The organism is Rhizobium sp. NFR07, from assembly GCF_900111905.1.
In the GTDB taxonomy this organism is placed as follows: domain Bacteria; phylum Pseudomonadota; class Alphaproteobacteria; order Rhizobiales; family Rhizobiaceae; genus Neorhizobium.
The window spans coordinates 285717-343387 of sequence record NZ_FOKM01000004.1; the positions used below are offsets into that span (position 1 = coordinate 285717).

Here is a 57671-nt window from a genome sequence, read left to right on the forward strand (position 1 = left end):
CACGCCGTTGAGGCCCATGCCGAAGCGCGGAGTCAGTATCTCGCGCGCATAGGTGGGGCTGACCGTGGTGATCGCATCGGCCGTCTGCAGCCCGCCCTTGAGGAAGCAGATATCGCCGAAATATTCCAACCGGTCGAGGGAATAGGCTTCCATCGGCAGGCCGATATAAGGCAGCAGGTCGGAGGAATACTGGCCCTGGAAAGCCAGATTGTGGATGGTTATGACGACCGGGATCATGCAACCCGCCTGGCGCATGTAGACCGAGGTCATAGCCGTCTGCCAGTCATGGGTATGGACGACATCCGGCACCCAGCCGGGCAGCGCGCCGCCGGCAATCTCGGCTGCCGCGAGCGACAGCGCGGCAAAGCGCTTCCAGTTGTCTGGATGGTCCTCGCCGAACTGGTCGACATAGGGGCCGCCCGGGCGGTCATACAAGGTCGGTGCGTCGAGGATGAGGAGGTCGAGCCCTTCCACCTGCGCATGCAGCAGGGAAGCGCGCTCGCCCAGCAGGTCTTCGAACACCATCAACTGGGTCGCGCTGCCAAGCGCTTTCTTCACCCTTGGATATCCGGGAACCAGGGATGTCGTCTGGATGCCGAGCGGTTCGAGCGCCTTGGGCAGCGAGCCCGTCACGTCGGCCAGTCCACCGGTCTTGATCAGTGGATAGATCTCCGACGTCACGGACAGAATTTTCATCTCGGCATATTTTCCCTTGGCAGTAGACGAACTCGACGCCACGCGGCTAAAGCGACGAGAAATGTGCGGCTCGACGGAGAGATAAGCGCTCATTGCCCCCGTTCCCGCATGATTTCGTGATCATGGTCGACCGGCAGACGGGCAGGGCGCAATGGACGATGACAAAGCAACAATCCCTCTGAAAAATCCGCCTGCGTGCCAAATGCTGAAACCATGTTCCTGATCCAAACAAGACATGTGCCCGGCAACGGGTTGCCGGCCACGATTGGCAATCAAAGCCATGAAGGTCAGCAGGCGGAGAGGCTCAAGCCTATTCCGCGGCAGCCTTTTTGGGCACAGCCTTTTTCGGGCGCTTTTTTGTCTGATCCGGTGTCGTGGAAGCGGCAGCAGCGGGTGTCTTGGCCTTGGTCTCGGCCTTCTTAGCCGGAGCAGCCTTCACCGCGGAAGACTTCGAAGATGCGGGCTTTGCCGCCTTGGGAGCCGCTGTCTTGGCAGCGGGCTTTTTCGCCTTTGCGGCAGCTTTCACTGCGGGGGCCATTGCTTCGGGAGGTTTCACGCCGGAGGACTTGCGTCCGGACTTGCTTTTTTCCGAGCCCTTCTCCGTGGCTGCCGGCTTGAGCAGGGCATATTCGAGCTTCGCCCGTTCCCAGTGCTCCTGATCCTTGCCGGAGGGATAGCCCTCCTGTTCCCACAATTCGTAGGCTCTATGCTTTATCCATTGTTCTTCTGAGGCCGCCATCGTCGTCTCCTTCGCCCAAACAACAAAACGCGTGCAATGCGGTAAAGTTCCACGAAAATATTACGAACCGCAACGTCCCGTGAGTGACGTGGCGGAAAATCTTCTCCGGCCCAGGAACTTTCCCGATTGATCGAGGTTTCCGTTTCAGGGAAGGAGACACTCACAATGCAGAACTACTGCGATATCATGCCTCATGTGACCGGGTGGGTCTACGTGATTGATGGCGTTCAATCCGCGTCATCCTATCACACTTACGAACTGGCACTCGAAGCTGCCCGTACGCAGCTTCGCAGCCACGGCGGCTATGAAACGAAGATCTTTCGCCGCCAGGGATTGAACGGCAACATGACGCTGATCCAGTCGGTCAGCGCGATACAGCCGAACAATTCCGGGGTGGTTGCGCACCGCTGAGCAGATCAGTTTGCCAGAGAATAAAAAGCCCGGCATCGCCGGGCTTTTCCATTTCAGCTGTTTGGAGAGATGGTCGTCATGCCGCCTTCTTCGCCGCAACGTTGACGGCGCTCTCGGCAAGGCCGGTCAGAAGGTCGTCGGTTTTCGACTCCTCCTTCAGCGTTTCCTCGAGAAGCTTTGCCGCATCCTTCAGTCCGAGTTGCCCGGCCCAGGCACGCAGCGTGCCATAGCGGCTGATCTCGTAGTGTTCGACAGCCTGGGCTGCGGCGAGAAGGCCGGCATCGAGCGCCGGCGTGCCCTTGAATTCCTCCAGAATCTCTTCGCCCTCTGACAAGATGCCCTCGATCGCGTCGCAGGTCTTTCCCTGGGCGCGCTTGCCGATGAGTTCGAACACCTGCTTCAGCCGTTCGATCTGACCTTCCGTCTCTTCCTTGTGGGTTTCGAAGGCCGCCTTCAGTTTCGGGTCCTGCGCGCCGCGGGCCATCTTCGGCAGCGCCTTCACGATCTGCCGTTCGGCATAGTAGATATCTTTGAGCGTCTCGTAGAACAGATCGTTCAGCGTCTTGGTCGCCATGTCAGTCTCTCCCTATTCGTCATTCGTTGGAAGGTTGCGACCGTCTAACCGGGCGTGGGGAGTAAAGTTCCTGAAGCCGGCAGGGCGTAATCGGCTTGGTACGGAACCGAACGTAGTGGCGGCGGTTTATCCAGGGTGCCGCGCAGCCTGCGGCCGACAGAAGACAGGTGACTGGTGATGGAAGAACAGCTGAAGATCTATCGTCTCGTACCGGCCGCGGCCAGCGACGATCCGGCGTGGCAGAATTCCCCGCCGCAGGGCGAGGTCGTCGTCCGCGCTAGGACGGCAGGTGATGCGCGGCTCGTCGCCAGCGAGGCCGAGCTCGACTTCACCGAGATCGACGCATCGCCGGCCGAAGGCAATTCGACAAGAGATGCAAGCGCGTTCCGCAACGACAAGCTCTATACGGTGATCGAGGATACAAGTGGACGGTTCGGCGCGGACGGTGCGCGGGAGATCGTCGAGGGCCGCGCGCGGATCGACACGATCGTGCCGATGCAACGGTAGCAATCAAAGCTCGGGAATGCGAGAGGCGGTCGGTGGAGGCTGCGGCCTCAGCCGCTCATCTTGTCGTTCAGGGCATCCTGCAGCTTGCGCGCAAGCTCCAGCAGGCGATCGGGAACTTCTTCCTTCTCGATCTCCGTTAGCAATACCGAGACCTTGCCACTGACGCGACGTCCCATTCTTGCCTCTCGCTCATCAACCTGAGCGCCCTGTTTCGCCATCCCGACCTCTGAAGTACGCGGTGCCCAGTTGGCAACCGTAACCCAGTCCTGAACCCTACTTTAGACATCAATACAGCAAGTTCGTCATCTTCGGAAATCCCGAAAATGTCACAGATGAATACAAACGGATGCAAACGGAGAAGGGCGGCTCCGTTTTACCGGATCCGCCCGTTTTCAAACTCGATCGGCAACTGTCTCGGCCCTGGCAATTCTAGTGCTTGGGCGGCTTCGGCGTGCCGGCGGGAATGGAGGTGGTCGTCGTCGAGACGGGATCGCTCGCCGGGAATGTTTCCTCCAGGCCCTCGTTCAGCTGCTCGTCCAGCTCTGCCTTCCTGCCCTTTGTCCGCGCCGATTCCTCGGTGTTCTTCGTCTTGCGGTCATGATCGGGGTTCGGCGTGCTGTTGGTACCCATGGTCCTGTCTCCTCGAATTGCTTCGGTCAAAACGAGCAGCCGCCAAGCTTTGTTCCGGAACCAAGCCTCGGTGCGAAGGGTTATCGGCACAGTTTGGAAATAGGAGGCATCCCTCGTGGCGCCGCGGCCGTTCTGGAAAGGCTATCTCAAGCTTTCGCTCGTCACCTGCAAGGTGACGATGACGCCGGCCGTTTCGGAAGGCGCCAAGGTCCGTTTCCATAACATCAACGCCAAGACCCATAATCGGGTGCTCAACCAGTATGTCGATGCCGTCACCGGCAAGCCGGTCGATGATGACGACCAGGTGAAGGGCTACGAGAAGGGTGAGAACGACTATGTGCTGCTCGAGGATGACGAGATCGAGGATGTCGGCCTGGAAAGCACCCGCACGATCGATATCGAGACCTTCGTTTCCGCGGATTCGATCGGCTGGGTCTGGTACGACCGGCCGCATTACCTGGCGCCGGACGACGAGGTGAGCGCGGAAGCCTTTGCTGTCATCCGCGAGGCGATGGCAAAGACGAGGACCGCCGGCATTGCGCGGCTGGTCATGTACCGCCGCGAACGCGCCGTGCTGCTGCTCCCCAAGGACAAGGGCATCGTCGTGTGGACGCTGCGTTATGGCGACGAGGTGCGCGATGCCGAGGATTATGCGGCCGCGAAGCCGAAGACCAAGGTCGCGCCCGACCAGCTGAAACTGATGAAGAAGGTGATCGACGCCCAGACCGCCAAATGGGACCCGTCCATGGCCGAGGATCCGGTTCAGGACAAGCTTCTCGCCATGATCGCCAAGCGCAAGAAGGGCCGCAAAACGAAGAAGGTCGAGGACAAGGCGCCGGAGCGCAAGAGCAATGTCATCGACATTACCGCCGCCCTAAAGAAGAGCCTGGAGGCGGAACGCAAGTCGCCGCGGAAATAGGCGAACCCGGAAAATGCGGCCGGCGGCGGGAACCGACGTCGCGGAAGCCCGCATTCTCCGTCGCGGTCGCCGAATGCCCGGCTGATACGGACAAGGACGTAGGAAGGGTGAGGGCCTGCGTCCGTGCCATGGGCAAAAGACGATGCTTGGACCATCCGAACGATCATCTGGAAACCTGCCCCGAGGCCCCCGAAGATAGAGGTCGGGCGGCGCTGTTCCGCGATCCTAATCTGTCGGGGGACAAGATGGTTATGATGGCAAGTGTTGTGCCGCCTCGGATCCGGATGTGGAGCCGGGCGATCCGCGATTGGCGCAATGGCGAACCGGAACTGCACATCCTCGGGAAATTGTGTCCGCCGGACCAGATCGCCCTTGATATCGGTGCAAATTGCGGCGTCTATTCCTGGTATCTGCGCCGGCATGCCCGCAACGTGATCGCCTTCGAACCTCAGCCCGACATGGCGGATTTTCTCAAGGCTGCCTTCGGCTCGTCGGTCCAGGTCGAACTCGTGGCGCTTTCGGACACGGCCGGCATGGCGAAAATGCGCATTCCCTGTGAACGCTACATGGGCGGCTGCGCGACGATCGAGGAGGAGAACACGCTCTCCAGCTACAAGGTGCGGGAGATCTCCGTGCCGATGCGCCGCCTGGACGGCTACGATCTCGGCAAGGTCGGCTTCATCAAGGTCGATGTCGAGGGGCATGAACTGAAGGTTCTCAAAGGCGCCGAAGCGGTGCTGCGGCGGGATCGCCCGAACCTGCTCATAGAGGCGGAAGACCGCCACCGTCCCAACGCCGTCACGAGCGTGATCGATTACCTGGCGCCCTTGGGATATAACGCTTATTTCCTCAAGGATGCGCGACTGAGACCCTTCTCGAACAGCGAGGCGGAAAAGCAATCCGGCCTCTACAACTACATCTTCTCGGTGCGCAGTGACCTTCACTGAACATCGCGGCCGGCGGCAAGGAAGTTATTTCTTCACTTTCATCACAGCCTGCGCCTTGCGGAAATCTGCCCATGGGTCGCTTGCCTGCTGGGCGATGCGGGCGGGCGCGTTGTTTACGGTGAAATAGTTGGGGCCGATGGCGCCGCCGAGTTCGTCCCAGGAAATAGGCATGGAAACCGGCGCGCCGGGGCGGGCGCGGGTGGAATAGGGCGCCACCGCCGTGTTGCCGCGGCCGTTCCTCAGATAGTCTATCAGAATCCTGCCCTTGCGCTTCGACTTGGTGATGGTCGATACGTATTTGTCGGGATCGTCGCCCGCCATGCCATCGGCCAGCGCCTTCATTGCCGCCTTCACCTCCGGCCATTCCGCCTTGGGTTTCAGCGGCGCCACGACATGAAGGCCCTTGCCGCCGGATGTCTTGACGAAGGCGGTCAGGCCCATGGCCTCGAAACGGCTCTTCACCTCGTGGGCGGCGGCGATCGTGGCGGTCCAGGGCACGCCGTCGCCGGGGTCGAGATCGATATTGACCATGTCCGGCTTTTCCCAGTCGTCCAGCGTCGAGCCCCAGGGATGGATTTCTAGCGTCGCACCCTGGACGAGACCGAGAAGGCCGTCGAGATCGCGGATCGAGATGTATTCGTCCGCTTTGTCTGCCGGGTCCTTAACCAGCACCGCCTTGTTGGTCATGCCCTTCCAGCCGTGCTTCTGGAAGAAAAGCTGCTTGGCCTTGCCCTCCGTGCCGATGCCATCCGGCCCGCGCAGCAGGGCGAGCGGCCGGTTGACGACGAAAGGCGCCATCAGCCGCCAGACCTCGGCATAATAGTCGGCGAGACCGGCCTTGGTCACGCCTGCATCCGGCCAGTAGAGCCGGTCGGGATGGGTAAGCGTCACCGATCGCTTCGGCGGCTTTATTGCTTCAGGTTCCGACATGCCGGTCTTCTCCCGGACGATATCCTTCGGGTCCTTGTCCTCGCGCAGACCCCGGAAGGCAGCATGCCGGATATGGGCATCTGCCGTCCAGCCGCGGAATTCCACCTCTGCCACCGAAATCGGTTCGACGAAGACGACATCTTTTCTTTCCAGCCCCGTCAGCTTTTCATCGAATGGGCTTTCATCGGTACCGATGGCCGCGAGCCTTTTGAACAGGGAGCGCGCCACGGTAGCGGAATAGCCGGTGCCGACGCGCCCGGCATGGCGCAGCTTGCCTTTTTCATAATAGCCCATGACAAGCGAGCCGATCGCCTGCTTGTCGACGGAGGAGGGGACAAAGCCGGCGACGACGAATTCCTGCCGCGCCGTGCATTTCGACTTCACCCAGTCCTTGCCGCGGCCGGATCGGTAAGGCGCGTCGGCAACCTTGGAAATGATGCCTTCGAGGCTCAGCCGGCAGGCATGTTTCAGCACCAGCCCGCCCTCATCGCCGAAATGCTCGCTGTAGCGCAGGGCGGCATCTGCGCCTGCCGTGAGCGCCTGTAGCGCCTCCTTGCGGTCGGTCAGCTTCGCACCGGTCATGTCGGCGCCGTCGAAATAAAGAAGGTCGAAGGCGAAGAAGGTGAAACGGTCGGCGACGCCCTCGCTCAGATCCTGCTGCAGCAGCGAGAAATCGGTGGCACCCGAGCCGGCCTCCACCGCCAGTTCGCCGTCGATAATAGCGTTGTCGGCCGGGAGCTTTTCCAACTCGGCAACGACGTCCCGGCCGAATTTTTCCGTCCAGTCGAGACCGGTGCGGGTCAGAAGTCGGATCGATTTCCCGTTCCTGCCGGTCTCGATGCGGGCCTGCAGCCGATAACCGTCGATCTTGACCTCGTGTATCCACCGTTTGCCCGAGGGAGCGGATTTTACCAGCGTGGCAAGCTGCGGCTCGACGAAGTCCGGCATCTTCGCCTTCTTCGAGCCCTTCACGCCTTTAGCACGGTCAACGGTGGCTTTGGCGGCTGGCTTCGTTTTGCCCTTCGCCGACTTCGCTGCGTCCTTTTTCGCCGTCGTTCCGCGTGCCGGTGCCCGGCCCCAGATTTCGTCGAGGCTCTTGCCGGTTTTCACCGAGAGCGGCAACTGGTCGAGAATATCCTCGTCGCCGTCTGCACGGGCGAACTCGTCCTCGCTCTTGATCAGCAGCCAGTTTTCGCGCTTCTCGCCATCCTTCTTCGCCATTTTGACGAGATGCCATCGGCCCTCCAGCTTCTCGCCCTTCAACTCGAATTCCATATGGCCTTTCTTGTAGGCCTTATGAGGATCGCCGATCGGCTCCCAGCTGCCCCGGTCCCACAGCATCACCGCCCCGGCGCCGTAATTGCCTTTCGGGATCATGCCTTCGAAGCCGCCGTAATCCAGCGGGTGATCCTCGACATGCACGGCCAGCCGCTTTTCCCCGGGCGACAGGCTCGGTCCGCGGGTGACCGCCCAGCTCTTCAGCACGCCGTCCATTTCCAGGCGAAAATCATAGTGCAGCCGGGTCGCGTCATGCTTCTGGATGACGAAGCTGCCGCCGCCTTTGGCCTTGCGGGCTTTTGACGCCCTTCCCTGCGGCTCGGGCGAGACCTTGAAGTTGCGCTTCTGGTTATAGGTTTCGAGCGCCATGGATCAGCTCGCCTTCTTCTGCGGCGCGGCGGCCTTGCGGGATGATGACTTTGCCGCGCTCTTCTTCGCTGCGGACTTCTTTCCGGAAGACGAGCCGGCGCTCTGGCGCAGCGCATCCATCAGGCTCGTCACCTTCTGTGGTTTCGGCGCCGGCTTCTTCTTCGGCTTGCGGCCCTCGATCTTCGCCTTGATCAGTTCGGACAGCGCCGCCTCGTAGCGGTCGTCAAATTTTTGCGGATCGAACTTGCCGCGCTTGGTGTCGATGATGTGCTTTGCGAGATTGAGCATCTCGCCCTCGATCTTGAAGCTCTTGATACCCGAAAAGATCTCCTTGGCCGGGCGCACCTCGTAGTCATAGGTCAGCGTGCTGGCCACCATGCCCTCGTCGCTCGGGCGGATGAGAAGCGTGCGCATCCGCCGGAAGAGGACAGTGCTGGCGAGTGCCGCCACCTTCTTCTCCTGCAGCGCGGCCCTGATCAGCTGGAAGGTTTCGGCGGAGGGCGTGTCTGCCGGCGCGAGGTAATAGGGACGGTCGAGGAAGATGGTGTCGATCCCGTCGCAGGGAATGAAATGCTCCATCTCCAGCGTCTTGTCGCTGTCGGGCACCGCATCCTTGATCTCATCCGGATCGAGGAAGACGTATTCGCCGCTCGAGACCTCGTAGCCCTTGACGATGTCGTCGCGGTCCACCTCGCGGCCGGTATCGGCGTCCACCATCCTGCGGCTGACGCGATTACCGGTCCGGCGGTTGATGATGTTGAAGCTGACGCGGTCGGAGGTGGAGGCGGCGGTGAAGAGCGCCACCGGGCAGCTCAGTTCGCCGATCTTCAGATAACCTTTCCAGTTCGCACGCGGGGCCACGCTCGTCCTCCTCGAAAGCCTATCAACCGGCGTACACGGTTCTTTGTTCCGTACGGTTGCGCACGCCCGTCCGACTTGCGGAACCAAATCGCAGGTACGTTCGTTTGCCACCGTCCAATCCCGCCGGAAGAGACTGAGGAGAGGTAGGCAACGGTGTCTGAGCCACAGTTGAATGGTGATCCTGCACGTGCAGACATAGTAAGGCTGATCCCGGCTCTCCGTGCTTTTGCCCGTACCTTCTGCCGCAATCCGTCGGATGCAGATGATCTCGTACAGGAAACCCTGTTGAAGGCGCTTGCCAATCTCGACAAGTTCGAGCGCGGCACGAAGCTCAAGTCGTGGCTGTTCACGATCATGCGCAACACCTTCTATACGAGGTCGAAAGTCCTGGGCCGCGAGGCGCCTGGACTGGAGGAAAACGTATCGGGCGACACGCCGATGGCGGCGACGCAGGAGATAACGGCCAGGGCGCACGAAGTGCAGCGCGCCCTGCAGAAACTGCCCCCGCATTACCGCGAGGTCCTGACCCTGGTCGCAATCCTCGGCGAGAGCTACGAGGCCGCCGCCGAGATCTGCGACTGCGCCGTCGGCACCGTCAAGAGCCGGCTCAACCGCGCGCGTCACCAGATCCTTCAAGAACTGGGCGAGGACGCCGGATAGAACCTCGAAGACGAGGACCCAAGGAGAAGATGATGAAATATATGCTTACAGCTCTCACCGCTGCGCTCATTGCCGTGCCGGGACTGGCGATGTCCCAGGATGCGCAGAAGGGGAAGGCGACCTTTACCGGAGAGGACGGGAAGGAGATTGGAACCGCCGAGTTGACCGGCACGAAATCCGGCGTGCTGATTTCGATCGACATCAACGGACTGCCGGCCGACAAATGGGTGGCGTTCCACGTCCACGAAACGGGCAGCTGCGATGCCATGACCCATTACGATTCAGCCGGCGGACACTTCAATCCGACAAAGGCTGAGCACGGCTATGAGTCCGAAAACGGTCCTCATGCGGGCGACATGCCCAACCAGTATGTTCCGGCCGATGGCACGCTGAAGGCGCAGGTCTTCAACTCGGCGGTCACGCTTGGCAAGGGCGACAACGGCATCACGGGCAGGGCGCTGATGATCCATGCCAATCCCGACGACTATTCCGGCCAGCCGGCCGGCAATGCCGGCAAGCGTCTCGCCTGCGCCGTCATCGAATAATCGAGCCTAATCGATATCGAGTTCGGGATAGTGACGAAAGATCCCGGACTCGCTGAAGCCAAGTCGCCGGGCGGAACCGAGATAGGCTTCGATATTGGGGCGCCTGGCAACCGTGTCGCGTAATGCGGCGAGTTTCGGATAATCTTTGATGGCAGCCTTCATCGCCTTCGGGAAGGCATAGGCCAGTCCCTCCATCACCTGGAACAGCGACAGATCCACATAGCTCAGCTGCTTGCCAAGTGCGAAGCCGCTCCTTGCCGGGTTTTTGGCGATGATCCGCTCGAAATAGCCCAGGAATTTCGGGATACGGTCCTTGATGAAGGCCGTGGAGCGCGCCTTGGCTTCCGCCTTCTGGTCCTCGTAATAGTCGCCGGTGCTGATCGGGTGGTGGGTGTCGTGCACTTCCGCCACGAAATCGGTGATCGTTAGCTGCAGCCCGTTGGCGAAATAGCGAGAGGCCTCGTCCTCCGGCACGAGTTCGAGTTTGGGTGCCAGATAGAGCAGTATGTTGGCGACATGGGAGATGACGAGGTCGCCGTCCTTCAGGAAGGGCGGGGCAAACGGCATCTGGTCGTGGGCGTGGCTGCCCTTGAGGAATTCCATCATCGTCTGGGCGCCGGGCGAGGTCCGCCCCTTGTCGAGATATTTGACGCCGGCATCTTCCAGCGCCAGCCGCACGAATTCACCTCGGCCCTGAATGCCGTCCCAGTAATAAAGTTCGTAAGGCATGATTGCTCCGAAATATCTATCGTCTTCAAGGATTTGACCGTCTGGTGGCCTCAAGGCGCGTCGGGCTGCAGGGGCGTTTGCAGTAGGGCGCGGCGATGGCTGGTGAATTAAACATATAGCCTGTTGGCGATTTTCAAGGCTGCGCCCATCGCGCCCTGATTGCGGAGGATTGCCGGCCGCTGGGATGATCCTGTTGTTTTCAACCCTCGATCCTCTGTCCTTTCCATGTCTTCAGCCTAAATTACCCCGCAGAGTGGATCCCACGGCGCGACAAAGACGCCATCCAGCGTCGCCGGGGAGGTAGGCGGGGTCTCTCTGGCAGCATTGTTCTGTTCCAGACGGGGTTTTTCATGGCTATTCGCATTACCGCAATCATCATCGCGCTGATGGGCATCGCGCTCGCGCTGGGCGGGGGTTATCTGCTGTCGCTCGGCGGCAGCGCCTATTATCTGCTCTGCGGTCTCGGCTTTTTCCTTACCGCCGTGCTGCTCTTCGCGCGCAAGGCGCTGGCGCTGCACCTCTATGCGGTCATCGTCATCGCCTCGCTCGTCTGGGCGATCTGGGAAGTGGGTCTCGACTGGTGGCAGCTCGGCCCGCGGGGCGGGGTGGTCATCCTCATCGGCCTGTGGCTGCTGACACCGTGGATCCGCCGGCCGCTTGGCTTCATCAGCCCGACCGGCGCCCGCTACGGCGCGACTGCGAAGCCGCTTCTTGCGGCCGTCGCCCTGTCGATCGTGGTTGCAGTCGTCTCGATGTTCTTCGACCCGCTCGACCAGAGCGGCGACCTGCCGGAAGAGAAGGTTGCGGCGGCACCCGCGCTCGGCGGCAATGTGCCGGATGGCGAGTGGCATCAGTATGGCCGCACACCCTATGGCCAGCGCTATTCGCCGCTCGACCAGATCAATGTCGAGAATGTCGCGGATCTCCAGGAAGTCTGGCGCTACCAGACCGGTGACGTCAAGCTGCCCGACGATGTCGGCGAGACCACCTATCAGGTGACGCCGCTGAAGGTTGGCAACAACCTCTATCTCTGCACGCCTCACAACTGGGCGATCGCCATCGACGCCACGACCGGCAAGCAGGTCTGGAAATACGACAGCAATTCCGGCATGAACCCCGACCGCCAGCACCAGACCTGCCGCGGCGTCAGCTATTACAAGGACCAAGCGGCCGCCGCCGGCACGCCTTGCGCCGAACGTGTCTACCTGCCGACCTCGGATGCGCGGCTCATCGCGCTCGATGCGGCCAACGGCCAGGTGTGCCCGTCATTCGCCGACAACGGCACGCTGCAGCTTGAAACCGGCATGCCGCACAAGCCGGCCGGTTACTACTATTCCACGTCTCCGCCGGTCATCGTCGGCAACAAGATCATCATCGGTGGCGCCGTCAACGACAACTATTCGACCGAGGAACAGTCCGGCGTCATCCGCGCCTTCGACGTCAATTCCGGCGAACTGATCTGGAACTGGGATTCGGGCAATCCGACCCAGACCCAGCCGCTGCCGGAAGGCCAGACCTACACGACGAACTCTCCCAACAGCTGGTCCGTCCTGTCGGTCGACGAGGCGCTCGGCCTCGTCTATGTGCCGCTCGGCAACCAGGTGCCCGACCAGCTCGGCATGGGCCGGTCGGAAAATGTCGAGAAATACTCGTCGTCCATCGTCGCGCTCGACATCAACACCGGGGCCGACCGCTGGGTGCGCCAGACCGTGCATCACGATCTCTGGGACATGGACGTACCGGCCCAGCCGGTGCTGCTCGACATCACCAAGTCTGACAATTCGGTCGTCCCGGCGCTCGTCGGCCCGACCAAGCAGGGCGATATCTACGTGCTCGACCGGCGCACCGGCGAACCGATCATCCCGGTCACCGAACAGCCGGCGCCGGGCGGCACGATCCCCGAGGATCACGCCTCGCCGACCCAGCCCATCTCGGCGCTCAACTTCCGGCCGCGCACGCTTGAAGGCCGTGACATGTGGGGCGTCACCATGTTCGACCAGATGGTGTGCCGCATCCGGCTCGAAGAGATGAATTACGAAGGGCAGTATACGCCCCCGTCGCTCAACGGCACGATCGTCTATCCGGGCAATTTCGGCACGTTCAACTGGGGTTCGGTCGCCGTCGATCCCGAGCGGATGGTGATGTTCGGCATGCCGACCTATCTCGCCTTCACCTCCAAGCTCGTTCCACGCGCCGACATTCCGCCGAAGGGCCAGGACGAAAAGGGTTCGGAACAGGGGCTGAACCGCAATGATGGCGCGCCCTACGGCGTCTTCATGGGGCCGTTCCTCGGTCCGCTGAACATTCCCTGCCAGGCGCCGCCATGGGGTTATGTCTCCGGCGTCGACCTGCGCACCGGCAAGATCGCCTACAAGCATCGCAACGGTACCGTGCGCGACATGACGCCCCTGCCGCTGCCGTTCAAGGTCGGCGTCCCGGGCATCGGCGGTCCGATGATCACCAAGGGCGGCGTCGCCTTCCTCGGTGCAGCGGTCGACGATTACCTACGCGCCTACGACCTGACGGACGGCAAGCAGCTCTGGGAAGCCCGCCTTCCGGCTGGCGGCCAGGCGACGCCGATGAGCTATGCGGTGGAAGACGGCCGCCAGTTCGTCGTCATCGTTGCCGGCGGCCACGGATCGGTCGGCACGAAGCCGGGCGATTACGTGATCGCCTACGCGCTGCCGCGGTAAAACAACAAGGTGCTGCGGCAGTCCGGCCGCAGCACCTTCTCCGCGACGATCTCACAACGCGATGAAGATTACGGCTGTAACTCGATCGGCCGCCAGGCGAGGCCGATCTTAATGCGGCGTTAACCATTTGACGGCAGAAATCCGCATACTTAAGGTTGAGCAGATTTCAAGAATCATCTTCCGCTATCGCATGAAGCCTTAGCCACCTGCCGCGCCATCCATCAAGGATCGGAATGACGTGCAAGAGGATATGCGATGACCTTTATTGCCGGTACCAATTCCGCCGCACTGCTCATCCTGACGCAGGCGAATTCCGTAAACTCTCCCGAAAATGAAAAAGCCCGCTCCGACACTCTTGTCGCTGTGGCGAATGGCGTCGGCGGCAAGGTCGGCGCCTCCCTTCAGCCAGGTCAGGCCGAATCCAAGATCTCCGAAGCAATGTTCAGCGTGAACAACGTGAACATAAACAAGCTCAAGCTCGATCTCATCGACCGCGCGGCGACGGCTCTCGGCTTCGACGAAAGCGATTATGAGACCAGAGGACAATTCGTCTCGGCGATGAGGGTGGAGCTCGTCAAGATAGCGGCGGATGAAGGTGGCGAACAGAAAATCGCGGCCATGGAGAAAAAGCTCGGCCTCGACAAGCTCGGTGTTTCGTTGATGGATGTCGTGTCGAGCGCACGCAATCCGGAAGCGAATGACAGGGTGACGCAGGCGCTGGAAGAGCGGGAAGGCGTAGATAAGGAAAAGGATGAGAAGAAGGACGAGCGTGATGACGATACGCCGTCATCCTTCCAGCCTGACGAGATGGGCATCTACGGTGGCTCTGTCCTGTAGCGCCTCAAGCGGAAGCGATGCTGGGGAGAGAGACGCCTGACCTATCCGATCTCCCTCAATCCGTCGTCCGAGCCTGCCTATCGCAATGCGACGCGCCTGCTGAGCATGGTGCACGAGCTTCACAAGGCGGGCTATCAGCGGATCCGCTTCATCTCGGGCATGGCGCCCAGTGGCGTCCACTGGCGCTGTTCCATTACCCATGCCGGCAATATCGCCGCCGATGGGCTTCGTTTGCGTGAAGCCGGCGATCCGGCCCTCGTGGCATCCTATTCAACCGGCGCGGGTGATCGGTATTTCGATTGGCCGGCCGCGCGGCGCGCGAGCTCGGCATGATGTTCCTTGAGCGCTTCCCGCATGTCGCGGAAAAAGGCGCCGGTCGTGACTGGGCCTATGCCGGCTGGTTGATGGAAATGCTAGGGCGGGCGGAGCGAGACCATGGGCTTCCGGTTTTCTTCGCCGATTATCCGCTCAGTCCCAATGCGGCAGATCTGCCGCCGGTGCCGAATCCTGACTAGCGAAACGCCCGATGGCCTGCACGGTCTCCGTCAGATCCCGCGCGGCATCTGATCATCCCCGGTGACCTTGATGTCGTTCTTCACCTCGGTCACGCCCTCGACGCTGCGGGCCACTTCCTCGGCGCGCGCGAGCTCCTGCTGGCGCGCCACCACGCCGGTCAGGGTGATCGTCGAGCCGCTGGCCGTAACGGCCACGTCGGTCGCCTCGATCCCGCCGGCAGAGGCAAGCGCGTCGGAAACGGCGCCTTCGAGCACTGCATGGGCGGGAAATTCGATCTCGATTTCGGGTGGGGTCTCGTGAAACTGCTGGTGCTTGAAGACCATGTCCGTTCTCCCTTGTCTGAACGAGAAGAACAACGCGCATCGGCGCCCATGGTTCAGATGAGCCACCGATTCAGATGGTTCGGGTAACGCAGGCTCAGCCGGCCGAGCCGGTCACGCTTGAGATTATGTCGCTCAGCTGCGTCTGGCTGAAGGGCTTGGGCAGGCGGGGCAGGTGGTTGCCGCTGCCGTCGGGCAGTTCGGCATAGCCTGTCGCGAGCACGACCGGCAGGCCCGGCCATTCGCGGGCGATCTCGGCTGCCAGCTCGGCACCGGTCATGCGCGGCATGGAATGGTCGGTGATGACGAGGTCGATGCCGTTGTCGGCTGCCTTCAGCGCGGTCAGCGCCTCGGGGCCGCTATAGGCCTCTGTCACCTGGTGGCCGAGATCCTCCAGCATCATCGTCGTGTTCATCAGCACCAGCGCGTCGTCATCGACGGCCAGGACCTTAAGCGGACGGTCGCCGATCTTCTGCGATGTGTCGGAGGACGCGGCCTTCTCGTTCGGGCAATCCTCCTCATCCACCGTCGGGAGAAACAGCGAGATGGTCGTGCCTTCGCCCTTCACGCTGTCGATCGACAGCATGCCGCCCGATTGTTCCGTCAGTCCCTGCACCATCGATAACCCCAGTCCTGTTCCCTTGCCGATCCCCTTGGTGGTGAAGAACGGCGTCGCGGCACGCGCCACCGTCTCGGGGTCCATGCCCTCGCCGGTATCACGTACGTATATTCGCAGATAGTCGCCCTGACGCAATTTACCACCGTCTTCGGCAACATCATGGCGCTTGGCACTGATGATAATCACACCGCCGTGCGTCAGCGTCTGCAGCATGGCGTCGCGGGCATTGACGACCAGATTGAGGATCGCCGTCTCCAGCTGCACCGCATCGGTCAGCACCTTGGGCAACTCGCCCCGAAAATCCGTCTCTATCCTCAGCGAGGAGCCGAGCGAGCGCTCGAGGAAGTCCATCATGCCGGCTACCAGTGCCGGAACGTCGACCGGTGTCATGTTGAGTTCCTGTCGGCGCGAGAAGGCCAGCATGCGCTGGGTCAGCGCCGCGCCGCGTTCGGCTCCCTGCAGGGCGTTCAGCAGAAGCGGTGTCAGCGACGGGTCGTCGGGCATGCGCTTTCGCAGCATTTCGAGGCTGCCCATGATCGCCATCAGGAGGTTGTTGAAGTCATGGGCGATGCCGCCGGTCAGCTGGCCGATCGCCTCCATCTTCTGCGCCTGGAACAGTTCCTCGCGGGTTTTCGCCAGCGCCTTCTGCGCCTCCACCTTCTCGGTCACGTCGCGGGTGATCTTGGCATAGCCCAGAAGCTGGCCGGTCTCGTCGCGGATGGCGTCGATCACCACATGCGCCCAGAAGGTCGTGCCGTCCTTGCGCTGGCGCAGGCCCTCGCGCTCGACGCGGCCATCGCGCCGGGCGATGTCGAGATTGCGGGCCGGCTCTCCCTTCTTCTGGTCTTCCGGCGTATAGAAGCGGGAGAAATGGCTGCCGATCGCATCCTCGGCCGTATAGCCCTTGATCCTTGCTGCGCCGGCATTCCAGTTGGTCACGTGACCGCCCGGGTCCAGCATGTAGAGCGCGTAGTCGGTCACGCCGTTGACGAGAAGCTGGAACTTCTCCTCGCTCAGCCGCAGTTCGGTTTGCGCCTTCTTGCGCTCGGTCAGGTCGCGGGTAACCTTGGCAAAGCCGAGCAGATGCCCGGTGCGATCCCAGATCGGGTCGATGATCACATGAGCCCAGAAAGTCGTGCCGTCCTTACGGACGCGAAGGCCCTCATGCTCGAAACGACCATTGGTCATGGCTGTTTCAAGCGCTTTTTCAGGCATGCGGGCGAGGCGGTCCTCGTTGGTGTAGAAGCGGGAAAAATGCTCGCCGAGAATTTCGGCGGCTTCATAGCCCTTGAAGCGCTGCGCGCCAGCGTTCCAGCTCGCGATCTTGCCCGATGGGTCTAGCATGTAGATGGCATAGTCGGTGATGGCGTCGACGAGAAGACGATAGCGTTCCTGATCGAGCAGCGAAACTTCCTGTCTTTTTATCATGCAATGCGTGCCCCCTCCGCTCCGCCCCGAGCGACAACCCAATCTAATGCACGAACGTGACCTTTGTTCCATGCCAGACGGGCACATTAGAAACAATGAAAACACGGAGAAATGGTTGACAAGAGGATGCTCACGATTTACGACTGACGAAAATTGAAAATCGTCAGTCGTAAATCGTGAGGCTTCAGTGGACAGCGCCAGCCAATTGGATCCGGTAAAGCAGGAAAACGTCGACCGCATCCTCGATGCGGCGGAGCGCCTGTTCAAGCACTACGGATATTCCAAGACGAACGTTGCCGACATCGCCAAGGACCTCGGCATGTCGCCGGCCAATATCTACCGGTTCTTTTCGTCGAAGGCGGAGATCCACAAGGCGCTGGCAAACCGCATGCTGGCGGCCAGCCGCGATGTCGCGGTCGTCAACGCCAAGCGCCCGGTCAGCGCCACCGAGCGGCTACGTGACCATTTTCTGCAGCAGCACCAGATCACGGTGGAAACTCTGCTGCACGAGAACAAGGTGCACGAGATGGTGGTTGTCGCCATCGAGGAGCAGTGGTCGGTCGTCGAGGACCACATCATGAAGCTGCGGCTCATCGTGGCCGGTCTCGTACGCGAAGGGATTGCCAATGGCGAGTTTCGCGACCAGGACGCCGATTTCGCCGCCGAATGCCTCTGTGACTGCATCGTGACCCTCTGTCACCCGCAGATCATCGCGGAATGCCTGATCGAGAACCGGAAGACGGTGCCGGCCGATCTCGTCGATTTCGCTCTCAGAGCTTTGAAATAAAGCCGAGACAAAACGCAACCTGATTTAACAAACCGGCACCTCACGGGTGCCATGATCAACGCATCGCGTGGAGTGAAGACCATGTCTTCGATCGTGAATGGACGTTTTGCATCCCTCTCGAAGGGTATTCTTTTCGCAGCAGCGCTCGGCGCGCTCAGCGCCTGCTCGGATGACGAGAAGGTCGAGGCGCCCGATCCGGTGCGGCCGGTCAAGGTCGTGCAGGTCGCAGGCCCCGATAGCGGGCGCATCTTCATCTATTCCGGCTCGGTCCGGGCACGCACCGAGATGAATCTCGGCTTCCGCGTTGCCGGCAAGATCACCGAGCGCCTCGTCGATGTCGGCGATCGGGTGGAGCCCGGCACCGTCCTCGCAAGGCTCGATGCGGTCGATTACGAACTGGCCGTGCGCCGGGCCGATGCGGATCTCAGCGCCGCCGGCAAGCAGGTCGATATTACCGGCCTCGCCCTTCGCCGCGCCGAGACGCTGGCACAGAAGAACGTCACGCCGCAGTCGCAGCTCGAACAGGCGCAGCTTGCCGCCGACCAGGCACAGTCGCAGCTGCAGTCGGCCGAGTCGGCGCTGGAGCAGGCGAAGAACCAGGTCGCCTACACGGAACTGAAGGCCACCCAGAGCGGCATCGTGACCACCGTCAGCGCCGATGTCGGCCAGGTGGTCAGCACCGGCTCGGCGGTCCTCGCCGTTGCCGTCGATGGCGAAAAGGAAGTGCAGATCGCGGTGCCGGAAATGGATATCGCCCATTTCAAGCCCGGCAAGACGGTGAAGGCCAGCTTCTGGTCGGCCCGGGATCTGGCGCTCGATGGCAAGGTCCGCGAAGTCGCCGGCAGCGCCGATGCCCAGTCCCGCACCTTTGCGGTGCGTGTCAGCCTGCCGGGTGACGAGCGCGTTCTGCTCGGCACGACCGCGACGATCACGGCGGGTGAAGACAATGCAGCTCCGGCCTTCGGCCTTCCGCTTGCGGCTCTCGCCCAGAAGGACGGCAAGCCGGTCGTCTGGGTGGTCGATCGCGACAAGGGGGAAGTCAGTTCCCGCCCGGTCGTGGTCGCCGGCTATAACGACGACGGCGTACGCGTCTCCGAAGGTGTTTCGATCGGCGATCTCGTCGTCTCGGCCGGCACGCAGTTCATGAAGGATGGCCTGAAGGTCAGGCTTCCCGAAACGGTCGCCTCGCGCTTCGGCAGCGTGTCCAGCCAGTCCACCGCCTCCATCCAGCCCTGATAGCGGCACTGAAAAGGATCTGAGACCATGAGCTCCTCCTCCCATCAGCCCGCCGATCCGCTGGAAAAGCAGAAGGAAAAGGGCAGTTTCAACCTGTCTCGCTGGGCAATCGGCCATCCGAGCATCGCGCGCTTCCTGTTCGGCCTCATCATCGTCATGGGTGCCCTCGGCATCATGAACATGGGCCAGAAGGAAGACCCGGACTTCACCTTCCGCGTCATGGTGGTGCAGAGCGTCTGGCCGGGCGCGTCCGTCGAGGACATGCAGAACCAGGTCGTCAACAAGATCGAGCGCAAGCTGCAGGAAACGCCGCATCTCGACTGGGTCAAATCCTATACCCGCGCCGGCATCGCGATCACGCAGATCCAGATCAAGGGCGATACGAACGCCGACGAGGTGGCTGACGCCTTCTACCAAGTGCGCAAGAAGGTCGGCGACATCAGGCAGGACCTGCCGTCCGGCCTGCTCGGTCCTTATTTCAACGACGAGTTCGGCGACACCTACATCACCCTTCACGCCATCATGGGCGAGGGCTACACCTATCCGGAACTCAAGGATTTCGCCATCCAGGCCCGCGACATGCTGATCGCAACGCCGGGTGTCGAGAAGGCCGTCATCCTCGGCGACCAGCCGGAAAAGATCTTCATCGACGTCTCCTCCAAGGCGCTGGCCGAACGCGGCCTGACCATTCCGAATATTCAGGATGCGATCGCCGGGCAGAACACCGTCGATCCCGCCGGCAGCGTGCAGACGGCTGACCGTTCGGTGCGCATCTCGGTCGAAGGCGACGTCATGACGCCGGAAGACATCCGCGAACTGCGCATCCGCTCCGGCGACCAGGTCTACAGGCTCGGCGATATCGCCACCGTCAAGGCCGGCCTCGAGGACCCGTATCAGCGCAAGTTCCGCTTCAACGGCCATGACAGCGTACAGCTCGGCGTCGTGATGGCGAACGGCTTCAAGGTCACCGATGTCGGCCACGCGGTCGAGGAGACCTACAAGCGCTTTGCCGAGACGCTTCCCGTCGGTGCCGAAGTGCAGCAGATCGCCAATCAGCCCGAAGTCGTGACCGAAGCGGTCGGCGAGTTCACCCAGGCGCTGATGGAAGCTCTCGTCATCGTGCTTATCGTCTCGCTGATCTCGATCGGCTGGCGCTCGGGCATCGTCATCGCGATTGCCATTCCGCTGGTGCTCGCGGCCACGCTTGCCATCATGTATTACCTCGGCATCGAGCTGCAGCGTATCTCGCTCGGCGCGCTGATCATCGCGCTCGGCCTGCTGGTAGACGACGCCATGATCGTCGTCGAGATGATGGAAAGAAAACTGGAGGAGGGGCTGAACCGTCTCGACGCGGCAAGCTTCGCCTATTCCTCCACCGCCTTCCCGATGCTGACCGGAACGCTGATCACCACCGCCGGCTTCATTCCGGTCGGCTTCGCGGATTCAACTGCGGGCGAATATGTCCGCTCGCTGTTCTACGTGGTCGGCATCGCTCTCGTCGTGTCGTGGTTCGTAGCGGTCTATTTCACGCCGTGGCTCGGCTACATGCTGTTGAAGCAGCGTGCCCATGCCGGAACCGGCCACCATCATGACGCCTATGACACCCGCATGTATCGCGGCGTGCGCCATGCCGTGACCTGGTCCGTGCGCCACAAGGCGATCGTGCTTCTGGCGACGCTCGGCGTCTTTGCCGGCAGCCTGTGGTCATTCCAGTTCATCCCGCAGAGCTTCTTTCCGCAGTCGTCGCGTCCGGAAATCCTGGTCGACATGTGGCTGCCGGAAGGCACCGCGATCGAAGAGGTCGAACGCCAGGCGAAGGCTCTGGAGGCACGCGTCCTGCCGGATCAGGACAAGACCTTCGTCGCTACCTTCATCGGCGAGGGCGCGCCGCGCTTCTTCCTGCCGCTCGACCAGCAGCTCCGCAACCCGAACTATGCGCAGCTCCTGATCATGTCCAAGGGCCTGGAAGAACGCGAGCGGCTGATCGTCAAGCTGCGCAAGATCCTCGCCGAAGACTTCCCGACCGTGCGCGGCAAGGTCGACCGCCTGTTCCTCGGCCCCCCGACCGGCTGGCCGGTGCAGATGCGCGTCGTCGGACCGGATCGTGGGGAAGTGCGCCGCATCGCCGACCAGGTGAAGGAGCGCTACTACCAGAACCCGCTGTTCGGTTCGATCCACGACGACTGGATGGAGCCGGTGCCGGGCATGAAGCTCGTCATCGACCAGGACCGCGCCCGTGCGCTCGGCGTCTCGTCGCAGCGGGTCCGCCAGATGCTGCAGGCCGCGACCTCCGGGGCTCCGATCAGCGACTTCCGCGACGGCGAGGAAACGGTCTCGATCGTCGTGCGTGAGCCGGATGCGACCCGCGACCTTCTCTCTGCCGTGCAGTCGGTCTATGTGCCGACCGATTTCGGCGGCTTCGTGCCGGTGTCGCAGATCGCCCGCGTCGAACCGGTGCTCGAACAGGGTATCGAATGGCGCCGCGACCGCCTGCCGACGATCACCGTCAAGGCGACGCTGCCCGACGGCATCGAGGCAACCCAGGCATCGCTCAACTTCTACAACTCGATCGCCGACCTGCGTGCCGCACTGCCGGCCGGCTACAAGATCGAGATCCAGGGCGGTGCCGAGGATGCGGCGGAAAGCCAGGCCTCGATCGCCGCCAAGGCGCCGATCATGCTGCTCGTCATCATGCTGCTGCTGATGGTTCAGCTGAGGCATTTCGGCAAGGCGATGCTGGTGCTCGCCACCGGTCCGCTCGGCATCATCGGCGCGGCCATGGCTCTGCTGATTACCGGTGCGCCCTTCGGCTTCGTGGCGATCCTCGGCGTCATCGCGCTGCTCGGCATCATCATCCGCAACTCGATCATCCTCATCGACCAGATCGACCAGGATATCGCGGCAGGCATGCACAGGCAGGAAGCGATCGTCGGTGCTGCCGTCCGCCGCTTCCGTCCGATCATGCTCACCGCAATGACCGCCGTCTTGGCTCTGATCCCGATTTCCTGGGGCCTGTTCTGGGGACCGCTCGCCTATGCCATGATGGGCGGTATCCTAGTCGCCACGGTACTGACCATCCTGGTCCTGCCCGCCGGCTACGCCCTGTTCTTCGGCCGCGAGCCGAAGACGAAGGAAGACGAAAACCAGCCCGCCAATCAGGGCGAGCTCTTCGACGACCATCGAGACCTTCCGATGGCCGCCGAATAATGCCGAGACGCCTGCCAGTTCCCGGCAGGCGTCTCGGTTTCCCCTTATCGACGGATCAACCGAACAGATCCCCTCACTTGCGATTTCTAAGACTTAGCTGAAGCTAAGATCTTGAAATCGCTTTCTCTCCCACAAGGGGAGAGATAACGGGGAAGCCCCCTCGACGCCTACCTCTCCCCTTGTGGGAGAGGTTACAAAATCAAGATCTTAGCCAAAGGCTAAGTCTTAGATTTTGTTGGTGAGGGGATATGACGCGACGCCCTTCCCACATTGCCTCTGGAAACGCTGACCAACCGAAGTCTATGGTGGGCGGGTACATGGCATCGAGGAGGATGAGGCATGAACGACAGCGCAGTGCGGACCGACGAGATCCTGTTCGACCGTATCGGCTCGGCGGCAGTCATTCGGCTCAACCGGCCGAAGGCGCTGAACAGTCTCAACCTTGCTATGGTCCATGCGATGAAGCCGGCACTGGAGCACTATGTGGAAGATCCGGCGATCTCCTGCGTCATCCTGGCCGGGGAGGGCGAGCGCGGGCTTTGCGCCGGCGGCGATATCCGCGCCATCCACGATCTCGGCAAGGCCAATGACCCGGAGGTGACGCGTTTCTGGCGGGAGGAATTTCCGGTCAACTACACGATCTCCCGCTATCCCAAGCCCTATGTGGCGCTGATGGACGGCATCGTCATGGGCGGCGGTGTCGGCGTCGCCTCGCATGGAAAACATCGCATCGTGACCGAGCGTACGCGGCTCGCCATGCCGGAGACGGGCATTGGCTATGTGCCGGATGTCGGTGCGACCTGGCTTCTCTCGAGGGCACCGGGCGAGGCAGGAACGTGGATGGGCCTGACCGGCGAAATCGTCGGCGCGGCGGATGCGATCTTCGCCGGCTTTGCCGATTATCATGTGCCTTCAGACAAGCTGGGTGACGTTGTCGACGCGCTGGGCAGACTGGAAGCCGGGGCCTCGGATGAGGACGTGGCGGCGGTGATCGACGGCTTTGCGACACCTGCCGGCGAAAGCAGTCTGGCTGCCCATCAGGCGGTGATCGACCGGGTCTTCGGTTCCGACAGGGTCGAGGAGATCATCGCCGCGCTCGAACGAGAAGATGGAGACTTCGCGGCGGCTACGCGGGAGACAATCGCCAAACGATCACCGACCAGCCTCAAGCTCGCCCTTCGCCTGCTCCGTCTCGGTGCCGGCAGCGGCAGCCTGATCGAATGCCTGGAGCGGGAATTTACGGTGGCGTCGGAGCTCCTGCGCCAACACGATTTCTACGAAGGCGTCCGGGCCGCGATCATCGACAAGGACCGCAATCCCAAATGGCAGCCGGCCATCCTGGCCGATGTGCGGGAGGCGGATCTGGATCGGTATTTTGCGGTCGGCCACCAGCCGCTGTTTCCGGAGCATCGGCTTTAGGTTGGCGACATTCCAGCCCGGTGTTCCACCCCCCCCTCTGTCCTGCCGGCCATCTCCCCCACAAGGGGGAGATCAGCTGGGCTCCTGCTCCCCGCTTCAAAGCCGACACCACTGTCACAGTTTTTCGCGGGCCGGCGTTTGATGCATGGTGGTGGTCGTGCCGCTTGTGATCTCCTCCCTTGTGGGAGATGCCCGGCAGGGCAGAGGGGGGAATGCGTCATTCGCCTTGCAGGCACCGGACGCGCCGATGCCCACGCCGGCGATGCCGCGTGGTTTCAAGTGGGAATGGGGCAGGCAGTGGTATCGAAGGTAGTGTGAGGTAGGTTTGTTTGCCTGCCCCGGCCGTTTCATATGGTCATCAGAGACGTGTCAGTTCCCGTCAGACCGCATGCACCGACCATCACCGGAAACCGGGCACTCTTCTTTCAAAGAGAAGCGACCCGATGAACGAGGAAGCTCGGTTCGCGAACCCGGTTTCCCATCCGATGACGGACCCATTCTCGCGCGGTGGCGAGGAGCGGGGATGATCGGCCGGGGCATCGATCGCCAAGAGGCTGAAATCAGCGCGAAGTTTCTTTGCGCAGCGCCGTTTTCGTCCCCGCAGACATTTGTCGTGATCGGCTATTCGCCGCCTGCCCATGGTGAAGCCGGAACGCGATCGATTCCGCACCGCAACCGATTTCTTTACTTGAGCGTTATGTTACACACTGCCCCATGGACGGGGTCGATTGGCCGTTGAAAGGACTGTTGCTTGAGTTCCGATGCTACATCGTTTTCGCGTGAAGATCTGGAAGCCGAGGTTGTTCGGCTCAAGGCCGAGGCCAGTGACGGCGAGGATGCGCTGCTCAGAAGCGACGCGCGCTACCGGGCGCTTTTCGAGGCGATCGACGAAGGCTTCTGCATCATCGAATTCATCGACGGCCCGCATGGCCCGCTGAGCGACTACGTCCATATCGAGGCCAATTCCGGCTACGAGCGGCAGACCGGCATACCCAATATCGTCGGCAAGAGGTTGCGCGAGATCGAGCCAGAGGCGGCCGACAAGTGGATCGAACTCTATGGCGAGGTGCTGCGAACCGGCCAGCCGGTGCGGTTCGAGCAGGAATTCGTCGCCATCGGCCGCCATATCGAGGTTTCGAGCGCGCGCGTGGAGCCCGCCAGCCTCAAGCAGGTGTCGGTGCTGTTTCGCGACATCACCACCCGCAAGCAGGCCGAGGCCGCGCTTCGGGCGAGCGAGGCGCTCGCGCGCGACAACATCCAGCGCGTCAAGCTCGCGCTTGCAGCCGGCGCGATCATCGGGACGTGGTTCTGGGATATTCCCGCCAATCGTTTCACCGTGGACGACGCCTTCGCCGAGGCATTCGGGCTCGATCCGGCGCTCGGGCGTAACGGGCTCAGCCTCGACACGATCACCGGGACCGTGCACCCCGACGACAAGGCGGCCCTCATCGAGGCGATAGAGGATGCCTTGCGTCGCGGCGGCCCTTACGCCCATCAGTACCGCACCCGCCGGTCGGACGGCAATTATTACTGGCTTGAAGCCAACGGCCGTGTAGATCTCGCGCCGGATGGCACGCCGCTCTATTTCCCCGGCGTGCTGCTGGATATCGAGGCGCGACGGACAGTCGAGGCGGAGCGCGATCGTGCCGCCGCCGCTTTGCGCGCGCTCAACGAAACGCTGGAGCAGAAGGTTGCCGAGCGCACCGAAGAACTGATGCAGTCGGAAGAACAGTTGCGCCACTCCCAGAAGATGGAGGCTGTCGGGCAGCTGACCGGCGGTCTTGCGCACGACTTCAATAACCTCCTGGCCGGCATTTCCGGCTCGCTGGAGCTGATGCAGACGCGCCTGGCGCAGGGCCGCATCAGCGATCTCGACCGTTATCTCACCGGAGCACAGGGAGCCGCCAAACGGGCCGCGGGCCTGACCCAGCGGTTGCTCGCCTTCTCCCGCCGCCAGACGCTCGATCCGAAGCCAGCGGTGCTCAACCGGCTCGTCGCCGGCATGCAGGACCTGATCACCCGCAGCGTCGGCCCGACGATCGAGGTCGAAACCGCGTTTTCGGGCGGGCTGTGGACCACGTTCGTCGATGTAGGGCAGCTCGAAAATGCGCTGCTCAACCTGTGCATCAACGCGCGCGACGCCATGCCCGACGGCGGCAAGCTGACCGTCGAGACGGCAAACCGCTGGTTCGACGAGAGAACTGCGCGCGAAAGGGGTCTGACGCCCGGGCAATATGTGTCACTCTGCGTCAGCGATACGGGCACGGGCATGTCGCCCGAGATCGTCGACCGGGCCTTCGATCCCTTCTACACAACCAAGCCGATCGGGCAGGGCACCGGGCTCGGGCTTTCCATGGTCCATGGCTTTGCCGGCCAGTCGGGCGGCACGGCGCGCATCTATTCCGAAGTCGACAAGGGCACGATGATCTGCATCTACCTGCCGCGCCATATTGGCGAGGAGGGAGCGGACGACGAGATAGCCGAGACGGCGAACGCCCCGCGCTCGGCCGACCACGAGACCATTCTCGTCGTCGATGACGAGCCGCTGGTCAGGATGGTGGCGGTCGAGATCCTCGAGGAACTCGGCTACCACGTGCTCGAGGCCGGAGATGGTCCAACGGCGCTGAAAATCATGAGCTCCGGCCAGCCGATCGACCTTCTGGTCACGGATGTCGGACTTCCGGGCGGCATGAACGGACGGCAGCTCGCCGATGCCGTGCGCGCCAACAGGCCTGATTTCAGGGTGCTGTTTGTCACCGGCTATGCCGAGAACGCCGTGCTGAACCACGGGCACCTGGAGCATGGCATGCATGTGATGACCAAGCCCTTCCTCAGCGACGCCTTTGCCCGCAGGGTGAAGGATCTGCAGTCGGAATAGCCGTCAGCGCAGCGGATGCCTTGCGCGACCTACGGTTTCGGGGCCTGCGGGTGATCGATGCGGTAGAGGCGGGCAAAGCCTTCGTCGGCGATGAGATGCAGATTGTCCATCCTGGGCATCAGCCTCAGCGGACTTTCCATGTCGGCGTTCATGACCAGCGCATAGTCGAAACGGTTCTTCCAGTCGCTCATATAGGGGTCGAGGCGATTTTCCGGCACGTTCAGCAGGTGGACGGGGAAGGGGATGGCTTCCGGAACCGCGATTTCGTTCCACGGAGCGCGCACACGCAGGGGCTGCTTGCCGGGCGCGGTGAAGAGATACGGCATGAAGGCGTCCCGCTCCAGGCTGACGATGGCGGGATAGTGCCAGAAACTCGGCACCACGCCGGCCACCATCCGCCCGATCGGCGCCTGGTTGATGTTGTCGCCGTGGATCTCGTGCAGCAGGGGCAGGACGGCGGAGCCCGGCGGAACCTGCTGCAGGGCGGCCTCGACCGATCTGACATCGGCTGCGCGCTGCAGCCAGACATATTCGACGAACGCAATCCGCGAGAGGACGACCAGCAGGATCGCCGGCAGCATCAGGGATTGCAGCCTGCCCCTGACATCGGGCCTCAACCCCGCAACGGCCGCCAGCACCGCCATGCAGGGTAGGCGGCGATCGATGGCGCCGGTATCGAACACCAAAGTGGGTACGAACACCGCAACGATCGCCGTCGCAATCGCCGCCAGCACCAGTCCCCAATGCACGCGAATGAGATCGCGCCTTATCGTTTCCCGAACCACGACAAACATCAGCAGCAGATAGAGGAAGTCTACGCGCAGGTCGTAGGTGGTGAAGTAGGTGAGCAGCAGCAGGGCACGCCGCAGCGACCAGGCATCGACCCAGTACATGCTGTCGAACAGCGACACATCCTTCTGGCCGGGTAGGGACGGGCCGAACAGGAGGAAGATGGCCAGCGGCACGAAGACCGGAGCGATCGCGACCACGACGCGCCCGGCGACGCCGAGCAGGGCTCTGGCTGTGCGGAAGGGAGCAAGCGACGGGCCGAATTCCAGCGCTGCCAGCAGGGCGGTGTAGAAGAGCAGGCCGAAGGGATGGGCGACGAGGAGCAGGGCTGCCGAGACTGCGCGCGACGCAAAGGTGACAGCCCAGCCACGGCCCTTCAGGCCCTGGTCGACATAAGCGAAGATCAGCGCCAGACCGAGGCTGATCAGGAAGCTGATGAAGCCGAAGAGGAAGACGGCGTTCCAGGCGAGTATGAAGCAGAGCAGCTGCCACCAATGAAATCCGCCGAAGAGCCTGCGATTGAGGAGCGCTACGCCGACGGCCGGCAGGAGTGCCGCAAGCCCGAGTACGAGCGGGCCGATGACATCCATCGAGACGATCTTGCCGAGCCCTGCCGCGACAAGGTCGATGGCGATATTGGTCCAGGCGACGTTCCAGTCGATTTCGTAGAATTGCGCCATATGCGGGCGCTCGATGCCGCCGGCCAGAAGCCACATGCGGACATAGTGGTTTGCGTAGTCGGTCATCGGCGGAAAGCGTACCGACAGGATCGGGATCAGCGAGGCGAGTGCCGCGACCATCAGATAGACGGCGGTCCGACGGCTTGCCGCCGACGATACGGCCTGCCCGGCCGTCGAGGGCGCGCCCCTGTCGTCCGCCGCAGACGTCACAGTCATCTCAATTTCGTCCGCTTCTCGGCGTCGGTATAGGCGTCCACCGCCTTCTGCAGGCTCTGGATGCTGCCTGCAGTCTCGCCCGCCATCTCGTCGCGGCGGATCTGGCCGATGGTGAACAGCGGCCGTCTTTTGACCTCCTGCACGACGCGGCCGAGATATTCGCCGAACACGCCCATGACGAAGAGCTGCGTGCCGGAGAAGAAGGAGATCGCGACGACCGAGCTTGCCCAGCCCGGAACGGCATTGCCGAGTGCCCATTCCGTGACCGCGTAGACAAGGATGGCAAAAGCGAAGAGCGACGAGACGAGCCCGAGCCAGACGGCGACGCGCAGCGGCTTGGTCGAGAAGCTGGTGAGTGCGTCGATCGCGAGCGAGACCATCTTGCGCAGCGGATATTTGGTCGTGCCGGCAAAGCGCGCATCGCGGGAGTAGGGGAAGGCTGCCTGGCGTCCGCCGATCCAGCTCACCATGCCGCGGATGAACCGATGCCGCTCCGGCATGTCGTTGAGGATGTCGACCACGGGGCGCGACATCAGGCGGAAATCGCCGGTGTCTTCGGGAATGGGGACCGAGGAAAGCTTGTTCAGCAGCCGGTAGAACAACGAGGCGGTAGCACGTTTGAAGGCGGTTTCGCCGGCACGCGCGATGCGCCGGCCATAGACGACGTCGAAACCCTCATCCATGCGCTTTGCCATCAGCGGCAGAAGTTCCGGCGGGTCCTGCAGGTCGGCGTCGATCAGCAGCACACGCTCGCCCCGGGCAAGCGATAGGCCGGCGCTGGCGGCGAGCTGGTGGCCGTGATTGCGGAAGAGCTGGATGCCGACGACGCGGGGATCGCGATCCGCCAGGCTTTCGATCATCGACCAGGTCGCGTCGGACGAGCCGTCGTCGACGAAGACGATTTCATAGTGGTCGGTGACGGCCGCGCAGGCGAGCGCCATCCGCCGGGCAAACTCTTCCAGAACGGCTTCTTCATTGAAGCAGGGAACGACGACGGAGAGTTCGAAATTGCTCATGCCGCCAAGCTAATTTCAGCGACTTAAAATAGAATTACTTTCAGATGATCGGACTGCGGAAGAACTCGGGCAAATATTGATAAACGAGCCGGTAGAAACGGGCACCTCGATACACGGGCAAAACCATTGCCGAATGAGGCGGAAAATGGACGAAAATTCTAATGGCGGTCTGTCGCGGGGAGGGCGGTTTCTCGCGGTTTCCTGGTAGCGCCGGTAGGTTTCCGCTCAGATTTCAATTCCCGGCCGATCCTTGGCCATGCCCGGAGACTTTTGATGAACCGCCTCCTCATTCTCGGCACTGCGATTGCCGCCCTCTTCGTAAGTCCCACGATCCATGGGCCGGCGATGGCGCAGGAACAGAAGCTGCTCAACGCCTCCTACGACGTTGCCCGCGAGCTTTTCGTCGCCGAGAACGAAGCCTTCATCAAGGCGCATCCGGGCGTGACCATCGACCAGTCGCATGCCGGCACCTCGAAGCAGGCGCGCTCGATCGTCGAGGGTCTGGAAGCCGACGTCGTGACCTTCAACCAGTCGACCGATATCGATTTCCTTGCCAAGCAGGGTTTTGTCGCGGCGGATTGGAACAAGGCTTTCCCGAACAACGCCTCGCCCTTCTATTCCTTCCCGGCCTTCCTGGTGCGCGCCGGCAATCCGAAGAACATCAAGGGCTGGGCCGATCTCGGCCGTGACGACGTCCATGCCGTCTTCCCGAACCCCAAAACCTCGGGCAATGCGCGCTACACCTATCTCGCCGCCTATGCCTGGGCGAAGGAGGAATACAAGGACGACCAGGAGAAGATCGACGCCTATATCACCAAGATCTTCGACAATGTCCCGGTCTTCGACACCGGCGGTCGCGCGGCCACCACGACCTTCGTCGAACGCGGCCAGGGCGACGTGCTGATCACCTTCGAAGCCGAAACCCGCGGCATCGAGAAGCAGTTCGGCAAGGACAAGGTGGAGAACGTCATTCCGTCGAGCAGCCTGCTCGCAGAATTCCCGGTCGCCGTCGTCGACAGGGTCGCCAAGAAGCACGGCACGGAAGAACTGGCCAAGACCTATCTCGATTTCCTCTACACGGAAGAAGGCCAGCGCATTGCCGCCGAATTCGGCCACCGCGTCCATAACGAGAAGGTCGCCGGCGAGTTCAAGGACCAGTTCCCCGAGATCCGCCTCGTCAATGTCGACGACGTGTTCGGCGGCTGGTCGAAGATCCAGTCCGAGCACTTCGCCTCCGGCGGCACACTCGACAAGCTTTACGGCAGCCGGTAATTCTTCCTCGAAGGTGGCCTTTCTCGTAAGGCCATCGCCTCCACCTCCTCATTCCTGTGCTTGTCACAGGAATCCAGCCAGCCCAAGTCTTTGGGCTGGAAAAGCTCTTTCGCCGCGCAGACGCGCGTCGGCTGGATCCCTGTGACGAGCACAGGGATGAGGGAAGCCACGAACTGCGACATCCAACCGGCGATCCTGACGGCTCGCCGGATTTGCTTTGATAAGGAACCGACCGCTTGAGACGACGCAATGTCCTGCCCGGCCTGCCGCTATCGCTGGGCGTGACTCTGTTTTATGTCGGCCTGATCGTGGTGCTGCCGCTGGCGGCTCTCGTCATCAAGGCGGCGAGCCTCGGGCCGGAGGATTACTGGCGGATCATCTCGTCGTCGCGGGCGCTCGCAAGCTACCGCGTCACCGTGCTGTCGGCGCTCGGCGCGACGATCTTCAACCTGTTCTTCGGTCTGGCGCTTGCCTGGGTGATCACCCGCTACCGTTTTCCCGGCCGGCGGATCGTCGATGCCATGGTGGATCTGCCGTTCGCGCTGCCGACGGCCGTCGCCGGTATCGCGCTGACCGCCCTGTTTGCCAATAACGGCTGGTTCGGCTCGGTGCTGGAAGGCTTCGGCATCAAGGTTGCCTATACGCCGCTCGGCATCATGATCGCCATGTGCTTCACCTCGCTGCCCTTCATCGTGCGTACGGTGCAGCCGGTGCTGGAGGATCTCGATCCGGCCCTGGAAGAGGCGGCGCAATCCCTCGGCGGTTCCGACTGGTCGATCTTCCGCAAAGTCATCCTGCCGCTTTTGGCACCGGCGCTGCTGGCCGGCGTGTCGCTGTCGTTTGCCCGCTGCCTCGGAGAATTCGGCGCGATCATCTTCATCGCCGGAAACCAGCCGATGTCGACGGAGATCACCGCGCTGCTGATCTTCATCCGGCTGGAGGAGTACGATTACCAGGCGGCGGCCGCGATCGCCTCGGTTCTGCTGCTGACCGCCTTCTTCATGCTTGCCGTCACCAACTGGCTGCAGGCGCGGGCTCTGCGTTACACGGTGAAGGGGTAGGATCATGAGCGCTTCCGTCTCCACCCGCAGAAAACCGCCGCGCGTCGGTGATACCCCGGTTTTCCGCCGCACGCTGATCGGCATCGTCCTTTTCCTCGTCGCCTTCGTCATCGTCGCGCCTCTGATCATCATCGGCGTCGAGGCGTTTGCGAAGGGTTGGGCTGTCTATCGCGACACGATCATCCATCCGGACACGCAGCACGCGATCATGCTCACCGTGCTGGCGGCGCTGATCGCCGTGCCGGTCAATACCGTATTCGGCATCTCGGCCGCCTGGGCGATCACCAAGTTTGATTTCTGGGGCAAGCGCTTTCTGCTCGTCGTGATCGAGATCCCGTTTTCGGTCTCTCCGATCGTGGCCGGTGTCGCCTATCTCTTCGTCTATGGCTTGCAGGGCCTGTTCGGGCCGCTGCTCGATGCCTGGGATATCAAGATTCTGTTCGCCATTCCCGGCATCATCATCGCCTCGATGTTCGTCACCGCCCCCTTCGTGGCGCGCGAACTGATCCCGCTGATGCAGGCGCAGGGGCGTGATCTGGAAGAGGCGGCGACCTCGCTCGGCGCATCGGGCTGGCGCACCTTCTTTGCGGTGACGCTGCCCAACGTCAAATGGGCGCTGCTCTACGGCGTCATCCTGTGCAACGCCCGCGTGATGGGCGAGTTCGGCGCGGTATCGGTGGTGTCCGGCAACATCCGCGGCCAGACCAATACGCTGCCGCTGCATATCGAACTGCTCTATCACGACTATCAGGCGGCAGGCGCCTTTGCCTCGGCCTCCATCCTGGCGTTGATCGCCGTCTTCACCATCATCGCCAAGGTCGCACTCGAGCGGCAAGGCGCGGGCCGCGTCCGCAAACAGGCCAACCCGGCAGAGAAAACATCATGAAGATCCGCCTCGAAAACGTCGTCAAAACCTTCGAGACCTTCCGCGCCGTGAAGGACGTGTCGCTCGATATCGAGAGCGGCGAACTGGTCGCGCTGCTCGGTCCTTCCGGTTCCGGCAAGACCACCATCCTGCGCATGGTGGCGGGTCTCGAATATTCCGATGGCGGCACGATCCATTTCGGCGATCAGGATGCGACCGACATTCCGGTGCGCGACCGCGGCGTCGGCTTCGTCTTCCAGCATTACGCGCTCTTCCCGCATATGACGGTCGCCGACAACATCGCCTTCGGCATGAAGGTATCGAAGGTGAAGCGCGACAAGGCGGCGATAGATGCCCGCGTTGCCGACCTGCTGCGGCTGGTGCGTCTCGAGGGGCTGGGCGACCGGTTCCCGGCGCAGATTTCCGGTGGCCAGCGGCAGCGCGTGGCGCTCGCCCGTGCGCTCGCGGTCGATCCCAAGGTGCTGCTGCTCGACGAGCCATTTGGCGCGCTCGATGCAAACGTGCGGCGCGACCTGCGCCGCTGGCTGCGCGAGATCCACTCGGAACTCGGCATCACCACGCTGTTCGTCACCCACGACCAGGAAGAGGCGCTCGATCTCGCCGACCGGGTGGTGATCCTGAAGGACGGCCAGATTGTCCAGCAGGGGACGCCGGAAAAGGTCTGCCGCGATCCGCAATCTGCCTTCGTGATGAGGTTCTTGGGCGACGCCAATGTGATTGCGGCCGATGTGCGCGATGGACGTGCCTATGCCGGAGACGTGTCGGTGGAGGCTTCGGGTGTCGCCGACGGCAGGGCGGAGCTTTACGCGCGGCCGGCCGATCTCGACTGGGCGCAAGCCGGGCCGGGGATTGCGGCGAAAATCACCCGCGTACTGGATCGGCCGGATGGACGGCGGGTGCTGGCTGAGACACAAGCGGGCGAGGCGCTGGAATTCGACGTTGAGCCGGAACGGATTCTGAACGCTGGCGAGACTGGATTTGTGACGCTGCGGCGGGCGAAGGTGTTTGCGATCTAACGGCTCAAGTAAGCCACACGCACCCTCATTCCGGCACCGCAGACGCGGCGCCACTGGATTCCTGTGACAAGCACAGGAATGAGGGAAGCAGGTGCCGCCATCTCTCCTCGACCCATTTCCACAAGGGGGAGGGACTTCACGCGTCGCAGCCCCTATCCGGCACGCAATCCACCCATGCTTTGACTTTTCGCCCCTTACGCGATAGGGACGGCGCAACGTTCGGCTGCGATCGTTGCAGCCTTGGGGCTAAGAGCCCATGAAAATCCGAAAGACAACATAGATGACCGATATCAACGGCGCCGTTCCGGCGATCGCGCAGGCTTTGCAGAAGCGTGGATACGAGACGCTGACCCCCGTGCAGCAGGCGATGCTGGACCCTGCGCTCGCGACGTCCGACGCGCTGGTCTCCGCCCAGACCGGCTCCGGCAAGACCGTCGCCTTCGGCATCGCCATGGCGCCGACGCTTCTGGAAGATGCAGACCGCTTTCGCCGCGCCGGGGCACCTCTGGCGCTCGTCATCGCGCCGACCCGCGAGCTTGCCATGCAGGTCAAGCGTGAGCTCGACTGGCTCTATGCCGAAGCCGGTGCCGAGATCACCTCCTGCGTCGGTGGCATGGATATCCGCTCCGAGCGCCGTGCGCTGGAACGCGGCGCGCATATCGTCGTCGGCACGCCGGGCCGCATCTGCGACCATATCCGCCGCAACGCGCTCGACATGTCTGAGGTCCGCGTCGCCGTGCTCGACGAGGCCGACGAGATGCTCGACCTCGGTTTCCGCGAGGACCTGGAATTCATCCTGGAATCCGCGCCTGACGACCGCCGCACGCTGATGTTCTCGGCGACCGTGCCTGCAGCGATCGCCAAGCTGGCAAAGAGCTACCAGCGCGATGCGGTGCGCATCTCCACCCAGGCCGAGCAGAAGCAGCATATCGATATCGATTATCGTGCCCTGCTGGTCACCCCGCATGACCGTGAAAACGCCATCGTCAACGTGCTGCGTTATTACGAGGCGCCGAATGCGATCGTGTTCTGCTCGACGCGTGCTGCCGTCAATCATCTGCATGCGCGGCTTTCCAACCGCAACTTCTCCGTCGTGGCGCTGTCGGGCGAACTCACCCAGAACGAGCGGACGCACGCGCTGCAGGCGATGCGCGACGGTCGCGCCCGCGTCTGCATCGCGACCGACGTTGCCGCCCGCGGCATCGACCTGCCGGGCCTCGAGCTCGTCATCCATGCCGACCTGCCGACCAATTCGGAGACCCTTCTGCACCGTTCGGGTCGTACGGGCCGCGCCGGCCGCAAGGGCGTCAGCGCCCTCATCGTTCCGGTCAGCCAGCGCCGCAAGGCCGAGCGTCTGCTGTTCGGCGCCAAGATCGAGCCGACCTGGGCGAACCCGCCTTCGGCCGACGAGGTGACGGCGCGTGACGAGGAACGGCTGTTTGCCGATCCGATCTTCACGGATGTGGCGAAGGACGAGGACGAACAGGCGCTGGTCGCCAAGCTTGTCGAGCGTTTCGATGCCGAAAAGCTCGCGACCGCCTTCGTGTCGCTCTATCGCGGCAAGATTTCCGCGCCGGAAGAAGTCAACGTGGTTTCGCTCGAGGCCCGCAAGCCTCGCGAGGGCGGCAATGACGCCGCTTCCCGTCCGCTGACGCCGCGTGGCGATTTCGGTCCGGCCGTCTGGTTCTCGCTGTCGGTCGGCCGCAAGCAGCGCGCCGAACCGCGCTGGCTGATCCCGACCATCTGCAAGAGCGGCGATCTCAGCAAGAACGAGATCGGCGCGATCAAGATGCAGGCCGACGAGACCTTCGTCGAGATTGCCGAAGCCCATGCCGACAAGTTCATGGCGAAGCTTGGCAAGGACCGGATGATGGACCGCGGCATTCGCGTGACGCGTCTGGATGCCGCCCCGGACTTTTCCAAGTTCTCCCGTGGCACCGATGACGAAGGGTTCACCAAGCGCGAAGGCCCGCGCATGGACAAGCCGTGGAAGGACAAGCCTTTCAGGGACGGCCCGAAGAAGGACGGTTTCCGCAAGGACAAGCCCTTCGCCAAGGACGGCCCGCGTGGCGACAAGGCATTTGGCGACAAGGCTTTCGGTGACAGGCCGGCGGGTGACGGCCCGCGCAAGGACTGGAAGCCGAAGGGCGAGAAGGCCAGCGCCGAGCGCCGCATGGACGATGACGTCTGGGGCGAAAAGCCGAAGAGCGGTTTCGCCAAGAAGGGCGGAGACAAGCCTTATGGTGACAAGCCTGCTGGCGACCGGCCGTTCAAGAAGAAGGCTTTTGGCGACAAGCCGTTTGCCAAGGCTGACGGCGACAAGCCCTTCAAGAAGAAGCCTGCCGGCAAGGGCGGTTTCGACAAGCGGAAGTAAGGATCAGAGCATCGCCCCGGCGGTGCTCTTTCTTTTTGTTCAGGTGGTGAGGTCGAAAGCTTCCGTCGCCAGAACTTCGCCGTTGACGACCAGGTCGACCGGATGCCTGCCCGCATAGTGTATGCGGGTGGTGAAGTCGCGGATGGCGCGGCTGATCGCAAGCTCGACCGTGGCGCCGGGTGCAAGCGTCAGCTCCTTCCATTTGAAGACCTTTTTCGATGTGCCGCCGGTCTTCTTCACATAGTGGACGGCATAGTCGATCAGCAGCTTCTGTTCCTTCGACGCGGTCGAAGCGAGTTTCGCGGTGATCTTCACGGCACCGCCGAGCTTCAGCGCCGAGGGCGTGACCGAGAAGGCCTCGACCTCGACGTCAGCCTTGTGGCCGGCGCCGAAGACATGCAGCGCGCGGGTGTCGCCCTTCTTGATCAGGGTGCGCAGCGCCTGTTTCATGATCCAGCCGGTGCGGGCATCCGTCTGGTCCCAGGTCTCCAGCTTTTCCAGCACCCATTCCGGATGGTCCTTGGTGATGTCGTTCAGATGGTTGGCGACGGATTTGCGGACATAGAGGCTGGGGTCGCTCTTCAGGTTTTCGAGGATCGGCGAGACTGGAGAAGGATCGACGATCAGCGGCTTCAGCTGGAACGACCACGGCAGGCGGGGACGGCAGCCTTCGCTCGCAAGCCGGCGGACGTGTTCGTTCTCATCGGTCGACCAGCCTTTCATGACCTCAACCGTTCGGGCCAGGTCCTTCTGGAGAAAGTGCCGGATGGCGAATTCCGACGAACCGAAGCGGGTGAAGAAGGCCAGTGCCTCCATCGACAGGTCGAAATGATCCTGGCCGTAGAGCGCCACATATTCCGGAAGGGTGATCGAGGCGAAGCCATGGTTTATGCGCGGGGCGAGCGTTCGGAGAATCTCGATGTTCTTCTCGAAACCGCCGGGCAACACGGCATGAAAACTGACCGCGATCTGGCGTAGCCGCTGCATGATGCTGAGACCGTCGAGGCCATCGGCAGCCAGGGCGAGAAAACGTTCGCCGTCGAAGGTCGGGCAGATCGCCGTGGTCTCCCGGGCGAAATGGTTCAGCCTGTCCTGGTTGAAGATCTCCTTCAGGAGAGGCGCAGCTTCTGTCGTGGCGTCGGTCATTATCCTGTCCTGCGGTATCCGTTGAGGATGATCGGATCCGGCCATCTCTCACCGTCATCCTCGGGACAAGCCCGAGGATGACGTCGGGTATCAGAGGATCGTTTAGTCCCCTGTTGTGTTCTTCTTTTGTTTTCGTAGGCGACTCCGGCGGCTCGGGCAAGGCAAAAGAAAACCGGACGGAGCGTTGGCTCCGGCCGGTTCGAGTAGTCAGTACCGATGAAAGGCTTAGTTCATCTGCGAAACGAAGCGGGTTTCCAGATAGGCTTCGACGGCTTCCGAACCACCTTCCGTGCCGTAACCGGAATCCTTGATGCCGCCGAAGGGGACTTCCGGGAGAGCAAGGCCGTTGTGGTTGATGGTCAGCATGCCGGCTTCGACCGAGCGGCCGAGCGCGTGGGCGGTCTTGGTGGAGCCGGTGAAGGCGTAGGAGGCGAGGCCGAAGGGAAGGCGGTTGGCTTCCTCGATCGCGTCCTCGAACTTGGAGAAGCGGTTGACGATGGCGACCGGGCCGAAGGGCTCGTCGTTCATCATCTTGGCGGTGGTCGGGACTTCGGCGAGCACGGTGGGCTCGAAGAAGTGGCCCTTGTTGCCGATGCGCTTGCCGCCGGTCTTGAGGGTCGCGCCGGCGGATACGGCGTCATGGATCATGTCTTCCATGACCGGGATGCGGCGCTCGTTGGCGAGCGGGCCCATGCCGACGCCGTCTTCCAGGCCGTTGCCGACCTTGATTGCTTCGGCAGCCTTGACGAAGCCTTCCATGAACTTGTCGGCGATGCCGTCCTGCACGAGGAAGCGGGTCGGCGCGACGCAGACCTGGCCGGCGTTGCGGAACTTCGACATGGCGGTGATTTCGATCGCCTTGTCGAGATCGGCATCGTCGAAGATCATCACCGGCGCATGGCCGCCGAGTTCCATTGTGGCGCGCTTCATGTGCTTGCCGGCGAGTGCTGCGAGATGCTTGCCGACCGGGGTGGAGCCGGTGAAGGAGATCTTGCGGATGACCGGGTGGGCGATCAGGTATTCGGAAATCTCGGCCGGGACGCCGTAGACGAGGCCGATGACGCCGGCCGGAATGCCGGCATCGGCGAAGGCGCGGATGAGTTCGGCAGGCGATGCCGGGGTCTCTTCCGGAGCCTTGACGATGATCGAGCAGCCGGTGGAAACGGCAGCCGAGAGCTTGCGGACGATCTGGTTGATCGGGAAGTTCCATGGGGTGAAGGCCGCAACCGGGCCGACCGGGAACTTGATGGCCATCTGCTGCACGCCGCCGAAGCGGGCCGGGATGATCTGGCCGTAGGTGCGGCGGGCTTCTTCGGCGAACCAGTCGATCGTGTCGGCTGCGCCCATGATCTCCATCTTCGACTGGGCAAGCGGCTTGCCCTGTTCGCGGGTCATCATGTAGGCGATGTCGTCGGCGCGGGTGCGCATGATCTCGGCGGCCTTGCGCATCAGCTTGGAGCGCTCGAAGGCGGACGTGTCGCGCCAGACCTTGAAGCCCTTTTCGGCTGCTTCCAGCGCCAGATCGAGGTCGGCCTTGCGGGCATGGGCGATCTTGCCGATCACTTCCTCGGTCGCCGGGTCGGAAACGGGCAGGGTCTCGCCGCCGATGGCATCGCGCCATTCGCCGTTGATGAAGAGCTTTACGTCGGGATAGGTCTGCATGGTGTCCACTTTCGTTCAAGAAGTGCCAGATGCGCGGCAGGACGCCGCTGGCAGAGGGGTGGAGGGTTCCGGTTGCTGAGTTAAGACAAAGAGGCTGCACAATCAACGGTGCAGCCTTCAAAAAAAGTCATACTAATCGGATGAAAAATGATGCTGAGCCGGCGCGTCCCGATCAGAGGTAAGGCGGCGTGCAGGCGCCGACGATCTCGCAGCGTTCGCGGCCGACATTGCGGTAGCGATGGGGCAGGCGGCTGTTGAACAGGAAGGCGTCGCCGCGCTTCAGGATGCGGGTCTGGGTTCCGACCGTCAGTTCAAGCTCGCCGGCGATAACGACGCCGCCTTCCTCCGCCTCGTGGGCGAGCATGGTCTCGCCGGTATCGGCGCCGGGCTCGTAGAAGCTGTGGAAGATCTGGAGGCTGCGGGCTTTCGCGTCGCCGACCTGAAGCAGGGTCAGTTGGCCCGTGGACAGCGGCGTCAGTTCGTCGGCGCGGTAGAAGATCTGGTCGACCGGCGGCAGCGTCAGGGCGAAGAAATCGGTCAGCGGATAGTCGATCGCTTCGAGGATCTTTTTCAGTGAGGCGACCGAGGGGCTGACCTTGTTCTTCTCGATCAGGGAGACGAGCGAATGGGTGACGCCTGCCTTTACGGCGAGCGCCCGCTGCGAGAGGTCATGCTGTGTGCGGACTAGGCGAAGCCGGTCGCCGACATTGAACTCGCCCTCGGCTTCATCCGCGGCGTTATTCGTGGCGTGCATTTCTACGGAACGTCTTTCTTCATGCGTATCTGCCGCCGAACATCAGCGACGGCTCACTGATACACCCAGGATTCGGATTTTACCAATGACGAAAAAGGGTGTGGCGCGTGAGAGGAGGCGCAAATTGATGACGGATGAAATGAAGCCTGATCCAAATGGCTGCCGCCGGGTGTCGAAGGTCACCTGCCGGCCAGATGGTCGAACAGGCTCTGCTTGAGCGGTGCCAGTTCGGTGCCGGAGATGGCGCAGACGGAGAGATGCCGGGTTGCCCATGGGTCCGTCAGGCGCGTGATGGAAAGGCGGGAGGCACGCCTGTGGCGCCGTGCGATGGTCTCCGGCACGATGGCGATGCCGACACCTTCTCCGGCCGCGGTGCAGATCGCGTCGAAGCTGCGCAGCTTGATCCGGTATCGGAGCTTTGCGCCTATCCGTTCCGCTTGAGCGTCGATGTGATCCTGCAGCGCTCCGCCCGCCAGGCCGACGAAATGCTGGTCGGTCAGGCCGGACAGGCGGATTTCTTTTTCGACAGAAAGCCAATGCGTTGCATCGGATACGACGACGAGGCGGCTTAGTGCAAAAGGTTCGAGGATCAGCCCCTCATGGGCGAGGGCATCGGACAGGACGCCGATATCGGCAAAGCCTGCTGCCACACTGCGGGCGATCTCGTGGCTCTGCCGTTCGCGAAGCTCTATATCGACCTGCGGATGCGCGGCCATCCACGGCGAGAGCCGGACCGGCAGCATTTCGACGACGGCTGCCGTATTGGCGAGGACGCGGATCGTGGTGCGCAGTCCCTTGGCGTGCTCACCCAGTTCGCCGTGCATGAGTGCGACCTGGTCCAGGACTTTGCGGGCGTGGTGGGAGAGTGTCTCGCCGGCCTCGGTCATGGTGACGCCGCGGCGGCCGCGCTTGAGCAGGCGCACCTCTCCGGTCGCTTCCATCTCACGCAGCCGATCACTGGCGGCGGCCAGCGACAGCCCGACATCGGCTGCCCCGCGGGTGATGCTGCCGGCATCTGCAACGGCCAGGAACAGGCGAAGATCGGTCAGGTCGAAGCGCATGGAGGATATTCTAAAGCGGTAACAGCCTTCGGTCCAGCCGAAGGCTGGCTACGCCAAAGCCGCATTGTGAACATGGCTGGTGGGCGTATTCAGAGACCATGTACGAGTTTTCGCTCTCCCTGCTGCTCGCGGTGGTATTCACATTTTTCGTCGCCGGCACGGTCAAGGGCGTGACCGGCATGGGGCTGCCGACCGTGGCCATGGGCGTGCTCGGCGCGTTCCTTTCGCCGCTCGCGGCCGCGACCATGCTGATCGTCCCGTCATTCGTGACCAATGTCTGGCAGCTTTTGGCGGGGCCGAGCTTTGCCGGCATGATCCGTCGACTGGGGCCGATGATGGTGGCGATCGTGATCGGCACGGTGGCCGGCGCGTCGATGCTGACGGGCGGCGATACGCGCCTGACTACCGCTGCGCTCGGGATCGCATTGGTGTCCTATGCCGTCTACACGCTGGTCGCCAGGCCCTATCGCGTCAATCCCGCCTATGAGGGCTGGCTCTCTCCGCTGATCGGCCTGATAACCGGGCTCGTCACCGGGGCGACCGGCGTCTTCGTCATTCCGGCCGTGCCCTATATCCAGGCGCTGGGTTTCGAGAAGGACGATCTGGTTCAGGCGCTCGGGCTTTCCTTCACGGTATCGACCATCGCGCTCGCCATCGGCCTCGCTTCCCGCGGCGCGTATCAGCCCGACGGCATGGCAGTCTCGGCTCTTGCCGTCATTCCGGCGCTGATCGGCATGTGGGCCGGCCAGAAGGTCAGACAGGCCGTCAGCCCCGCCACGTTCAAGCGCTGGTTTCTCATCGCGCTCGCGGTGCTCGGTGCGGAGATGATGCTGCGCGGCTTCTGGTAACGGCGCGCCAGAGGATCGGATCACTTGGGAACTAAAAGCCGCAGGCGAGGCATTGGAAACCACCCCGATAGGAATATTCGGCTTTCCAGTAATGGCGATCGTTCAGTTCCGAATAGATCGTTTCCGGTGATGTCGTATAGGCTTCGGCGAAAGGGCGCGAGAGAATGACGAACAGTTTGCAAGTCGGAGGCCAATCGCCGACCGAAGCGATCCTGTTTCCTCGCCGCAATTCGGCGAGCAGAATGGCGTGGAGTTCGGGTGCCATCTGCGGAAGGTTGATAGTTTCGCTCATCAAGGTCGCTGCTGATTTGTCGATGGGCTCCCTACGGTATTGAATTCAGCTTTGGTGACAATGATCCGAATCCGTCAAGCGCCGCCATAATCGCTGATACCGTGCATAAAAAAGACCCGGCGCGCTTTCGCGGAGCCGGGCCAGCTGGGGAAAACTGGTGTCGGCGGCCTTTGGGCCGCAGTAAATGTCGATCAGAAGAATGCCTGGATGCCGGTCTGGGCGCGGCCGAGGATCAGGGCGTGGACGTCGTGCGTGCCTTCGTAGGTGTTGACCGTTTCCAGGTTCTGCGAATGGCGCATGACGTGAAATTCGATCTGGATGCCGTTGCCGCCGTGCATGTCGCGGGCCTGGCGGGCGATATCCAGCGCCTTGCCGCAATTGTTGCGCTTGACGATGGAGATCATTTCCGGCGCCATCCGGTGCTGGTCCATCAGCTGGCCGACGCGGAGCGAACCCTGCAGGCCGAGCGCGATCTCCGTCTGCATGTCGGCGAGCTTCTTCTGGTAGAGCTGCATGCCGGCGAGCGGTTTGCCGAACTGCTTGCGGTCCAGGCCATATTGACGGGCGCGGAACCAGCAGTCTTCGGCAGCACCCATGACGCCCCAGGAAATGCCGTAACGGGCGCGGTTGAGACAGCCGAACGGACCCTTGAGGCCCGAGACATTCGGCAGGAGCGCATCTTCGGTCACTTCGACGCCGTCCATGACGATCTCGCCGGTGATCGAAGCGCGCAGCGACAGCTTGCCGCCGATCTTGGGTGCCGACAGGCCCTTCATGCCCTTTTCCAACACGAAACCGCGGATCTCGTTGTTGTGGGCTTCCGACTTCGCCCAGACGACGAAGACGTCGGCGATCGGCGCGTTGGAAATCCACATCTTGGAACCGCGCAGGCGATAACCGCCCTCAATCTTTTCGGCGCGGGTCTTCATGCCGCCCGGATCGGAACCGGCATCCGGCTCGGTCAGGCCGAAACAGCCGATCATCTCGCCCGAGACGAGGCCCGGAAGATACTTTTTCTTCTGTTCGTCGGAGCCGTAGGCGAAGATCGGGTAGATGACGAGCGACGACTGGACGCTCATCATCGAACGGTAGCCTGAATCGATGCGCTCGATCTCGCGGGCGACGAGGCCATAGGCGACGTAGGAGGCGTTGGCGGCGCCGAATTCTTCCGGCAGCGTGACGCCGAGAAGGCCGGTCTGGCCCATCAGCCGGAACAGGCCGGCATCGGTCTGCTCGTCCAGATAGGCTTCCTGGACGCGGGGCAGGAGTTCGGCCTTGGCGAAGGCGGCCGCCGCATCGCGGATCATCCGCTCGTCTTCGGTCAGCTGGTCGTCGAGCAGGAAGGGGTCGTTCCAGGAAAAGGCCAAGGGATCCTCCGATGTTCCGTTCACGGAAATAGCAGTGTGGCTGCCGGATTACCCCGCCGATGCGGCGTGAACAAGGCCCGTTTACTCAAGCTGCCATGACGGATAGTAATAGGGCATGACGAACCTGTCGCGAAAACTCTTGCCCTCGACATCGGCGCTGGCCGCCTTCGATTCCGTTGCGCGGCTCGGCAGCTTTTCGACTGCAGCCGACGAGCTGTCTCTGACGCAAGGCGCCATCAGTCGGCAGGTTTCCGGGCTTGAGGAGCAGCTCGGCGTGATGCTGTTCGACCGCACAAGCCGCGGCGTGATGCTGACGCCGGCGGGTGCGGATTTTGCCAGAGCGATCGCCGGTGCGCTGGCGCAGATCCGTTCGGCCTCGCTGCATGTCATGACCAAACGGCATAGCGATCAGCTGAACCTCGCGATCCTGCCGACCTTCGGCACGCGCTGGCTGATGCCGCGCATTCCGCAATTCGTGGCGCGCCATCCCGAAATCACGCTGAACTTCGCAACGAGGATCGGCGTCTTCGATTTCGACCGGGACGGCATCGACATGGCGATCCATGTGGGTCAGCCGGAATGGCCGGGCGCCGACTGCACATTCCTGATGGACGAGATGGTGGGGCCCGTCTGCTCGCCGGCGTTTCTCGAAAGCCATCCCGTCAATCGGCCGGAAGACCTGATGCGCCTGCCGCTTCTGCACATGGCATCGCGGCCCGGCGCCTGGAAGCACTGGTTCGAGAGCCTGCACATCGCCTCGACGGCCGGCGAGGGTATGCGCTTCGAACAGTTCGGCAGTGTCGCCCAGGCCTGCATTGCCGGGCTCGGCGTGGCGCTTATGCCGCTGTTCCTCATCGATACGGAACTGGCGAGCGGGCAGCTGGTCGAGGCGTTTCCCCATCAGGTCGTCAGCCCCAGCGCCTATTATGCCGTGGCGCCGCAGGCCAAGAGCGAGTTCCGCCCGGTCGTGGCCTTCCGGGCGTGGCTGCTGGAGGAGGTGGGGCGGTACAGGCAGGAGATCGTCGCCTGGTAGCCCGAAGGCTTATAGTTTCGGTCTGATCGTCAGCCAATCGGTCGCGGCTTCGTAGGCCAGTGCCATGTCCAGCACGGCCTTGTCCGCCAATGGGCGGCCGATGATCTGGATGCCGTTCGGCAGGCCCTGTTCGCTGAAACCGGCCGGCATGGCGGCAACCGGCAGGCCGGCCATCGATGGGCCGATCACCACTTCCATCCATCGATGATAGGTATCCATGGTCTGCCCGGCGATGTCCTTCGGCCAGGGCGTTTCGGCGTCGAACGGAAAGACCTGGGCGGAGGGAAGGATGAGGTAGTCGTAGCGCTCGAACAGGGTCAGTACGTAATGATACCAGGCGGTGCGGCGCTTCGAGGCGAAGTGAACCTCGCGACCGGTCATGTCGAGGCCGCGCTCGATTTCCCAGATGATATCCTGCTTGACCTTCGCCCGCTTGGCAGGATCGCCATAGGTGTCACGCATGGCGTTGGCGGTGAGCCAGCTTCTCAGCGTCGTCCAGGATTGCCAGAGATCCGCCATGTCGAAGTCGGGCACGACATCCTCGACCGTACAGCCGAGGCGTTCGAAGACGGGCAGGGTCGAGCGGCAGAGGTCCAGCACGCCGGGTTCGAAGGGCAGGTATCCGCCGAGATCGCCGAGCCAGGCGATGCGGACGCCGGAAAAGTCACGACCGGCCTGCGGCGTCAGGTCTTCGGTCGGCAGCGACATCGGATCGCGCGGATCATAGCCGGCCTGGGTGGCCAGCAGCGCCGCCGTGTCGGCGACCGTGCGGCCCATCGGACCCAATGTGGAAAGCCGGCTGGAGAAGAGTTCGGGCTTCAGGACATTGGGGATGCGGCCGGCGCTGGGGCGGAAGCCGACGACGTTGTTGAAGGCGGCCGGATTGCGCAGCGAGCCCATCATGTCGCTGCCATCGGCGACTGGCAGGAGATGGGCTGCGAGTGCCGCCGCCGCCCCTCCACTCGAGCCGCCGGCGGTCTTCGAAAGGTCGTAAGGCGTCTTCGTCGTGCCGTGTACCGGATTGTAGCTCTGCGAGCCCATGCCCTGTTCGGGCGTATTGGTCTTGCCGATGACGATGGCGCCGGCATGCCTGATACGCTCGACCATTGCCTCGTCGCGATCGGGGACGAAATCGGCGAAAAGCGGCGAGCCGTAGGTGCAGCGGATGCCCGTTACTTCGCAGAGGTCCTTGATGGCGATCGGCATGCCGTGCATCCAGCCCTGCGAGGTGCCGCCGGCGAGCTCCCGGTCGCGTTGTGTCGCCTCGGCGATCAGCGTGTCCGCGTCGCGCAGGCTGACGATGGCGTTGATCGCCGGATTGAGCTTTTCGATCCTTGCAAGATAGGCCTGCATGACCTCGACGCAGGAGGCTCGACCATCGTGGATAGCCTCCGACAGAAGCATTGCGGAAAGTCCGGTGATCTCGTCTGCCTGCATGTTTTACCCCTCTTTTTTGCTGGGGCCGAATTCAATCGGTCGGGCGCGGCAAGTCAAGGCGATGCGGCGGAAATGACGTCGGTTGCCGCGGGCCGGAAAATCGTGGCGCAGTGGCCACAGTCATGCCACATCCGGTTGTATCGGGGTCGACAGAAGGGCCTGCTTTGGGTATTCATGATTAATCGTTTAATCACGCAGAACTCATGAACATCAACCGCCCTCTAGCCACGATGACTGCGATTGCCGAAGCGCTTGGCGTTTCCGCGGCGACGGTGTCGAACGCGCTTTCCGGCAAGGGGCGGGTCTCGGTCGATCTGGCGGCATCGATCAAGGCAAAGGCGGAAGAGATCGGTTATGTGCCGAGCCAGGCCGCCAAGGCGCTTCGGACCGGGCGCAGCGGCGTCATCGGTCTCGTGCTTCCCGATATTTCCAATCCTCTCTTTCCGCAGATTGCCCAGGCAATCGAGCATGCGGCGTCGGCTGCAGGCTATGCCGTCCTGATCGGCGACAGCCGCGGCCAGATTGCACGGCAGACCGAGGCGATCGCCCGGCTGCTGGAGCGCGGCGTGGACGGCGTGATCATCATTCCGCGGCGCGGTTCGCGGGTCGTTGATATCGGCGCGCCGGTCGCGATCATCGACAGCCCGTCCACACCCGGAAACACGGTTTCCGCCGATCACTGGGAGGGCGGCGTGCAGATGGGGCGATATCTCGCCTCGCTCGGCCACCGCCGCGTGCTGCTGATCGGCCAGAGCACGACGTCGAACGTGCAGGTGGACAGGCTCGGTGGCCTCAAAGCCGGGCTCGGGCCGGATGTCCGCCGCGAGACCCTCTGGGTCGAAAGGCGCGAGGCGGAGATCGGCGCCGGCCAGTGCCTCGGCCTTTCGGCGAAAGTCGCGGAAGGCTTTACCGCCTTTGCCGCCTCATCTGATCTCCTGGCACTTCGGGTGCTGACCGAACTGCAGCGCAGCGGCATCGATGTGCCTCGGCAGGCGAGCGTCAGCGGCTTCGACGATCTCGTCTGGTCGTCGGTGGTGACGCCGCAGCTGACGACGATGCGGCAGGATCTCGACCTCATTGCGCGCAACGCCGTCGCTGCGCTGGGCATCGGGATCGGCAACAAGGACACATCGGTCGCTGCCGCGCCGATGGCTGCGAACGGTGAGCGGATAGCGATGCAGCTCATCGTGCGCCAGTCGACCGCTGCCCCTGTGGCGGTTCCGGAAGAAATACAGAAGCGGGAGGAATCCGAGTGATCCAATTCCCGCAATCGAGCGTATATAGCGAAAAATCGATAAAGGTTATAGTTGTGACTATGAGGCGTGGGTGATGGGTATCTGGATCGACACCGATATGGGGTTCGACGATCTGGCGGCCATCATGGTCGCGGCACATGAAGGCATGGCCATCGACGGCGTGTCGCTGGTGTTCGGCAATGCGCCTCTTGCGCAGGTTCGTCGCAACGCGGCATCCGCTGCAGCTGCCTTCGTCTGGCCGTTTCCGATCCATGCCGGCCGGATGCTGCCGATATTCGGCAAGCTGGAGACGGCAGTCTCCATTCTGAGCGATGCTGGCATGCCGACCGCCGGCCAGGCCCTGCCTGAAGCACCGGATCATTTTCCCGAGGATGCGTTTCAGGCGCTGTGCGCATGGCTGGAAAAGAGCGAGGGCGAGTGCCGGATCCTGGCGCTCGGACCGCTCACCAATATCGCAGCTGTGGCGCTGGCGCGGCCGGATCTCGCAGCAAGGATCACCGACCTCACCTGGATGGGCGGTGGCCTGACGGCCGGAAATCATACGGCGTCGGCAGAGTTCAACGCTTTCGCTGACCCCGAAGCGGTGGCTATCGTGCTCGCCCATGGCATTCCGTTGCGCATGGTCGATCTCGACCTTTGCCGCAAGGTGCTATGCGCGCCGGAAGATGTGGATCCCGTGCGGGCCGCGGGCGGACGCAATGCCACGCTGCTGGCTGATCTGCTTGCCGGTTTCGTGGCGATCGCGACGAGCCGCGGGCGGCCGGCGATGGCGCTCTACGATGCCGTGGCCGCCGTGGCTTTTGCCCGTCCGGAACTCGTGGACTGGCGCGAGGCACGTATCGACATCGAGGTGGCGGGGCAGGTGACACGTGGCCGTACGGTCGTCGAAGTGCGGCCGGGACGCGGCGGAGAATTCAACGCACAGTTCGCCGCCGAAATCGACGTCGAAAAGGCCAAGGCCGTCATTCTCGAGACCCTGAGGGCGGAGGCGAGCTGGTGAAGGACATCCTAGCGACCGTCGCCGAATTCACCGATCCCTGCCTGCGCGACCGGGCGGTCGCCGCCGCGCGTGGCGACGCCCATTTCGACATACTGATCACCGGCGGCACCCTCATCGACATGGTGACCGGCGAGTTGAGACCGGCCGATATCGGCATTGTCGGACCGATGATTGCCAGCGTCCACGAGCGCGGCGCGCGCTCCGACGCCGAAAGGGTGATCGATGCGACCGGGACGTTTCTCTCGCCGGGACTGATCGACACGCATATGCATGTCGAGAGCTCGATGGTGACGCCGGCGACCTATGCGGAAACGGTCGTGCCGCGCGGTGTGACGACCGTTGTCTGGGATCCCCATGAATTTGCCAATGTCTGCGGCGTGGACGGCGTGGCATGGTCGGTCGAGGCGGTGAAGTCGCTGCCGCTTCGGGCGGTGGTCATGGCACCGTCCTGCGTGCCTTCCGCCCCGGGTTTCGAGGTGGCCGGCGCCGATCTCGATGCCGACGCGATCGACGAAATGCTGATGTGGCCGAAGATCGCCGGCCTTGCGGAAGTGATGAACATGCGCGGCATCGTCGACCGCGAACCACGCATGCGCGGCATCGTGCAGGCGGCGCTGGTGTCGGAAAAACTGGTCTCCGGTCATGCGCGCGGTCTTTCCGGGCCGGAGCTTGCCGCCTTCATGTCAGCCGGCGTTACCTCCGATCATGAGCTGACCTCGGCAGACGACCTGATGGACAAGCTGAGGGCCGGCCTGACGATCGAGATGCGCGGGTCGCACGACCATCTGCTGCCGGAATTCGTCGATGCCTTGAACACGCTCGGCCATCTGCCGCAGACGGTGACGCTCTGCACCGACGATGTGTTTCCCGACGATCTCGCCGATGGCGGCGGGCTGGACGACGTCGTGCGGCGGCTGGTGCGCTACGGCATGAAGCCGGAATGGGCGCTGCAGGCCGCGACGCTGAACGGCGCCGTCCGCATCGGCCGGGCCGATCTAGGTCTGATCGCCGCGGGCCGGCGCGCCGATATCGTGCTGTTCGAAGACCTTGCGGAGTTCCGCACCCGGGCGGTGGTGGCGAGCGGCCACATCGTTTCGCGCGACGGCGCGATGGCGATCGAAGTCCGCCGGATGGACCCCAATCCGCTGCGCCGCTCGGTAAAACTTCAGTTCCTGCAGGAAGACGATTTCAGACTTCGCTCGCAGGGCACCCAAGTCAGGATCGCGACCATAGATCGGCCGCGCTTCACGGCTTGGGGGCAGGCGGATGCGGCTGTCGAACACGGTTTCGTGGTACCCCCGGAGGGCACGGTGTTAATCGCCGTAACCCACCGCCACGGCCGTGCAGACAGCCGCACCCGTTTGGGTTTCATGAAGGGCTGGGGTACATGGCGCGGCGCATTCGCGACAACGCTTGCCCATGACAGCCACAACCTCACCGTCTTCGGCGTCGACCCGGAAGACATGGCGGCGGCGGCCAATGCGGTGATTTCTGCCGGCGGCGGCATGGCCGTGGCGCGCGAAGGCGAGGTGGTGGCGTTGCTGCCGCTGCCGCTTGCCGGTCTCGTTTCCGAGGCGCCGTTGCAGGAGGTCGCAGACGGGTTTCGCGAGGTGAGGGCCGTGATGGACGCGATCGTCGACTGGGAGCCGCCCTATCTGGTGTTCAAGGCCTGTTTTGGCGCGACGCTTGCCTGCAATGCCGGCCCGCACCAGACCGACCGGGGGATTGCCGACGTGTCGACCGGCACGCTATTGGAAAGCCCCATTCTGGAAGTTCTGGCCTGACGGGAGTTTTGATGCAGCCGCATGATTTCTGGCAGGAGATGCACCCGCCCGGCACGTTTGACGAGGCCGGGCCTTTCTCGGGGTTCTTTCCGGCCCGGCTGGACCGCGGCGAGCAGATCCGTCTGCCGATCCGGCCGCTTGCAGATGGCCAGCATGCGCTGGCATCGCTGATCATCAACCAGGCGAGTTTCGATGTGCAGGATGCGCTGGCGGCCGATCTCGCGCCGAAGATCGCGGCGCTCCGCCCCGAAGTGATCGTCGGCCTGCCGACGCTCGGCCTGACGCTTGCCGCGGCCGTCGCACGCATGCTCGGCTTTGCCCGCTACGTGCCGCTCGGGACGTCGAAAAAGTTCTGGTACGACGAGGCGCTGTCGGTGCCGCTTTCTTCCATCACCACGCCGGAGCAGCAGAAGCGCCTCTATGTCGATCCGCGGATGATGCCGCTGATCAAGGGCAGGCGGGTGGCGCTGATCGATGACGTGATCTCCTCCGGCACCTCGATCGTCTCCGGCCTGACGCTGATGACCTCGCTCGACATCGAGCCGGTGGCGATCGGCGCGGCGATGCTGCAGTCGGATCGGTGGGAGGGCAAGCTCGACGCGCTGGGGCCGCAGGGGCGTGGACGCGTGATTTCGTGTTTCAGGACGCCGATGCTGAAGAGGGCGGGTGAAGGGATGTGGTCGGCTTAATTGGGCTGGCCGGGCATGGGGAAAATACCCCCTCTGGCCTGCCGGCCATCTCCCCCACAAGGGGGGAGAAGACCCGCGGCTTCCACCTGCCTCGATTGAGCGTCAGCGGTGCGGCCGGGTTAAGCCCTCCCCCTTGTGGGGAGGGTTGGGAGGGGTCTTTCGTTTGGAGGAGCGAAGGCCCGATCACACTTCACCCTTGCGCATGCCTGTCGGCTGGCTAGGATCGGCGCGACCCACCCTAAGACGTATCATATTTTCAGGAAGATTTTGATGGAACTGGTGTTCGACGGCCATAACGACGTTCTGTTGCGGCTCTGGCGGAACATGAAGGCGGGGGCGGATCCCGTTGCGGAATTTTCGAATGGCACGCCGGAGGGGCATATCGATGCACCGCGGGCAAGGGAAGGCGGGCTCGCGGGCGGGCTCTGCGCCATCTACATTCCCTCCGGTGATCTGGTGCTCAAGGATCCCGACGCCAACGGCCATTACAACACGCCTCTTGCCGCTCCGCTCTCTTATGCGCCTTCGCTCGATATTGCGATGGAAAAGGCGGCGATCGCCGTGCGTCTCGACCGGGCCGGTGCATGGAAGCTCTGCCGCTCGACGGCGGATATCCGCCAGGCGATGAAGGACAATGTGTTCGCCGCCGTCCTCCATATGGAAGGCTGCGAGGCGATCGATCCGGATCTCGACAATCTCGACGTGTTCTATGCCGCCGGGCTTCGCTCGCTCGGCCCGGTCTGGAGCCGCCACAACATCTTCGGCCACGGTGTGCCCTTTGCCTTTCCGATGACCACCGATACGGGACCGGGTCTTACCGAGCGCGGCTTCGAACTGGTCAAGGCCTGCAACCGGCTCGGCATCCTGATCGACCTGTCGCATATCACCGAGAAGGGCTTCTGGGATGTCGCCAAGACATCCGACCAGCCGCTGATCGCCAGCCATTCCAACGCCCATGCCCTGACGCCGGTGGCGCGCAACCTGACCGACCGCCAGATGGATGCGATTAAGGACAGCGGCGGGCTCGCAGGCCTGAACTATGCCGTCACCATGCTGCGCACCGACGGGCTAGACAACAAGGACACGCCGCTTTCGGCCATGGTGAGCCATGTGAATTACATGGTCGAGCGCATGGGCATCGATCATGTGGCAATCGGATCGGACTTCGACGGCTGCACCGTGCCGAAGGATATCCGCGATGCGGCGGGCAACCAAAATCTGGTTGCAGCCCTAAAATCCGAGGGGTACGCTGGCGACGATTTGGCCAAGCTTTGCCGCGAGAACTGGTTGCGGGTTCTCGGCCAAGCCTGGCACGAATAACGGCCCGCAACGGGTCGAAAAATACGAGCAAATGAAAACAGGGGAACTGATCATGCTCCATTCACTCCGTCATTCCGTGCGCGTTCTGTCCACGGGTGTCGCGCTCTCCATCATGCTGGTCGCGGCGCCGCAGGCCTTTGCCGCGACGCCGGCCGATACGCTGGTCGAAGGCTTTGCGATCGACGACATCATCACCATCGATCCGGGCGAGGCCTTCGAGCTTTCGACTGCGGAAGTGACGGCAAACAGCTACAGCAAGCTCGTCATGCTCGATCCGGCGGATACGTCGAAGGTGGTCGGTGATCTGGCCGCGAGCTGGACGGTATCCGACGACGGCATGACCTATACGTTCAAGCTGAAGCCGGACCTGAAATTCGCTTCGGGCGGGCCGCTGACGGCCGAAGACGTGGCATTCTCCTTCGAACGCGCCGTCAAGCTCGACAAGTCGCCGGCCTTCCTCATCACCCAGTTCGGCATCACCGGCGACAACGTGACGGAAAAGGCAAAGGCATCCGCGCCGGATACCTTCACCTTCACCGTCGACAAGCCTTATGCGCCGAGCTTCGTCTTGAACGTCCTGACCGCCACGGTTGCTTCCGTCGTCGAAAAGGCGGTGGTGATGCAGCACGCAAAGGCCATGACGCCGTCTGACGACTACAAGTATGACACCGACTTCGGCAATGAATGGATGAAGACCGGCTTTGCCGGTTCCGGCCCGTACAAGGTGCTGGCATGGCGCGCCAACGAGGCCGTCATCATGGAAGCCAACCCGAACTATTACGGCGAAGCGCCGAAGCTGAAGCGCGTCATTTACCGCCACATGAAGGAAAGCTCGGGCCAGCGCCTGGCGCTGGAAAACGGCGATATCGACGTGGCGCGTAATCTCGAGCCGGGCGACGTGGATGCCGTCTCCAAGAAGGAAGGCCTGTCGGTGACCTCGGCACCTAAGGGCACGGTTTATTATTTCAGCCTCAACCAGAAGAACGAGAACCTCGCCAAGCCTGAGGTGATCGAGGCCTTCAAATATCTGGTCGATTATGACGCGATCGGTGCGACGCTGATCAAGGGCATCGGCGAGATCCACCAGACCTTCCTGCCGAAGGGCCAGCTCGGCGCGCTGTCCGACAACCCGTACAAGCTGGATGTCGCCAAGGCGAAGGAACTGCTGGAAAAGGCGGGCCTGAAGGACGGCTTCACCGTGAGCATGGACGTGCGCAACACCCAGCCGGTGACGGGCATTGCCGAAAGCGTGCAGCAGACGCTGGCGCAGGCCGGTATCAAGCTCGAGATCATCCCGGGCGACGGCAAGCAGACGCTGACCAAATATCGCGCCCGCACCCACGACATTTATATCGGCCAGTGGGGTTCGGACTATTTCGATCCGAACTCGAACGCCGAGACCTTCACCGTCAACCCGGACAATTCCGACGAGGGCAAGAACAAGACGCTCGCCTGGCGCAATGCCTGGGATGTGCCGAAGGAATTGTCCGACGCCGGCAAGGGGGCGCTTCTCGAAAAGGATGCCGCAAAGCGCGTGGCCATCTATGAGGACCTGCAGAAGAAGGTACTGGCGCAGAGCCCGTTCGTGATCGTCTTCCAGCAGACGGAAGTCGCCGGCTATTCGTCGAAGCTGAAGGACTACAAGCTCGGCCCGAGCTTCGACACCAACTTCGTCTATCCGGTGTCGAAGGAATAGTTGCGGCGTATTTGGAAAAGACCCCTCCCAACCCTCCCCACAAGGGGGAGGGCTTAACCCGGCAGCACCACCGAAGCCTCAATTGAGCCGAAGTGGGTGCCGCGAGTCTTCTCCCCCTTGTGGGGGAGATGGCCGGCAGGCCAGAGGGGGACTTTCTCGATGCGATAGCTATGGGGCCCGATCCGAGCCAGGCGTGACGGCTCGAGGGCGCCATATCCTTTCAATTCTCTCAAGGAGAACTCCTTGACGCTTACCGATACGACGGCAGTGACGCGGCGCACGAGGCGTCGTGCTTCCTCCTTCGGGATGGCGGTGGTCCGTTTCGTGGTCACGGTCGTCACCACCTTTCTCGGCCTTCTGGCCGTCACCTTCTTCATCGGCCGCGTCGTGCCGATCGATCCGGCGCTCGCGATCGTTGGCGACCGTGCGCCTGCCCATGTGGTGGAGCGGGTGCGCGAGGAGCTGGGCTTGAACCTGCCGCTCTACCAGCAGTTCTGGATCTATATAAAACAGGCGCTGAGCGGTGATTTCGGCACGTCGGTGCTGACCACCAATCCGGTCATGGCCGATATCGCCCGGGTGTTTCCGGCAACGATCGAGCTTGCGACGATCGGCACCATCATCGGTGCGCTGATCGGCGTGCCGCTCGGCGTGTTGGCTGCCGTCAAGCGCGGCTCGTTCGCCGACCAGATCGTCCGGGTCATCGGGCTGATCGGTTATTCGGTGCCGATCTTCTGGCTGGGCTTACTGGCGCTGGTGCTGTTTTATGCCAAGCTCAACTGGGTCGCCTATCCGGGACGGATCGACATCGTCTACGAATACACGTTCACGCCGGTGACCGGCTTCTATCTGCTCGACGCGATCTGGCAGGCGCAGTGGGACGTGGCGCTCGACCTGTTCCGCCACATCATCCTGCCCGGCGGGCTGCTCGGCTATTTCTCGCTCGCCTATATCAGCCGAATGACGCGGTCCTTCATGCTGAACGAGCTGCAGCAGGAATATGTTGTGGCCGCCCGTGCGAAAGGCCTATCGGAGACGCGGATCATCTGGTTTCATGCGCTGCGCAATGCCGCGGTGCCGCTGGTGACGGTGATCGCGCTCTCCTATGCCGGGCTGCTGGAAGGCTCGGTGCTGACCGAGACGATCTTCTCCTGGCCGGGGCTCGGGCTCTACATCACCAACTCGCTGCAGAATGCCGACATGAATGCCGTGCTCGGCGGCACGATCGTCATCGGTGCCGTGTTCATCACCATAAACATATTGTCCGATCTGCTTTACCGGACCTTGGACCCGAGGACGAAAAGCCGATGAGTGCGCCCCCTCTGCAAATTGGCGACAATCTCAAGCCTTACAGCCGCGACTGGCTGCTGTCGGAACAGCCGACATCGCGGCATCAGGCCCGGCTCGGCCGCGCCTATGTGATCTGGCGGCGGTTTTCCGCCAACCGGCTGGCGCTTGCCGGTCTGGGCATCATCGTCCTGCTCGTCCTCGTCGCGATCTTCGCGGATGTGCTGGCACCGCATAATCCGGTGCAAGGCGACCTGATGAATGCGCGGCTGCTGGCGCCGGGCACATCGGGCTATCTGCTCGGCACCGACGACCAGGGGCGTGACATCCTCTCGCGGCTGATCCACGGCTCGCGGCTGACGCTTTTTGTCGTCGTGCTGGTGGCGATCATCGCGGCACCCGTCGGGCTGATCATCGGCACGGTGTCCGGTTACGCTGGAGGCTGGGTAGATGCGGTGCTGATGCGGATAACCGACATCTTTCTGGCCTTTCCGAAGCTCGTGCTGGCGCTGGCGCTGGTGGCGGCCCTTGGGCCTGGCATCGAGAATGCGGTGCTTGCCATCGCCGTCACCTCATGGCCGCCCTATGCGCGTATTGCCCGCGCCGAGACGATGACGTTCCGCAATTCGGAATTCATCTCGGCGGTGAAGCTGATGGGGGCATCGCCGTTCCGCATCGTTTTTCGCCATGTCATGCCGCTCTGCCTCTCCTCGCTGATCGTGCGCGTCACGCTCGACATGGCGGGCATCATTCTGACCGCCGCCGGTCTCGGCTTCCTCGGCCTCGGTGCGCAGCCGCCGCTGCCGGAATGGGGCGCGATGATCGCCTCGGGCCGCCGTTTCATTCTCGACCAGTGGTGGGTGGCGGCGATGCCCGGTGCGGCGATCCTAATCGTCAGCCTCGGCTTCAACCTGCTCGGCGACGGTCTTCGCGATGCGCTCGACCCGAAGGAGGCCGGGCAATGAGTGAGGTCCTACTTACGGTCGACGACCTGCGCGTTACCTTTCCGACCCGGACCGGCGAGATCGAGGCGGTGCGCGGTGTGTCATTTACGCTCGGTCGCGAACGACTGGGCATCGTGGGCGAAAGCGGATCGGGCAAGTCGCAGACCGGCCGGGCGATCATGGGGCTGACGCCGCGCCATGCGAAGATCACGGCCAAGACGCTGAATTTCGCCGGGCGCGATCTGTTGAAAATCTCCGACAAGGAACGGCGCGACATCCGCGGAAAGCGGATCGGCATGGTGCTGCAGGATCCGAAGTATTCGCTGAACCCGGTGATGACGATCGGCCGGCAGATCATCGAGACGCTTCGGACCCATGAGAGGGTTTCGACATCCGAGGCGAAGGCGCGGACGCTCGCCATGCTGGAGGCGGTGCAGATTCGCGATCCGGAACGGGTGTTTTCGCTCTATCCGCACGAGGTTTCCGGCGGCATGGGGCAGCGGGTGATGATCGCGATGATGCTGATCTGCGGCCCGGAACTGTTGATTGCCGACGAGCCGACCTCTGCCTTGGATGTGACCGTGCAGCTCGAAGTGCTCGGCATTCTCGACAAGCTGGTCGCCGAGCGTGGCATGGGGCTGATCTTCGTGTCGCATGACCTGCGGCTTGTCTCGTCCTTCTGCGACCGGGTGCTGGTCATGTATGCCGGGCGCGTGGTGGAGGAACTGCCGTCGGCGGATCTGTCCAAGGCGCAGCATCCCTACACGCAGGGGCTCTTGAACTGCCTGCCGGTGATCGGGTCCGACCGGCATCCGCTGCCCGTTCTCGACCGCCAGAAGGAGTGGGCGCTATGACGGCCGTGCTTTCCGTCCGTGATATGGTCGTCCGCTTCGACGAGTTTCTGGCGCTCGACCATGTGTCGCTCGATGTGGCGGCCGGCGAGAGTTTCGGCATCGTCGGGGAAAGCGGTTCGGGTAAGTCGACATTGCTGCGGGCTGTCGCGGGTCTGAACGCATTCGAGGCTGGGTCGCTGAGCATCAACGGCCAGTCCTATTCCGGCCGCAGCCGGTCGAAAGAGTTCTACCGCACCGTCCAGATGGTGTTTCAGGACCCTTACGGCTCGCTGCATCCGCGCCAGACGGTGGACCGATTGCTGCTCGAGCCACTGGCGATCCACGGGTTCGACAATGTCGACCGACGGATCATGCGGGCGCTGGACGAGGTGGGGCTGGGCTCCGGTTTCCGCTTCCGCTATTCGCACCAGCTTTCCGGCGGACAGCGGCAGCGCGTGGCGATCGCCCGGGCGCTGATCCTCGAACCCAAGGTGCTGCTGCTCGACGAGCCGACGTCTGCGCTCGATGCCTCGATCCAGGCGGAAATCCTCAACCTGCTGGAACAGGCGCGCCGCGACCGCAACCTCACCTTCGTGATGGTCAGCCACGATCTCGGCGTGATCCATCACATGTGCGGACGCCTTGCCGTGATGAAGTCCGGCAAGGTGGTGGAGACGGTGGCAGCCGATGCGCTGGAGAAACGGGATTTCTCTGCCGACTATACGCGCCAGCTTCTCGTCGCCAGCGAAGGTTTTCGCCGCGTCTAGCATCCGTTTCGGCAGGTTCGGAACTGTGGGAGACGGCGCGAATGGGCATTGTGTGCAATTGCGAAATGTCCTTAGATTGCGCCAACAAGGCTGCACTCAGCGAATAGTGGGGAACGATAGAATGCAGAATGGTATCTCCTGGGGAGCCCTCGGGGCGGCGATTTCCCGACGCGGCGTGATGGCGCTCGCGCTTGCCGCCGGTGTCTCGTTTGCCGCGCCTTACGCGCAGGCAGCGCCGAAGACGGCGGTGACGATCGGTATGGCGGTGGAGCCGGGCGGCCTCGACCCGACGATCGGCGCGCAGGTGATGATCGGGCAGGTGACCTGGCAGAACGTCTTCGAAGGCCTGACGACCATCGACAAGGACGGCAAGGTGCAGCCGCAGCTCGCTGAGAGCTGGGACGTCGCGCCGGACGGCAAGACCTATACGTTCAAGCTGCGTGACGGCGT

52 protein-coding genes (2 of these 52 cut by a window edge) are annotated in these 57671 nt (G+C 62.8%); 33 read left to right on the forward strand and 19 right to left on the reverse strand.

Annotation, left to right across the window (positions count from 1 at the left end; all coding sequences use genetic code 11):
* Window positions 1–696, reverse strand: the beginning of a protein-coding gene (gene glgA / locus BM216_RS11010; protein ID WP_092999002.1) for a glycogen synthase GlgA. 786 nt of this gene lie to the left of the window's left edge; only the first 696 of its 1482 coding nucleotides appear in the window; its start codon is at window positions 694–696; its stop codon lies off the left edge, out of view.
* Window positions 697–1006: 310 nt separating this feature from the next.
* Window positions 1007–1435: a DUF2934 domain-containing protein gene (locus tag BM216_RS11015; protein WP_092999004.1), complete on the reverse strand. Its 429-nt coding sequence runs from the start codon at window positions 1433–1435 to the stop codon at window positions 1007–1009.
* Window positions 1436–1600: 165 nt separating this feature from the next.
* Between BM216_RS11015 and BM216_RS11020 the strand changes: the two genes are divergently transcribed.
* Window positions 1601–1846: a DUF2188 domain-containing protein gene (locus BM216_RS11020; protein ID WP_092999006.1), complete on the forward strand. Its 246-nt coding sequence runs from the start codon at window positions 1601–1603 to the stop codon at window positions 1844–1846.
* A gap of 76 nt (window positions 1847–1922) precedes the next feature.
* Here BM216_RS11020 and BM216_RS11025 read toward each other — a convergent pair whose 3' ends face one another.
* A complete protein-coding gene (locus tag BM216_RS11025; RefSeq protein ID WP_092999008.1) occupies window positions 1923–2420 on the reverse strand; it encodes a YciE/YciF ferroxidase family protein in 498 nt (165 codons plus the stop codon).
* A 177-nt stretch (window positions 2421–2597) separates the two neighbouring features.
* On the opposite strand from BM216_RS11025, the gene BM216_RS11030 reads away from it, so the two are divergent.
* Window positions 2598–2927, forward strand: coding sequence for a hypothetical protein (locus BM216_RS11030; RefSeq protein ID WP_092999010.1), 330 nt, complete (start codon window positions 2598–2600; stop codon window positions 2925–2927).
* A 47-nt stretch (window positions 2928–2974) separates the two neighbouring features.
* Here BM216_RS11030 and BM216_RS35010 read toward each other — a convergent pair whose 3' ends face one another.
* Complete coding sequence (locus BM216_RS35010) at window positions 2975–3103, reverse strand: hypothetical protein (RefSeq protein WP_280141675.1); 129 nt, start codon at window positions 3101–3103, stop codon at window positions 2975–2977.
* Window positions 3104–3356: 253 nt separating this feature from the next.
* Complete coding sequence (locus tag BM216_RS11035) at window positions 3357–3557, reverse strand: hypothetical protein (protein ID WP_092999012.1); 201 nt, start codon at window positions 3555–3557, stop codon at window positions 3357–3359.
* A gap of 115 nt (window positions 3558–3672) precedes the next feature.
* On the opposite strand from BM216_RS11035, the gene BM216_RS11040 reads away from it, so the two are divergent.
* The gene (locus BM216_RS11040) at window positions 3673–4476 is read left to right on the forward strand and encodes a non-homologous end joining protein Ku (protein WP_092999014.1); all 804 of its coding nucleotides are present in this window, start codon (window positions 3673–3675) and stop codon (window positions 4474–4476) included.
* A 245-nt stretch (window positions 4477–4721) separates the two neighbouring features.
* Entirely contained in the window at window positions 4722–5423 is a 702-nt protein-coding gene (locus BM216_RS11045) for an FkbM family methyltransferase (RefSeq protein WP_092999389.1), read from the forward strand.
* A gap of 24 nt (window positions 5424–5447) precedes the next feature.
* On the opposite strand, the gene ligD is transcribed toward BM216_RS11045, so the two are convergent.
* A complete protein-coding gene (gene ligD, locus BM216_RS11050) occupies window positions 5448–8000 on the reverse strand; it encodes a DNA ligase D (RefSeq protein ID WP_092999016.1) in 2553 nt (850 codons plus the stop codon).
* 3 nt (window positions 8001–8003) lie between these two features.
* A complete protein-coding gene (locus BM216_RS11055) occupies window positions 8004–8861 on the reverse strand; it encodes a non-homologous end joining protein Ku (RefSeq protein ID WP_092999018.1) in 858 nt (285 codons plus the stop codon).
* Window positions 8862–9014: 153 nt separating this feature from the next.
* On the opposite strand from BM216_RS11055, the gene BM216_RS11060 reads away from it, so the two are divergent.
* Complete coding sequence (locus tag BM216_RS11060) at window positions 9015–9521, forward strand: sigma-70 family RNA polymerase sigma factor (RefSeq protein WP_244530148.1); 507 nt, start codon at window positions 9015–9017, stop codon at window positions 9519–9521.
* A gap of 32 nt (window positions 9522–9553) precedes the next feature.
* Window positions 9554–10066 (forward strand): superoxide dismutase family protein, encoded by a 513-nt coding sequence (locus BM216_RS11065; RefSeq protein ID WP_092999022.1) that lies wholly within the window; start codon window positions 9554–9556, stop codon window positions 10064–10066.
* Between the two features lie 6 nt (window positions 10067–10072).
* Here the strand turns inward: BM216_RS11065 and BM216_RS11070 are convergent, their stop codons facing one another.
* Window positions 10073–10795 carry a glutathione S-transferase gene (locus tag BM216_RS11070; protein ID WP_092999024.1) on the reverse strand — a complete coding sequence of 241 codons (723 nt, stop codon included), beginning with the start codon at window positions 10793–10795 and terminating at the stop codon, window positions 10073–10075.
* A 350-nt stretch (window positions 10796–11145) separates the two neighbouring features.
* Between BM216_RS11070 and BM216_RS11075 the strand changes: the two genes are divergently transcribed.
* From BM216_RS11075 to BM216_RS11090, 4 genes are all read left to right on the forward strand, one after another.
* Window positions 11146–13488 (forward strand): glucose/quinate/shikimate family membrane-bound PQQ-dependent dehydrogenase, encoded by a 2343-nt coding sequence (locus BM216_RS11075; protein WP_092999026.1) that lies wholly within the window; start codon window positions 11146–11148, stop codon window positions 13486–13488.
* A 255-nt stretch (window positions 13489–13743) separates the two neighbouring features.
* Window positions 13744–14325: a hypothetical protein gene (locus BM216_RS11080; protein WP_092999028.1), complete on the forward strand. Its 582-nt coding sequence runs from the start codon at window positions 13744–13746 to the stop codon at window positions 14323–14325.
* Window positions 14326–14430: 105 nt separating this feature from the next.
* Complete coding sequence (locus BM216_RS11085) at window positions 14431–14658, forward strand: hypothetical protein (protein WP_092999030.1); 228 nt, start codon at window positions 14431–14433, stop codon at window positions 14656–14658.
* Window positions 14655–14840 (forward strand): hypothetical protein, encoded by a 186-nt coding sequence (locus BM216_RS11090; protein WP_143102764.1) that lies wholly within the window; start codon window positions 14655–14657, stop codon window positions 14838–14840. Before BM216_RS11085 ends, BM216_RS11090 begins: the two co-directional genes overlap by 4 nt.
* Before the next feature lie 30 nt (window positions 14841–14870).
* Here the strand turns inward: BM216_RS11090 and BM216_RS11095 are convergent, their stop codons facing one another.
* Window positions 14871–15164: a BON domain-containing protein gene (locus BM216_RS11095; RefSeq protein ID WP_092999034.1), complete on the reverse strand. Its 294-nt coding sequence runs from the start codon at window positions 15162–15164 to the stop codon at window positions 14871–14873.
* Between the two features lie 94 nt (window positions 15165–15258).
* Window positions 15259–17208 (reverse strand): hybrid sensor histidine kinase/response regulator, encoded by a 1950-nt coding sequence (locus BM216_RS11100; protein WP_092999036.1) that lies wholly within the window; start codon window positions 17206–17208, stop codon window positions 15259–15261.
* A 187-nt stretch (window positions 17209–17395) separates the two neighbouring features.
* On the opposite strand from BM216_RS11100, the gene BM216_RS11105 reads away from it, so the two are divergent.
* The 5 genes from BM216_RS11105 to BM216_RS11125 all read left to right on the forward strand — a co-directional run bounded on the left by BM216_RS11105 (window position 17396) and on the right by BM216_RS11125 (window position 26735).
* Window positions 17396–17995, forward strand: a complete 600-nt coding sequence (locus BM216_RS11105; protein WP_092999038.1) for a TetR/AcrR family transcriptional regulator — start codon at window positions 17396–17398, stop codon at window positions 17993–17995.
* An 81-nt stretch (window positions 17996–18076) separates the two neighbouring features.
* A complete protein-coding gene (locus tag BM216_RS11110; protein WP_092999040.1) occupies window positions 18077–19231 on the forward strand; it encodes an efflux RND transporter periplasmic adaptor subunit in 1155 nt (384 codons plus the stop codon).
* 27 nt (window positions 19232–19258) lie between these two features.
* Window positions 19259–22438: an efflux RND transporter permease subunit gene (locus BM216_RS11115; RefSeq protein WP_092999042.1), complete on the forward strand. Its 3180-nt coding sequence runs from the start codon at window positions 19259–19261 to the stop codon at window positions 22436–22438.
* A gap of 339 nt (window positions 22439–22777) precedes the next feature.
* Window positions 22778–23857 (forward strand): enoyl-CoA hydratase/isomerase family protein, encoded by a 1080-nt coding sequence (locus tag BM216_RS11120; RefSeq protein WP_092999044.1) that lies wholly within the window; start codon window positions 22778–22780, stop codon window positions 23855–23857.
* A gap of 751 nt (window positions 23858–24608) precedes the next feature.
* A complete protein-coding gene (locus BM216_RS11125) occupies window positions 24609–26735 on the forward strand; it encodes a hybrid sensor histidine kinase/response regulator (protein ID WP_092999046.1) in 2127 nt (708 codons plus the stop codon).
* A gap of 29 nt (window positions 26736–26764) precedes the next feature.
* Here BM216_RS11125 and BM216_RS11130 read toward each other — a convergent pair whose 3' ends face one another.
* Together BM216_RS11130 and BM216_RS11135 are read right to left on the reverse strand one after the other, a co-directional pair.
* Window positions 26765–28420 (reverse strand): hypothetical protein, encoded by a 1656-nt coding sequence (locus BM216_RS11130; RefSeq protein WP_092999048.1) that lies wholly within the window; start codon window positions 28418–28420, stop codon window positions 26765–26767.
* Window positions 28417–29436, reverse strand: coding sequence for a glycosyltransferase family 2 protein (locus BM216_RS11135; protein WP_092999050.1), 1020 nt, complete (start codon window positions 29434–29436; stop codon window positions 28417–28419). The genes BM216_RS11130 and BM216_RS11135 overlap by 4 nt, the downstream gene beginning before the upstream one ends.
* 273 nt (window positions 29437–29709) lie before the next feature.
* On the opposite strand from BM216_RS11135, the gene cysP reads away from it, so the two are divergent.
* From cysP to BM216_RS11165, 5 genes are all read left to right on the forward strand, one after another.
* On the forward strand, window positions 29710–30708 hold the full coding sequence (gene cysP, locus BM216_RS11140; protein ID WP_092999052.1) for a thiosulfate ABC transporter substrate-binding protein CysP: 999 nt from the start codon (window positions 29710–29712) through the stop codon (window positions 30706–30708).
* Between the two features lie 236 nt (window positions 30709–30944).
* Complete coding sequence (gene cysT / locus BM216_RS11150) at window positions 30945–31769, forward strand: sulfate ABC transporter permease subunit CysT (RefSeq protein WP_092999054.1); 825 nt, start codon at window positions 30945–30947, stop codon at window positions 31767–31769.
* 4 nt (window positions 31770–31773) lie between these two features.
* On the forward strand, window positions 31774–32655 hold the full coding sequence (gene cysW, locus BM216_RS11155) for a sulfate ABC transporter permease subunit CysW (RefSeq protein ID WP_092999056.1): 882 nt from the start codon (window positions 31774–31776) through the stop codon (window positions 32653–32655).
* Window positions 32652–33671 carry a sulfate/molybdate ABC transporter ATP-binding protein gene (locus BM216_RS11160; protein ID WP_092999058.1) on the forward strand — a complete coding sequence of 340 codons (1020 nt, stop codon included), beginning with the start codon at window positions 32652–32654 and terminating at the stop codon, window positions 33669–33671. The genes cysW and BM216_RS11160 overlap by 4 nt, the downstream gene beginning before the upstream one ends.
* A gap of 280 nt (window positions 33672–33951) precedes the next feature.
* On the forward strand, window positions 33952–36045 hold the full coding sequence (locus BM216_RS11165; RefSeq protein WP_092999060.1) for a DEAD/DEAH box helicase: 2094 nt from the start codon (window positions 33952–33954) through the stop codon (window positions 36043–36045).
* Between the two features lie 39 nt (window positions 36046–36084).
* Here BM216_RS11165 and BM216_RS11170 read toward each other — a convergent pair whose 3' ends face one another.
* The 4 genes from BM216_RS11170 to BM216_RS11185 all read right to left on the reverse strand — a co-directional run bounded on the left by BM216_RS11170 (window position 36085) and on the right by BM216_RS11185 (window position 40668).
* Window positions 36085–37191, reverse strand: a complete 1107-nt coding sequence (locus BM216_RS11170; protein ID WP_092999062.1) for a DNA alkylation repair protein — start codon at window positions 37189–37191, stop codon at window positions 36085–36087.
* 225 nt (window positions 37192–37416) lie between these two features.
* Complete coding sequence (locus tag BM216_RS11175; RefSeq protein WP_092999064.1) at window positions 37417–38853, reverse strand: NAD-dependent succinate-semialdehyde dehydrogenase; 1437 nt, start codon at window positions 38851–38853, stop codon at window positions 37417–37419.
* Between the two features lie 172 nt (window positions 38854–39025).
* Window positions 39026–39607 carry a cupin domain-containing protein gene (locus tag BM216_RS11180; protein ID WP_092999066.1) on the reverse strand — a complete coding sequence of 194 codons (582 nt, stop codon included), beginning with the start codon at window positions 39605–39607 and terminating at the stop codon, window positions 39026–39028.
* Between the two features lie 179 nt (window positions 39608–39786).
* The gene (locus tag BM216_RS11185; protein WP_092999068.1) at window positions 39787–40668 is read right to left on the reverse strand and encodes a LysR family transcriptional regulator; all 882 of its coding nucleotides are present in this window, start codon (window positions 40666–40668) and stop codon (window positions 39787–39789) included.
* Between the two features lie 98 nt (window positions 40669–40766).
* On the opposite strand from BM216_RS11185, the gene BM216_RS11190 reads away from it, so the two are divergent.
* Window positions 40767–41516 (forward strand): sulfite exporter TauE/SafE family protein, encoded by a 750-nt coding sequence (locus BM216_RS11190; protein WP_092999070.1) that lies wholly within the window; start codon window positions 40767–40769, stop codon window positions 41514–41516.
* 31 nt (window positions 41517–41547) lie between these two features.
* On the opposite strand, the gene BM216_RS11195 is transcribed toward BM216_RS11190, so the two are convergent.
* Together BM216_RS11195 and BM216_RS11200 are read right to left on the reverse strand one after the other, a co-directional pair.
* Window positions 41548–41808 carry a hypothetical protein gene (locus BM216_RS11195; protein WP_092999072.1) on the reverse strand — a complete coding sequence of 87 codons (261 nt, stop codon included), beginning with the start codon at window positions 41806–41808 and terminating at the stop codon, window positions 41548–41550.
* A 191-nt stretch (window positions 41809–41999) separates the two neighbouring features.
* Window positions 42000–43175: an acyl-CoA dehydrogenase gene (locus BM216_RS11200; RefSeq protein ID WP_092999074.1), complete on the reverse strand. Its 1176-nt coding sequence runs from the start codon at window positions 43173–43175 to the stop codon at window positions 42000–42002.
* 115 nt (window positions 43176–43290) lie between these two features.
* Here BM216_RS11200 and BM216_RS11205 point away from each other — a divergent pair, with 115 nt between their 5' ends.
* Window positions 43291–44208 carry a LysR family transcriptional regulator gene (locus BM216_RS11205; protein ID WP_092999076.1) on the forward strand — a complete coding sequence of 306 codons (918 nt, stop codon included), beginning with the start codon at window positions 43291–43293 and terminating at the stop codon, window positions 44206–44208.
* A 9-nt stretch (window positions 44209–44217) separates the two neighbouring features.
* Here BM216_RS11205 and BM216_RS11210 read toward each other — a convergent pair whose 3' ends face one another.
* Complete coding sequence (locus tag BM216_RS11210; protein ID WP_092999078.1) at window positions 44218–45645, reverse strand: amidase; 1428 nt, start codon at window positions 45643–45645, stop codon at window positions 44218–44220.
* 203 nt (window positions 45646–45848) lie between these two features.
* Here BM216_RS11210 and BM216_RS11215 point away from each other — a divergent pair, with 203 nt between their 5' ends.
* The 11 genes from BM216_RS11215 to BM216_RS11265 form a co-directional block, all read left to right on the forward strand.
* Window positions 45849–46901 carry a LacI family DNA-binding transcriptional regulator gene (locus tag BM216_RS11215; RefSeq protein WP_177230760.1) on the forward strand — a complete coding sequence of 351 codons (1053 nt, stop codon included), beginning with the start codon at window positions 45849–45851 and terminating at the stop codon, window positions 46899–46901.
* 73 nt (window positions 46902–46974) lie between these two features.
* A complete protein-coding gene (locus BM216_RS11220) occupies window positions 46975–47901 on the forward strand; it encodes a nucleoside hydrolase (RefSeq protein ID WP_092999080.1) in 927 nt (308 codons plus the stop codon).
* Entirely contained in the window at window positions 47898–49685 is a 1788-nt protein-coding gene (locus tag BM216_RS11225; RefSeq protein WP_244530149.1) for an adenine deaminase, read from the forward strand. The genes BM216_RS11220 and BM216_RS11225 overlap by 4 nt, the downstream gene beginning before the upstream one ends.
* Before the next feature lie 11 nt (window positions 49686–49696).
* The gene (locus BM216_RS11230) at window positions 49697–50374 is read left to right on the forward strand and encodes a phosphoribosyltransferase (RefSeq protein ID WP_092999082.1); all 678 of its coding nucleotides are present in this window, start codon (window positions 49697–49699) and stop codon (window positions 50372–50374) included.
* Window positions 50375–50644: 270 nt separating this feature from the next.
* A complete protein-coding gene (locus BM216_RS11235; RefSeq protein WP_092999084.1) occupies window positions 50645–51694 on the forward strand; it encodes a dipeptidase in 1050 nt (349 codons plus the stop codon).
* A gap of 52 nt (window positions 51695–51746) precedes the next feature.
* A complete protein-coding gene (locus BM216_RS11240; protein ID WP_092999395.1) occupies window positions 51747–53390 on the forward strand; it encodes an ABC transporter substrate-binding protein in 1644 nt (547 codons plus the stop codon).
* 243 nt (window positions 53391–53633) lie between these two features.
* Entirely contained in the window at window positions 53634–54701 is a 1068-nt protein-coding gene (locus BM216_RS11245; protein ID WP_092999086.1) for an ABC transporter permease, read from the forward strand.
* Window positions 54698–55642, forward strand: a complete 945-nt coding sequence (locus BM216_RS11250) for an ABC transporter permease (RefSeq protein WP_092999088.1) — start codon at window positions 54698–54700, stop codon at window positions 55640–55642. Before BM216_RS11245 ends, BM216_RS11250 begins: the two co-directional genes overlap by 4 nt.
* Window positions 55639–56475: an ABC transporter ATP-binding protein gene (locus BM216_RS11255; protein ID WP_092999090.1), complete on the forward strand. Its 837-nt coding sequence runs from the start codon at window positions 55639–55641 to the stop codon at window positions 56473–56475. The genes BM216_RS11250 and BM216_RS11255 overlap by 4 nt, the downstream gene beginning before the upstream one ends.
* Window positions 56472–57221: an ABC transporter ATP-binding protein gene (locus BM216_RS11260; RefSeq protein ID WP_092999092.1), complete on the forward strand. Its 750-nt coding sequence runs from the start codon at window positions 56472–56474 to the stop codon at window positions 57219–57221. Before BM216_RS11255 ends, BM216_RS11260 begins: the two co-directional genes overlap by 4 nt.
* Window positions 57222–57342: 121 nt before the next feature.
* Window positions 57343–57671, forward strand: partial view of an ABC transporter substrate-binding protein gene (locus BM216_RS11265; RefSeq protein ID WP_092999094.1) — the 5' end (the start) only. 1207 nt of this gene lie beyond the right edge of the window; 329 of the gene's 1536 nt are visible here — the first part of the coding sequence; its start codon is at window positions 57343–57345; the stop codon falls past the right edge of the window.

Excerpts from the sequence above, each read along its gene's own strand:
- BM216_RS11015 (WP_092999004.1), bottom strand. The coding sequence starts at position 1,435 with ATGGCGGCCTCAGAAGAACAATGGATAAAGCATAGAGCCTACGAATTG.
- BM216_RS11020 (WP_092999006.1), top strand. The coding sequence starts at position 1,601 with ATGCAGAACTACTGCGATATCATGCCTCATGTGACCGGGTGGGTCTAC.
- BM216_RS11025 (WP_092999008.1), bottom strand. The coding sequence starts at position 2,420 with ATGGCGACCAAGACGCTGAACGATCTGTTCTACGAGACGCTCAAAGAT.
- BM216_RS11030 (WP_092999010.1), top strand. The coding sequence starts at position 2,598 with ATGGAAGAACAGCTGAAGATCTATCGTCTCGTACCGGCCGCGGCCAGC.
- BM216_RS35010 (WP_280141675.1), bottom strand. The coding sequence starts at position 3,103 with ATGGGACGTCGCGTCAGTGGCAAGGTCTCGGTATTGCTAACGGAGATC.
- BM216_RS11035 (WP_092999012.1), bottom strand. The coding sequence starts at position 3,557 with ATGGGTACCAACAGCACGCCGAACCCCGATCATGACCGCAAGACGAAG.
- BM216_RS11045 (WP_092999389.1), top strand. The coding sequence starts at position 4,722 with ATGGTTATGATGGCAAGTGTTGTGCCGCCTCGGATCCGGATGTGGAGC.
- ligD (WP_092999016.1), bottom strand. The coding sequence starts at position 8,000 with ATGGCGCTCGAAACCTATAACCAGAAGCGCAACTTCAAGGTCTCGCCC.
- BM216_RS11065 (WP_092999022.1), top strand. The coding sequence starts at position 9,554 with ATGAAATATATGCTTACAGCTCTCACCGCTGCGCTCATTGCCGTGCCG.
- BM216_RS11070 (WP_092999024.1), bottom strand. The coding sequence starts at position 10,795 with ATGCCTTACGAACTTTATTACTGGGACGGCATTCAGGGCCGAGGTGAA.
- BM216_RS11075 (WP_092999026.1), top strand. The coding sequence starts at position 11,146 with ATGGCTATTCGCATTACCGCAATCATCATCGCGCTGATGGGCATCGCG.
- BM216_RS11080 (WP_092999028.1), top strand. The coding sequence starts at position 13,744 with ATGACCTTTATTGCCGGTACCAATTCCGCCGCACTGCTCATCCTGACG.
- BM216_RS11085 (WP_092999030.1), top strand. The coding sequence starts at position 14,431 with ATGGTGCACGAGCTTCACAAGGCGGGCTATCAGCGGATCCGCTTCATC.
- BM216_RS11090 (WP_143102764.1), top strand. The coding sequence starts at position 14,655 with ATGATGTTCCTTGAGCGCTTCCCGCATGTCGCGGAAAAAGGCGCCGGT.
- BM216_RS11095 (WP_092999034.1), bottom strand. The coding sequence starts at position 15,164 with ATGGTCTTCAAGCACCAGCAGTTTCACGAGACCCCACCCGAAATCGAG.
- BM216_RS11100 (WP_092999036.1), bottom strand. The coding sequence starts at position 17,208 with ATGATAAAAAGACAGGAAGTTTCGCTGCTCGATCAGGAACGCTATCGT.
- BM216_RS11110 (WP_092999040.1), top strand. The coding sequence starts at position 18,077 with ATGTCTTCGATCGTGAATGGACGTTTTGCATCCCTCTCGAAGGGTATT.
- BM216_RS11115 (WP_092999042.1), top strand. The coding sequence starts at position 19,259 with ATGAGCTCCTCCTCCCATCAGCCCGCCGATCCGCTGGAAAAGCAGAAG.
- BM216_RS11120 (WP_092999044.1), top strand. The coding sequence starts at position 22,778 with ATGAACGACAGCGCAGTGCGGACCGACGAGATCCTGTTCGACCGTATC.
- BM216_RS11130 (WP_092999048.1), bottom strand. The coding sequence starts at position 28,420 with ATGACTGTGACGTCTGCGGCGGACGACAGGGGCGCGCCCTCGACGGCC.
- BM216_RS11135 (WP_092999050.1), bottom strand. The coding sequence starts at position 29,436 with ATGAGCAATTTCGAACTCTCCGTCGTCGTTCCCTGCTTCAATGAAGAA.
- cysP (WP_092999052.1), top strand. The coding sequence starts at position 29,710 with ATGAACCGCCTCCTCATTCTCGGCACTGCGATTGCCGCCCTCTTCGTA.
- cysW (WP_092999056.1), top strand. The coding sequence starts at position 31,774 with ATGAGCGCTTCCGTCTCCACCCGCAGAAAACCGCCGCGCGTCGGTGAT.
- BM216_RS11160 (WP_092999058.1), top strand. The coding sequence starts at position 32,652 with ATGAAGATCCGCCTCGAAAACGTCGTCAAAACCTTCGAGACCTTCCGC.
- BM216_RS11165 (WP_092999060.1), top strand. The coding sequence starts at position 33,952 with ATGACCGATATCAACGGCGCCGTTCCGGCGATCGCGCAGGCTTTGCAG.
- BM216_RS11170 (WP_092999062.1), bottom strand. The coding sequence starts at position 37,191 with ATGACCGACGCCACGACAGAAGCTGCGCCTCTCCTGAAGGAGATCTTC.
- BM216_RS11175 (WP_092999064.1), bottom strand. The coding sequence starts at position 38,853 with ATGCAGACCTATCCCGACGTAAAGCTCTTCATCAACGGCGAATGGCGC.
- BM216_RS11180 (WP_092999066.1), bottom strand. The coding sequence starts at position 39,607 with ATGCACGCCACGAATAACGCCGCGGATGAAGCCGAGGGCGAGTTCAAT.
- BM216_RS11185 (WP_092999068.1), bottom strand. The coding sequence starts at position 40,668 with ATGCGCTTCGACCTGACCGATCTTCGCCTGTTCCTGGCCGTTGCAGAT.
- BM216_RS11190 (WP_092999070.1), top strand. The coding sequence starts at position 40,767 with ATGTACGAGTTTTCGCTCTCCCTGCTGCTCGCGGTGGTATTCACATTT.
- BM216_RS11195 (WP_092999072.1), bottom strand. The coding sequence starts at position 41,808 with ATGAGCGAAACTATCAACCTTCCGCAGATGGCACCCGAACTCCACGCC.
- BM216_RS11205 (WP_092999076.1), top strand. The coding sequence starts at position 43,291 with ATGACGAACCTGTCGCGAAAACTCTTGCCCTCGACATCGGCGCTGGCC.
- BM216_RS11210 (WP_092999078.1), bottom strand. The coding sequence starts at position 45,645 with ATGCAGGCAGACGAGATCACCGGACTTTCCGCAATGCTTCTGTCGGAG.
- BM216_RS11215 (WP_177230760.1), top strand. The coding sequence starts at position 45,849 with ATGAACATCAACCGCCCTCTAGCCACGATGACTGCGATTGCCGAAGCG.
- BM216_RS11220 (WP_092999080.1), top strand. The coding sequence starts at position 46,975 with ATGGGTATCTGGATCGACACCGATATGGGGTTCGACGATCTGGCGGCC.
- BM216_RS11230 (WP_092999082.1), top strand. The coding sequence starts at position 49,697 with ATGCAGCCGCATGATTTCTGGCAGGAGATGCACCCGCCCGGCACGTTT.
- BM216_RS11235 (WP_092999084.1), top strand. The coding sequence starts at position 50,645 with ATGGAACTGGTGTTCGACGGCCATAACGACGTTCTGTTGCGGCTCTGG.
- BM216_RS11240 (WP_092999395.1), top strand. The coding sequence starts at position 51,747 with ATGCTCCATTCACTCCGTCATTCCGTGCGCGTTCTGTCCACGGGTGTC.
- BM216_RS11250 (WP_092999088.1), top strand. The coding sequence starts at position 54,698 with ATGAGTGCGCCCCCTCTGCAAATTGGCGACAATCTCAAGCCTTACAGC.
- BM216_RS11255 (WP_092999090.1), top strand. The coding sequence starts at position 55,639 with ATGAGTGAGGTCCTACTTACGGTCGACGACCTGCGCGTTACCTTTCCG.
- BM216_RS11260 (WP_092999092.1), top strand. The coding sequence starts at position 56,472 with ATGACGGCCGTGCTTTCCGTCCGTGATATGGTCGTCCGCTTCGACGAG.